This is a genomic window from Atribacter laminatus (assembly GCF_015775515.1).
Lineage (GTDB): Bacteria > Atribacterota > Atribacteria > Atribacterales > Atribacteraceae > Atribacter > Atribacter laminatus.
In genome coordinates, this window is the sequence record NZ_CP065383.1 from 2,422,202 (window position 1) to 2,479,872 (window position 57,671).

At 37.4% G+C, this 57,671-nt stretch carries 46 protein-coding genes and 1 tRNA gene (1 of these 47 cut by a window edge); 32 read left to right on the plus strand and 15 right to left on the minus strand.

Annotated features, from left to right (window positions below; all coding sequences use genetic code 11):
- The first annotated feature begins 344 nt into the window (after positions 1 to 344).
- The 3 genes from RT761_RS10925 (at position 345) to RT761_RS10935 (ending at position 2,518) form a co-directional block, all read left to right on the plus strand.
- Complete coding sequence (locus RT761_RS10925) at positions 345 to 1,511, plus strand: IS481 family transposase (protein ID WP_218110800.1); 1,167 nt, start codon at positions 345 to 347, stop codon at positions 1,509 to 1,511.
- A 192-nt stretch (positions 1,512 to 1,703) separates the two neighbouring features.
- Positions 1,704 to 2,432 carry a metallophosphoesterase family protein gene (locus tag RT761_RS10930; RefSeq protein WP_218111458.1) on the plus strand — a complete coding sequence of 243 codons (729 nt, stop codon included), beginning with the start codon at positions 1,704 to 1,706 and terminating at the stop codon, positions 2,430 to 2,432.
- Positions 2,433 to 2,441: 9 nt separating this feature from the next.
- Positions 2,442 to 2,518: transfer RNA gene (locus tag RT761_RS10935), tRNA-Arg, on the plus strand.
- A gap of 643 nt (positions 2,519 to 3,161) precedes the next feature.
- Here the strand turns inward: RT761_RS10935 and RT761_RS10940 are convergent.
- The 7 genes from RT761_RS10940 to RT761_RS10970 all read right to left on the minus strand — a co-directional run bounded on the left by RT761_RS10940 (position 3,162) and on the right by RT761_RS10970 (position 12,967).
- A complete protein-coding gene (locus RT761_RS10940) occupies positions 3,162 to 4,619 on the minus strand; it encodes a hypothetical protein (protein ID WP_218111459.1) in 1,458 nt (485 codons plus the stop codon).
- 126 nt (positions 4,620 to 4,745) lie between these two features.
- Positions 4,746 to 5,144, minus strand: a complete 399-nt coding sequence (locus RT761_RS10945; RefSeq protein ID WP_218111460.1) for a GIY-YIG nuclease family protein — start codon at positions 5,142 to 5,144, stop codon at positions 4,746 to 4,748.
- 1,151 nt (positions 5,145 to 6,295) lie between these two features.
- On the minus strand, positions 6,296 to 8,692 hold the full coding sequence (locus tag RT761_RS10950) for a glycoside hydrolase family 94 protein (protein WP_218111461.1): 2,397 nt from the start codon (positions 8,690 to 8,692) through the stop codon (positions 6,296 to 6,298).
- A 65-nt stretch (positions 8,693 to 8,757) separates the two neighbouring features.
- The gene (locus RT761_RS10955) at positions 8,758 to 10,011 is read right to left on the minus strand and encodes an extracellular solute-binding protein (protein WP_218111462.1); all 1,254 of its coding nucleotides are present in this window, start codon (positions 10,009 to 10,011) and stop codon (positions 8,758 to 8,760) included.
- Positions 10,012 to 10,150: 139 nt separating this feature from the next.
- A complete protein-coding gene (locus RT761_RS10960) occupies positions 10,151 to 11,023 on the minus strand; it encodes a carbohydrate ABC transporter permease (RefSeq protein ID WP_218111463.1) in 873 nt (290 codons plus the stop codon).
- 6 nt (positions 11,024 to 11,029) lie between these two features.
- The gene (locus RT761_RS10965; protein ID WP_218111464.1) at positions 11,030 to 11,944 is read right to left on the minus strand and encodes a carbohydrate ABC transporter permease; all 915 of its coding nucleotides are present in this window, start codon (positions 11,942 to 11,944) and stop codon (positions 11,030 to 11,032) included.
- A gap of 24 nt (positions 11,945 to 11,968) precedes the next feature.
- A complete protein-coding gene (locus RT761_RS10970) occupies positions 11,969 to 12,967 on the minus strand; it encodes a LacI family DNA-binding transcriptional regulator (RefSeq protein WP_218111465.1) in 999 nt (332 codons plus the stop codon).
- Positions 12,968 to 13,748: 781 nt separating this feature from the next.
- Between RT761_RS10970 and RT761_RS10975 the strand changes: the two genes are divergently transcribed.
- The 10 genes from RT761_RS10975 (at position 13,749) to RT761_RS11020 (ending at position 24,242) form a co-directional block, all read left to right on the plus strand.
- Positions 13,749 to 14,510: a DeoR/GlpR family DNA-binding transcription regulator gene (locus RT761_RS10975; RefSeq protein ID WP_218111466.1), complete on the plus strand. Its 762-nt coding sequence runs from the start codon at positions 13,749 to 13,751 to the stop codon at positions 14,508 to 14,510.
- A gap of 87 nt (positions 14,511 to 14,597) precedes the next feature.
- Positions 14,598 to 15,461, plus strand: a complete 864-nt coding sequence (locus tag RT761_RS10980; RefSeq protein ID WP_218111467.1) for a carbohydrate ABC transporter permease — start codon at positions 14,598 to 14,600, stop codon at positions 15,459 to 15,461.
- Positions 15,462 to 15,490: 29 nt separating this feature from the next.
- A complete protein-coding gene (locus RT761_RS10985) occupies positions 15,491 to 16,324 on the plus strand; it encodes a carbohydrate ABC transporter permease (RefSeq protein WP_218111468.1) in 834 nt (277 codons plus the stop codon).
- 19 nt (positions 16,325 to 16,343) lie between these two features.
- Positions 16,344 to 17,591, plus strand: coding sequence for a uroporphyrinogen decarboxylase family protein (locus tag RT761_RS10990; RefSeq protein WP_218111469.1), 1,248 nt, complete (start codon positions 16,344 to 16,346; stop codon positions 17,589 to 17,591).
- An 80-nt stretch (positions 17,592 to 17,671) separates the two neighbouring features.
- On the plus strand, positions 17,672 to 18,967 hold the full coding sequence (locus tag RT761_RS10995) for an ABC transporter substrate-binding protein (RefSeq protein WP_218111470.1): 1,296 nt from the start codon (positions 17,672 to 17,674) through the stop codon (positions 18,965 to 18,967).
- Between the two features lie 368 nt (positions 18,968 to 19,335).
- Positions 19,336 to 20,100: a DeoR/GlpR family DNA-binding transcription regulator gene (locus RT761_RS11000; RefSeq protein WP_218111471.1), complete on the plus strand. Its 765-nt coding sequence runs from the start codon at positions 19,336 to 19,338 to the stop codon at positions 20,098 to 20,100.
- A gap of 139 nt (positions 20,101 to 20,239) precedes the next feature.
- Entirely contained in the window at positions 20,240 to 21,520 is a 1,281-nt protein-coding gene (locus RT761_RS11005; RefSeq protein ID WP_218111472.1) for an ABC transporter substrate-binding protein, read from the plus strand.
- 87 nt (positions 21,521 to 21,607) lie between these two features.
- A complete protein-coding gene (locus RT761_RS11010) occupies positions 21,608 to 22,501 on the plus strand; it encodes a carbohydrate ABC transporter permease (protein WP_218111473.1) in 894 nt (297 codons plus the stop codon).
- A 15-nt stretch (positions 22,502 to 22,516) separates the two neighbouring features.
- Positions 22,517 to 23,362, plus strand: coding sequence for a carbohydrate ABC transporter permease (locus RT761_RS11015; RefSeq protein WP_218111474.1), 846 nt, complete (start codon positions 22,517 to 22,519; stop codon positions 23,360 to 23,362).
- A gap of 25 nt (positions 23,363 to 23,387) precedes the next feature.
- Positions 23,388 to 24,242, plus strand: a complete 855-nt coding sequence (locus tag RT761_RS11020; RefSeq protein ID WP_218111475.1) for a sugar phosphate isomerase/epimerase family protein — start codon at positions 23,388 to 23,390, stop codon at positions 24,240 to 24,242.
- 827 nt (positions 24,243 to 25,069) lie between these two features.
- Here RT761_RS11020 and RT761_RS11025 read toward each other — a convergent pair.
- Complete coding sequence (locus tag RT761_RS11025) at positions 25,070 to 26,080, minus strand: LacI family DNA-binding transcriptional regulator (RefSeq protein WP_218111476.1); 1,011 nt, start codon at positions 26,078 to 26,080, stop codon at positions 25,070 to 25,072.
- Positions 26,081 to 26,936: 856 nt separating this feature from the next.
- Between RT761_RS11025 and RT761_RS11030 the strand changes: the two genes are divergently transcribed.
- The 5 genes from RT761_RS11030 to RT761_RS11050 all read left to right on the plus strand — a co-directional run bounded on the left by RT761_RS11030 (position 26,937) and on the right by RT761_RS11050 (position 32,969).
- Positions 26,937 to 28,469 (plus strand): sugar ABC transporter ATP-binding protein, encoded by a 1,533-nt coding sequence (locus RT761_RS11030; protein WP_218111477.1) that lies wholly within the window; start codon positions 26,937 to 26,939, stop codon positions 28,467 to 28,469.
- An 8-nt stretch (positions 28,470 to 28,477) separates the two neighbouring features.
- Positions 28,478 to 29,458 carry an ABC transporter permease gene (locus RT761_RS11035; RefSeq protein ID WP_218111478.1) on the plus strand — a complete coding sequence of 327 codons (981 nt, stop codon included), beginning with the start codon at positions 28,478 to 28,480 and terminating at the stop codon, positions 29,456 to 29,458.
- A complete protein-coding gene (locus RT761_RS11040) occupies positions 29,455 to 30,444 on the plus strand; it encodes an ABC transporter permease (RefSeq protein WP_218111479.1) in 990 nt (329 codons plus the stop codon). The genes RT761_RS11035 and RT761_RS11040 overlap by 4 nt, the downstream gene beginning before the upstream one ends.
- Before the next feature lie 191 nt (positions 30,445 to 30,635).
- Entirely contained in the window at positions 30,636 to 31,568 is a 933-nt protein-coding gene (locus RT761_RS11045; RefSeq protein WP_218111480.1) for a sugar ABC transporter substrate-binding protein, read from the plus strand.
- Positions 31,569 to 31,646: 78 nt separating this feature from the next.
- The gene (locus tag RT761_RS11050) at positions 31,647 to 32,969 is read left to right on the plus strand and encodes a hypothetical protein (RefSeq protein WP_218111481.1); all 1,323 of its coding nucleotides are present in this window, start codon (positions 31,647 to 31,649) and stop codon (positions 32,967 to 32,969) included.
- Positions 32,970 to 33,143: 174 nt separating this feature from the next.
- Here RT761_RS11050 and RT761_RS11055 read toward each other — a convergent pair whose 3' ends face one another.
- The 5 genes from RT761_RS11055 to RT761_RS11075 all read right to left on the minus strand — a co-directional run bounded on the left by RT761_RS11055 (position 33,144) and on the right by RT761_RS11075 (position 38,093).
- On the minus strand, positions 33,144 to 33,716 hold the full coding sequence (locus tag RT761_RS11055) for a flavin reductase family protein (RefSeq protein ID WP_218111482.1): 573 nt from the start codon (positions 33,714 to 33,716) through the stop codon (positions 33,144 to 33,146).
- Positions 33,717 to 33,819: 103 nt separating this feature from the next.
- The gene (locus RT761_RS11060) at positions 33,820 to 34,917 is read right to left on the minus strand and encodes a hypothetical protein (protein WP_218111483.1); all 1,098 of its coding nucleotides are present in this window, start codon (positions 34,915 to 34,917) and stop codon (positions 33,820 to 33,822) included.
- 43 nt (positions 34,918 to 34,960) lie between these two features.
- Positions 34,961 to 35,806, minus strand: coding sequence for a carbohydrate ABC transporter permease (locus tag RT761_RS11065; RefSeq protein ID WP_218111484.1), 846 nt, complete (start codon positions 35,804 to 35,806; stop codon positions 34,961 to 34,963).
- 18 nt (positions 35,807 to 35,824) lie between these two features.
- The gene (locus tag RT761_RS11070; protein ID WP_218111485.1) at positions 35,825 to 36,706 is read right to left on the minus strand and encodes a carbohydrate ABC transporter permease; all 882 of its coding nucleotides are present in this window, start codon (positions 36,704 to 36,706) and stop codon (positions 35,825 to 35,827) included.
- Positions 36,707 to 36,767: 61 nt separating this feature from the next.
- Positions 36,768 to 38,093 (minus strand): extracellular solute-binding protein, encoded by a 1,326-nt coding sequence (locus RT761_RS11075; protein WP_218111486.1) that lies wholly within the window; start codon positions 38,091 to 38,093, stop codon positions 36,768 to 36,770.
- A gap of 558 nt (positions 38,094 to 38,651) precedes the next feature.
- Between RT761_RS11075 and RT761_RS11080 the strand changes: the two genes are divergently transcribed.
- Positions 38,652 to 39,983, plus strand: a complete 1,332-nt coding sequence (locus RT761_RS11080; RefSeq protein WP_218111487.1) for a hypothetical protein — start codon at positions 38,652 to 38,654, stop codon at positions 39,981 to 39,983.
- Between the two features lie 428 nt (positions 39,984 to 40,411).
- On the opposite strand, the gene RT761_RS11085 is transcribed toward RT761_RS11080, so the two are convergent.
- Positions 40,412 to 41,197, minus strand: a complete 786-nt coding sequence (locus RT761_RS11085; RefSeq protein ID WP_218111488.1) for a GntR family transcriptional regulator — start codon at positions 41,195 to 41,197, stop codon at positions 40,412 to 40,414.
- 349 nt (positions 41,198 to 41,546) lie between these two features.
- Here RT761_RS11085 and RT761_RS11090 point away from each other — a divergent pair, with 349 nt between their 5' ends.
- The 13 genes from RT761_RS11090 (at position 41,547) to RT761_RS11150 (ending at position 57,252) form a co-directional block, all read left to right on the plus strand.
- Positions 41,547 to 42,860 carry an ABC transporter substrate-binding protein gene (locus RT761_RS11090; protein WP_218111489.1) on the plus strand — a complete coding sequence of 438 codons (1,314 nt, stop codon included), beginning with the start codon at positions 41,547 to 41,549 and terminating at the stop codon, positions 42,858 to 42,860.
- Between the two features lie 93 nt (positions 42,861 to 42,953).
- Positions 42,954 to 43,838, plus strand: a complete 885-nt coding sequence (locus RT761_RS11095) for a carbohydrate ABC transporter permease (RefSeq protein ID WP_218111490.1) — start codon at positions 42,954 to 42,956, stop codon at positions 43,836 to 43,838.
- Positions 43,838 to 44,665 carry a carbohydrate ABC transporter permease gene (locus RT761_RS11100; RefSeq protein ID WP_218111491.1) on the plus strand — a complete coding sequence of 276 codons (828 nt, stop codon included), beginning with the start codon at positions 43,838 to 43,840 and terminating at the stop codon, positions 44,663 to 44,665. Before RT761_RS11095 ends, RT761_RS11100 begins: the two co-directional genes overlap by 1 nt.
- 27 nt (positions 44,666 to 44,692) lie before the next feature.
- On the plus strand, positions 44,693 to 45,871 hold the full coding sequence (locus RT761_RS11105; protein ID WP_218111492.1) for a uroporphyrinogen decarboxylase family protein: 1,179 nt from the start codon (positions 44,693 to 44,695) through the stop codon (positions 45,869 to 45,871).
- Between the two features lie 345 nt (positions 45,872 to 46,216).
- Positions 46,217 to 47,212 carry a LacI family DNA-binding transcriptional regulator gene (locus RT761_RS11110; protein ID WP_218111493.1) on the plus strand — a complete coding sequence of 332 codons (996 nt, stop codon included), beginning with the start codon at positions 46,217 to 46,219 and terminating at the stop codon, positions 47,210 to 47,212.
- Between the two features lie 205 nt (positions 47,213 to 47,417).
- On the plus strand, positions 47,418 to 48,719 hold the full coding sequence (locus RT761_RS11115) for an ABC transporter substrate-binding protein (RefSeq protein ID WP_218111494.1): 1,302 nt from the start codon (positions 47,418 to 47,420) through the stop codon (positions 48,717 to 48,719).
- A gap of 99 nt (positions 48,720 to 48,818) precedes the next feature.
- Positions 48,819 to 49,757: a carbohydrate ABC transporter permease gene (locus tag RT761_RS11120; RefSeq protein WP_218111495.1), complete on the plus strand. Its 939-nt coding sequence runs from the start codon at positions 48,819 to 48,821 to the stop codon at positions 49,755 to 49,757.
- A 2-nt stretch (positions 49,758 to 49,759) separates the two neighbouring features.
- Positions 49,760 to 50,608, plus strand: a complete 849-nt coding sequence (locus RT761_RS11125; protein ID WP_218111496.1) for a carbohydrate ABC transporter permease — start codon at positions 49,760 to 49,762, stop codon at positions 50,606 to 50,608.
- Between the two features lie 30 nt (positions 50,609 to 50,638).
- Entirely contained in the window at positions 50,639 to 51,778 is a 1,140-nt protein-coding gene (locus RT761_RS11130; RefSeq protein WP_218111497.1) for a Gfo/Idh/MocA family protein, read from the plus strand.
- 118 nt (positions 51,779 to 51,896) lie between these two features.
- Positions 51,897 to 54,299: a glycyl radical protein gene (locus RT761_RS11135; protein WP_218111498.1), complete on the plus strand. Its 2,403-nt coding sequence runs from the start codon at positions 51,897 to 51,899 to the stop codon at positions 54,297 to 54,299.
- On the plus strand, positions 54,296 to 55,243 hold the full coding sequence (locus RT761_RS11140) for a glycyl-radical enzyme activating protein (protein ID WP_218111499.1): 948 nt from the start codon (positions 54,296 to 54,298) through the stop codon (positions 55,241 to 55,243). The genes RT761_RS11135 and RT761_RS11140 overlap by 4 nt, the downstream gene beginning before the upstream one ends.
- Before the next feature lie 50 nt (positions 55,244 to 55,293).
- Positions 55,294 to 56,256, plus strand: a complete 963-nt coding sequence (locus RT761_RS11145) for a thiamine pyrophosphate-dependent dehydrogenase E1 component subunit alpha (RefSeq protein WP_218111500.1) — start codon at positions 55,294 to 55,296, stop codon at positions 56,254 to 56,256.
- 24 nt (positions 56,257 to 56,280) lie between these two features.
- Positions 56,281 to 57,252 carry an alpha-ketoacid dehydrogenase subunit beta gene (locus tag RT761_RS11150; RefSeq protein WP_218111501.1) on the plus strand — a complete coding sequence of 324 codons (972 nt, stop codon included), beginning with the start codon at positions 56,281 to 56,283 and terminating at the stop codon, positions 57,250 to 57,252.
- A gap of 79 nt (positions 57,253 to 57,331) precedes the next feature.
- On the opposite strand, the gene RT761_RS11155 is transcribed toward RT761_RS11150, so the two are convergent.
- Positions 57,332 to 57,671 carry the 3' end of an IS4 family transposase gene (locus RT761_RS11155; protein ID WP_218111502.1) on the minus strand. The gene runs 1,040 nt beyond the window's last position, so only the last 340 of its 1,380 coding nucleotides appear in the window; the start codon falls outside the window, past its right edge; the stop codon is at positions 57,332 to 57,334.

Consider the following 57,671-nt stretch of genomic DNA (forward strand, 5'->3'; position numbering starts at 1 on the left):
TTTCACCCTCATCCTCACCTTCTCCCATCAAGGGAGAAGGAACTCTGATTCGTCATTGCGAGGAGCGAAGCGACGTGGCAATCTCTTGAGTTTAATCTTTTTTATTCTTCTCCCTTTGGAAAAAGGAAAATGGTTCGGGATTCGATTTTTCCCAATTCTTTCAAATCCCCCTAACCTTTTTTCTTAAGAGGGAGCTTTTTTCCTCACCTCTTCATGGGAGAGGTTAAACTTCTTTTTTTCGCTCGCCCCTTGGTGGAAGGGTATGATCCGGACACATAGGTAACAGAAAGTTCCTGACACATAGGTAACACTTTGTATACTACTGGCATAAGGAGGAATGCCTTATGCCATGGACGGAGGTACACAAAGTGGATCTCAGACAAGAATTGATTTATCGTTATCTCAACAAGGAAAAGGTGACAGATTTGTGTCGAGAATATGGAATCTCTCGAAAAACCGCCTATAAGTTTATTCATCGTTTTCAAGCCTTTGGTTTGGATGGACTTAAAGATCAATCCCGACGTCCTCATCACCTGGCGGGTCAAACTGATGCCCTGACCGAGCAAATGATTCTGGATACCAAATTCAAGCATCCCAGTTGGGGAGCTAAAAAGCTCAAGCCCGCCTTGGAAAGACAGTATCCCGATATTGTCTTTCCAGCAATCAGTACCATCAGTGCCATCTTATCTCGCCATGGACTGGTGAGATCACACCCTCGTCGATTGAGAAGAAGTGTGCCAACCAGTCAACTTCGAACCAGCCATGAACCCAATGAGATCTGGTGTGTCGACTTTAAAGGACAATTTCGAACCCAAGATCGGAAATACTGTTATCCTTTAACCATCACCGATCACTATAGCCGGTATCTCCTTGCCTGTGAAGCTCTTTCCTCTCCCAGCATTCAAGAATCCCTTCCGGTCTTCAAAGAGTGCTTTTCCACATATGGTCTTCCCCAGGTGATCCGCAGTGATAACGGGAGTCCCTTTGCTTCTCTTCACTCTCCCTTTGGACTCACTCAACTCTCGGTGTGGTTAGTGAAACTCGGCATCATCTTAGAGCGCATTGATCCGGGACATCCAGAACAAAATAGCCGTCATGAACGGATGCACCGCACCTTAAAAGAAGAGGCCTGTCAAAAACCAGCCACCAATCTTTTCACCCAACAAGACCGCTTTGAAACCTTTAAAACCATCTATAACACCGTACGACCCCATGAAGCAATCAACCAAGAAACCCCAGCTTCCTGGTACCACAAAAGTGACCGGCCCTATCCAAAAACCTTAAGTGATTGTGAATATCCTCATCATACGCTCACTCGTAAAGTCGATTCCTCAGGACGGATTTCTCTTTATGGCAACCGTCTGATCAGAATCAGTAAAGTCTTTGCTGGTGAACTTCTCGGATTCAAAGACTATACTCATTCCTGGTTAGTTAGTTTCTCTACCTATGATATTGGTATAATTGATAAAAAGACCCTTACTTTTGAATCAACGGAGATTCAAGATGATTAAAAAGTGTTACCTATGTCCTTAGACTAAAGTGTAACCTATGTCCCCGTTCGTACAAAGAGGGTCAGGGTCAGGGTGAGGGGGCACCTATTTTCACATCTTTATCTTTTGCTTAAAGACACACCACAATCTATCCCTCTCTTTTAAGAGAGCGATAGAATAGCTTGATTATTTAAAGAGGGGTGGGACTGATATATGAAAATTGCCATCTTAGCTGATATTCATGGAAATTTTGATGCATTAGAAGCAGTATCGCTCCAGCTAAATAGTGTTGATAGTCTGGTTGTTCTGGGAGATATTGTCGGTTACGGTGCAGAACCAGAACGTTGTGCTCAGTGGATTATAAAACAAAGAGCCGATACTATTTTAGGAAATCATGACGCTGCCTGTGTTGGAATCCTTCCTATAACCTGGTTTAATTCCTTAGCTGCTGATGCGCTATTTTGGACCAAAAATCAAATCTCCATTTATACCCAGAGCTTTTTTCAAAAAATACCTCAAGTCGTATCAGGATTTGTTAATGCTCATTGGGTTCATGGGAGTTTAAGAAAGCCCTTAGAAGAATATGTAGATATGGTCGAAAATGCTCGGGAAATATTCAATAGTCATGACTTTCAAACTTGTTTTTTTGGTCACACTCATGTTGCTGAAGCCTTTCTCTTCCACGAAGGGAAGGTTTTACATCCCCAATTTCCCGAAGGAGGAGAGATTCAACTTCAGTCCCAAAAACGCTACTTGATTAATCCGGGAAGCGTCGGTCAACCTCGCGATGGGAATCCCCAAGCCTCTTTTGCTCTCTATGATACCGAGACAAGTATAGTCAAAATCAATCGAATTCGGTATAATATCCAGCGGGCAGCCGATAAAATCATCGCTGCAGGACTTCCGGAATATCTTTCCTTACGTTTGTTTTCTGGACGATAAACGAAATAAGCGCCCGTAGCTCAATTGGACAGAGCGTCGGCCTCCGGAGCCAAAGGTTGGAGGTTCAAATCCTCTCGGGCGCACCACTTTTTCTTTCCGATTTTTAATTCCTTTTCTTCTATCTTTTATATGCAATCTTTGATAAATCCAAAACACCCAATTATTAGGTTATAATCCTTGGACTTTAAATACTTTTTAAGGGCTTGATTTTCTATAACCGAAAATAGTTTTAATGGATAAATCGTCTCATTGGTAAGAAGTCGCTCGTTAATTATGAAGAGGAAAGGTACTTACTAAGAGGATAATTGACACCAAACCTTGAAATAAAAAAGCCACGGACTCTAACGAACTTTATACCTTCTTCCCGCTAAGGTGTTTAATGGCCACTCACTCATCCTTAGCGTTTCAGGAGAGAACTGCCATCTTTCTTCTCAGAAAGACTTCGAATCTCTTTCCTTCAGGATAAAAGATTCTTTTTTCCATCCTCCGGCATTCAGTACCTCAGAATCCGTGGTGATCATTATATTACTAACTTTTTAGTTAAATGTCAAATAATAAGAGAGTCTAAATACGGCCTAGTAAAGCGATTTTATTTTTATAATCCAAATTTTTTCCTTATTATAGACAAAATAATTCAAAAAATGGAAAATACTGAGATAGAGAAAGTAATATACATCACTTATCTATCAATTCCTTTTTCTCAACAAACTGAACAAATAGACGATATCTCTATTTTATTTGCCATACATGGACAACTGGCTTAGCTTCATCGGCAAATAACTCGAGAACATAAAGGAGACCATTGGCTCGATCGTAAGTTATATCACCAAGGCGGTAACGACGCTGGACTCCAAGTCCTAACATTTCCAGTTCGATTCCCGTTGGATTGAGAAAGAGATGATCATCAATATCCAGGAATGCATAAGGTTGAGGCTGGTAAGATTCAAGTTCTCCAGTAGCAACTTTTGCTAAATCCATTGGATCATAAAGAATAAAACGAGCATTGAAACGGGAACTCCACCATCCTCGATTAGAAGTAGGATTGGAACATACTGCCGAACGCTCATCGGGGTAGGGAGTCCCATCAGCCAATCGGCAAAGAGTAAACTGACCGATAAACTCTTTTTCTACACAGGCGTATTCCGGTCCATCAGGATGGAGGTAACCATACCAATAAAGATCACCGCAGGATTTGGTCCCTGCAAAAAGAACTGCGCTTTTCCCTGATTGGGTTGTGATCCAAGCCCCACCTGTCCATTCATCACCATGTTGATAACCATTCAAACACCGGGTGACATCGGGGGTGTTTAAAGAGCTCTCATATAGTAACAATACTTTTTCCTCCAATCGCGATCCTGAATCAGCAGGTGTTCCATAGTCATCAATCCAAGGGCAATAAGCAAATAAGCAAGGTCCCATGCCTGACCATCCACCATCTCGGAAACGTCCGGTAGCAAGAGGTAAACCTCCCAAGTATTGTTTTGCCCACTCAAGTGGAATCTCAAAAAGATAATCATTAGTGCTGTAAAATGATTGATTCCCAATATACCAAGAACCCTGCATATTCGGAGATGACAAATCAGTGGCAAACCATGCCTGAGAAGGGACCATAAAAGCTGAATCTTCTTGAAAATGTTGGCCCCAGGTAATGTGGATAATTGGGCCAGTCGCTGGATTATCAAGATATTGCATACCAACTCGAGGTATTTCATCCAAGTTGGAAAAAAAACCAGTATCAATATTCAAAAAAGGTTGGAGAAACTCAGCCTGGTTGAGATGAGTAACTAAATTAGATTTCATCGGTACTGGGATATTGATTTCGGCAACTTTATTCCCGTCAGGCAATTCTCCATAAGGTATTCGATTATGACCCATGACAAATAAAGATCCTGGGAAGCCATCACTCGGACCATTGGGATCGCCAGATGGATTAAAAGTCATTGCCTCCCCACCATAGGCAAAGGTGTTCGGTCTATCGCCATCATCGGGAAGACGAAAAGCGCCTAAATAGGAAAAATTTTCTGGGTGTAGTACTACTGATGTGGTTTGACTACTGAAGGTTTCAAACAACTGAGAATCCTCTTGATTTATTTGAGTTGGTTTTTCTATTGTTTCTCCTGGAGTAGAATAGTCCGCTATTATCCAAATAGTCATGAACAAATAAACCAAAATTGCCATTCTTTTCATTTGGTTCACTTCCTTCAGGAAATCCAGATTTTAAATTATATGAAAAGCAATCGGGAAAAACCAAATTTATAAAGTTGCACTATTCAAATAATTAGGGAAATTGAAATTTCCGTGAAGACCATTGATTTAACTATTAAAAAAAATTGTGTAACCTGGAGGCAAACCCAGAGAGCTGTGACTTCCATTCAGATGAAATAAATGCGATCCACATGAACAGTCAGACGAACCGAATTTGCTGACTGGTGCTGTTATTCCTGGTTGAAAGGCAAGGTGTTTCGCCAAACCACATTCATCGTTTCCGTCATAAGTTATTATTTTTTCCAATTTTGCATAGTGAAGAAGATAATCAATATGCCAGTGAAGAGTTTTATTTTTTCTTTGATGCCTTTCTAAGCGGGTTTCGAGGTTTTTCTTAGCTCTTCCTACATAAATATATTGACCTGCAGGGAAAGAAAACTGACCGAGTTTACCTACCGGTATATTGGTTATCTTCGGTAATTTTAAAAAGAGTAGATAGGTGCTCATAGTTTCGTCTTTTTGTAGATTTTTTAGATATTATATATCTATCCTGAAAATACCATCTTATAAATTCCCCCATTGAGGGGGGATAAAGGGGGGTGTGCCTTTAATCGGTCATCCCGAGCCCTCGCTTTTTGAGGGCGTGAGGATCTCATCTTTTAAGTTTTTTCTTCATAAATACTTTAAATGATGAGATTCTTACGTCGTCCGGCAAAAACACCGGACTCCTCAGAATGACTAAGTGGATGGTAGAGATTGCCACGTCACTTCGTTCCTCGCAATGACGGATTTAGATAGGTATTTTCATCCTCATCTGGTGCTGCTATGCAGCATGGGTGCCTATCCTGAAAAGACAAGGACATGATAAATCAAGCCTCTACAAAAGAACAAAAAACATAAGGGCACAATGTATTGTGCCTATTCTTTAATTAATGTAGCGACATGCCATGGCATGTCGAATCCAGGCCTCACCCTCATCCTTACCTTCTCCCATCAAGGGAGAAGGAACTCTGACTCGTCATTGCGAGGAACGGAGTGACGTGGCAATCTCTTGAGCTTAATCTTTTTTATTCCTCTCCCTTTACCTAAAGGGAAAGGGTTTGGGATTCGATTGGTTTCCAAATAATTCAAATCCCCCTAACTCCTTTTTCTAAAGGGGGAGATTCATTTCCCTCGCCCCATCGTGGGAGAGGGTCAGTCAGGGTGAGGGGGGTAACTTTTTTCTTCCTCAAATGGTGCTACAACGTAGTTAACCGAAGAAAAAAAGCCCATAAAAAAACCACGGACTCTAACGAACCTTTTTGCCTTCATCTCACTGGGAAGGTTATTGTTATAAGCTTCCTCAGTGTTTCAGGATCAGACTTCCATTTTCCCTCTCGGAAAAACTTCGAACCTTTTTCCTTGCGGTTAAAAGTTCTTTGTTCTAACCCTCCGGTCTTAGAGTTCCTCAGAATCCGTGGTAATTATTATATTAAATGATGCATCCTCTTTTGTCAAATTTCAGAAGGGGAGCGAAGGGGTATTGGTTAAGCAATTTTAAAAAATGAAACACTCATTATTGCTTGGAATAACAAGGAAAATTTAAAAAAGAAAAAATCTTAAAAAATTTTAAGGGCTTTTATGCTTTCATCGCTTCATGTTCTTGCTTTATCTGTCTTTTAATCTTCACCTAAAGTAACTTCAACCCGATGTTCGCTCCCTGGAGAAAAAACTGGAATCGTTTTACCCGATAATAAATTTCCATCTACTTTTAATTCATACTTCTCATTTGGTTTTCTCTCAACCACAATAGTGTATAGAACGCCACGAAACCAACGTTGCACCCGAAAATCCTGCCAATCGGCAGGAATACAAGGGTCGATGATTAAACCTTGATAATCTGGTCGAATCCCTAATATCCATTGAGTAGCTGATACCAAAGCCCAGGAAGCGGTTCCGGTCAACCAAGAATTTTTTGCTTCACCAAACCGGGGATGATCAGGCCCAGCTATCATCTGAGCATAGACATAAGGTTCTTGTCGGTGAATTTCAGAAATTTCCTCTCTCGAAGAAGGGCTTATAGTTAACCAATAATTCCAGGCTTTTTCAGCTCTCTTTAATATACACTCAGCTATAATAGCCCAAGGATTTGGATGGCAAAAAATACCGGCATTTTCCTTTAAACCAGGTGGATAGGATGTACACTCTCCTAAATGTAAAGAAAACTGAGTGAAGGCCGGCTTCTGGAGAATAATACCATGAGGGGTAGCCAGGTATTTTTCTACTGAATCCATAGCGGCCTTTCCTCGTTCCGTGTCAGCTAACCCACACATAATTGCCCAAGGTTGAGTTTCTAAAAATATTTTCCCTTCCTGGTTTTGCTTTGAGCCCACAGGTAAACCTCTATCATCATACGCTCTCAAATACCATTCACCATCCCAACCCCATTGGTTTATTCGATCGACCATTGTCCTGACCTCTTTTCGAAAACGGGAAGCATCATCGTTTTTCTCGATTATTTCAGCAATGTGAGCCAGCTCTTCACCTGCTGCAACAAACATCTCTCCAATGAGAATTGATTCAGCAACTTTTCCTTCATTTTCGGTAATCAAGTTTAAATTCAGACAATCATTCCAGTCAGCCTGCCCGATCAAGGGTAAACCATGAGGTCCAAGGTTGTGAAGAGTATATTCCAGAGAACGGAGTAAATGTTGATAAAATGTCGCAGGATTTCCACCACCAGCAAAGGGCACCATTTCGTTTAGAATTGTGAAATCACCAGTTTCTTTAAGATAGCTAGCGGCAGCCAAGACTAACCAAAGAGGGTCATCGTTAAAACCGGCTCCAATTTCATCATTCCCCTGTCGGGTAAGTGGTTGGTATTGGTGATAGGCACCTCCTAATTGAAATTGAGTCGATGACAAATCCAGCAAACGTTCTCTAGCCTTATCAGGTATAAGATGGACAAATCCCATTAGGTCTTGATTGCTGTCTCGAAATCCTATTCCCCGGCTAATTCCTGATTCAAAGTATGAAGCCGAGCGTGATAAATTGAAAGTAATCATGCATTGGTATTGGTTCCAAACATTGATCATTCGATTAAAATGGGAATTAGGAGTTTGAACCTGAAAACGACTAAGAATATTATTCCAGTAAGTTTTAAGCTTTTCTAAAGCCCGAACGACCTCGTTTTGATCATTAAAGCGTTGCAAAAGAGACGGGATCCCCTCCTTATTCACCCGTCTCTCGACAATAAATTTATGCTGTGTTAGGTTTTCCTTGTACCCCAATAGAAATTGAATACGTTCCTCATGTTGAGAGGGAAGGGTTACCTTTATCTGATGAACTCCAACAGGCGCCCAACCACAGGCAATTGAGTTGGAGGTTTTTCCTTCTCTCACTGCTATAGGTGAATCCAAAGAGCCGTACGGACCAAGAAAGCTCTCTCGATCGGTCTCAAAACCTACAATATTTCCCACCGCACCAAAAAAAGCATAATGGTCTCGTCTTTCTCGATATTCAGTAATATGGTAAATTACTCCTTCTTCAACCTCAACTTCTCCAATATTGAGGTTGCGTTGAAAGTTGGTGGAATCATCCAGAGCATTCCACAAACAGAATTCAATAAAGGAAAAAACATCCAGCTCAAGCAATTCCTTTCCCCGATTAGTAAGTTTAACCGACCAAATTTCCATTTCTTCTCGAGGTGGAACAAAATAGGTGATTTCACATTCGATTTCTCGGTAACGAGAAGAAATGATAGTGTAACCCAATCCATGCCGACAACGGTAAAAATCCAACTTTTTTCTCACTGGTTGCCAGGTAGGAGAGAAGAAATCCCCGTCAGGGAAACGGATATATAGATAACGACCTCCTTCATCTTGAGGAATGTTGTTATAGCGGTATCGTAGGATCCGGCGAAGACGAGCATCTCGATAAAAACTGTATCCACCGGCGGTATTGGAAATTATACCGAAATATGATCCTTCCCCCAGATAATTAATCCAAGGCTGAGGGGTATCCGGACGTTCGATAACATACTCTTTATTTTGATCGTCAAAATATCCATAACGCAAGGATTTCTTCCTCCTTTGTTGTCATCAGGACAGCTTTCTCTTCCGACGACTCATTGTCATGATAATTAATCCCGAGCTAATGCTCGATTTACCCTATCAGCAGCAGTATCAAGATATTCTTGAACTTTTTCATCAGAATACGTTCTTGCGATATAGGCAGTCAGAATATTTCGAAATTCTTCTTGAACAGCGTTTTCAACATCACCCCATCGAGCTAAAGGTGGATAAGCAGTGGCATAGGAAAGGGTGGTTTGGAAAACTTTCCAAACTCCTGACTCATAATAGGGGTCTTCATACGCTTCCAAAAGGGCAGGTAACATGTGTGAAAGATTTTGAGTGTAATCAACCAGGTTTTGTTTTTCCAAAAGAAATTTGATCCATTGCTTTGCTGCCTCTTGATTGGAGCTGGCTTTGAGAATAACTAAATTACTACCCCCTGAGAAAGAAGCTCGACCAACAGGGCCGGCGGGAGGTTCTACAACGTCGTAGTTGAGGTCAGGGTTTTCTACCTCAATATTGGCAATATTCCAGGGACCCATGAAACACATTGCCACGTTCCCGTTGATGAAAGCCGAATCAGCTTGGGGTTGGTTGTACTCGGCACACGCTTCATCTGCATAACCATTTGCTACCAGGCCAACATACCATTTCATTGCTTCGACACCAGGAGCCTCATTAAAAAGTGCCGTCTTGGTTTGCTCATCAACCAACACTCCTCCATGAGCCCAAAGAACGATCGCCCAATTATGAAGAAGATCCCAAGCATTGGTTCCTGCAATTGAAATAGCCCGGCCTTTCCCAAATTCTTCGTTAATCCGATTACCAACTTCGTAGAGTTCCTGATAGGTCTGAGGTGGTTCCACGCCAGCTTGCTGGAACATGTCCTTGTTATAAAATAATGCTCGGGTTTCAGCAAACCAAGGGACACCAAAGGTTTTGTCTTGATAGGTAGTGGATATATAGTTGGCCTTCATAAAAGCACCGGCTCCACCAAATTCATTGATGTCAATTTCAGTTAATCCACCCGTTGCTGCAAATTGAGGATTCCAAGTTGTTCCAACTTGGAAAACATCCACACCCTCACCAGTAGCGATAGCAGAGGTGATTCGCGTCCAGGCATCTCCCCAACCAACAATCTCATAGGTAACCGAGATACCGGTTTGTTCTTTGAATTCAGCGACAGCTTCGTTCAACCAAGGGATATGAATATCGTCCGGTGCATTGGGCATGAGCCAGAAGTTGATGGATTCAGTCGCTTGCACCGCTATCGACACACAAAAGACCAACATGAAAGACCATAAGAAAATTTTTTTAAACATCTTCCTTCCTCCTTTAAATTATAAGCTTATAAACGATTTAAACCTTATCAACTCCAACGATTATCCGCTTCATATCCAATCTCCAAAAACCACCTCCTTTATAAGTAAAAGGAACTTGTCTTCCCCCCTATATCAAAAATTATCCTTTGGTTGCTCCTCCTACTAAACCTTCAATAATCTGTTTTTGTACGATAGTAAATAGAATGAGAACCGGTATAGTTACAATGACTGAAGCAGCCATCATCCCAGCCCAGCGAGATTCCTGGGTGGTGATGTATTCTAAAAGACCGATAGCAACCGTTTTGGTCTCAGTCCCGGTGAGAACCGAGGCAAAGAGCATCTCATTCCAAGCCATAATGAAACCATATATGGCCACTGCAGCAATCCCTGGTCTAGCCAAGGGAAGAATAATTCGAAAGATAATGCCCAAGGTGCTACAACCATCGATTTGAGCCTGCTCATCAATTTCTCTTGGAATACCGGCTAAAAAGCTTCGAAGCATGAGAATACTGAAAGGTAAAGCAAAGGACGTGTAAGTGAAAATCATTCCAAAATAGGAATTTCTCAGCTGAACACCGGTATAGCGATTAAAAACCACAAACATAACATAATAAGGAATGAGAAAAAGAATACCGGGAAACATTTGAGTTAACAACAAAGATCCAACGTATGGTTCTTTCAATCGGAAGCGAAATCGAGATAAACTATAAGCAGCAAATAGGCTCAAAAGAATTGAAGCCAGCATCGTGCCTCCACTAATGATCATGCTGTTTCTAAAATAATCAAGCATCCTCACCGTCTGATTGATTCGGATGTAATTCTCCCAAGTAAAATGACGAGGAATCCAGCGAGGTGCCAGCTCCGGATCACGAAAGTCAGCTGACTGGATTTCTAATGTGCTTTTGAATGAACCTGAGACCATCCACAAATAAGGAAATAGAACAACCACTACTACAATGATTGCTCCAACATAAATTCCAACCATTCTGAATATTTTTCGTCCAGAATTCATGTCTTTTTACTCCTCAATCGTTTTGCCGGGTTGGAAGAGGCGGGTATAGACAATGGCAATAACTATTGTCAATACAACTAGTCCCATTGACATGGCTGCTCCTAAACCAAAATGAAAATTTTGAAAAGCTTCGCGTAAGATGAGGGTAGAGGGTACTTCGGCATAATATCCCGGGCTTGATCCCAGCATAGCTTTAAATTGATTGAATGCATGAAAGTTCCAAATAATACTGAGCAGAATATAAATTTTACTCACCGGTTTTAAAAACGGAAAGGTTACGTACCGGAATACCTGCCAGGGAGTCGCTCCGTCAGAGAGAGCAGCGTCTTTTATTTCGCGTGGGACACTTTGCAATGCGGCAAGAAGTAATAAACAGCCTAGCGGCCAACCCTTCCAAATACTCGCTATAATTACAGCAGTCATAGCTCGAGGACCCACTAACCACACAACTGGTTCTTTTAATAAACCAAGCGAAATAAGGTATTGATTGACGATACCGATCCGACTTTGGAAGATGAATCGCCAAACAGAATAGGCAACCGAATCAGGCATAATATAGGGAAGGAGAACCAGACCTCTTACTAATGTTCGACCGAAAAATTTTTGATTCAGTAGAATCGCAACAGCCAGGGCGATAACATAACCCAGGCTGATAGTAATACCCCCGTACAAAACTATATTATAAAGAGAGCGGAGAAAATTCTGCCCTTCCTGTAGATTGAAGCTAAAAGCCCAACGAAAGTTATCTAAACCCACAAAGGGAGCCTTGGTCCAATCTGAAATGGTGAAAATGTCCAGGTCACGAAAGCTGATCATAACCCCCCAGATAATTGGGAAAAAGTGAACCAACAGCATTGCCAAAACCGCTGGTAAAATGAGAAGATATGGCGTTAGTGGCTTAACCCTTTTTCCCGAGAACATTTTATCTCTCCCCTTGTTTTCTTTTTAGGTAATCACCAGATCCGGCCGAAGAACTACTCCTGGTAGATCTTTACCCTCCTGAATAATCCGGATAATCATCTCTGCAGCCATCCGTCCTTGTTCATAAAGCGGGTTATGAATGCCACCCAACCATGGTTCAACAGCTTGAATGAGCGGTAATCGATCTCCTGTTAACAATAAAATCTCCTTTTTGGGGCAAATACCTTTTTCTCTCAGAGCTCTCAACGCTCCAAATGCCGTTGGATCACTGCAGCATATCAAAGCATCAATTTTTTGATTTTGTTCCAAAAGTTCAAGGGCTGCCCGATAACCACCTTCTACCGTAAAATCGGTGCGGCTCACTAAATCACTTCGATAAGGGAGTCCTTCCTCATTTAAAGCATGACGATATCCAACCTCTACACTAACTTTGTTGAGAAACAAAAAATTCTCTGGTTCTTGGGTAAGTCCAATAAAACGCCGTCCTTGAGAGAGAAGATATCGTGTAGCCAGATAACCAGCTGCTTCAGCATCAATTTCCACATAATTATGGGTTTGATGGGGATAGCTATACCCGAGAGAAACAAAACGGTATCCTTTTCTTGAAAATTCTCGAACAATCGCTCCTGCTTTGGCCATGCCGTAAAGTATAACTCCATCAACATTTCCCGTTCTGGTCAAACGTACAACATCAGTTAAAAACCGATCACCATTTTCCGGAACAGTCAGAATCATGTCATATCCCGCTTTGGTCAAGACATCGTGCGCACCCCGCATTTGTTCCTGCATACCGGGATCAGTAAAAACAAACCGAGAACCAAAGGGAACGACAAAACCGATGGTATCTGTTTTGCGGCGTTTGAGATTGCGAGCGGTAGCATTCGGATGATAATCGAGACGACTCATTGCCTCTTTCACCCGTTTAACAGTATCTTCTTTAACCTTGTCGGTATTGTTGAGCACTCTGGAAACAGTTTTAATAGATACCCTTGCTTCACGAGCGACGTCGTATAAAGTGGTCATTTTGCAGGTCCCCCTCCAGCATCTTCTATAATATCTTCCAATTGAGATATATAAATTAAATCTATTTTATAGAGTTGTTGACATTCTTATTAAAAAATGACTATGTCCTACGCTGTCATTATAAAGAGTAGATATGTATATGAATTATAAACTGAATATTGTCTCTATATAAAAGTTTTTTGTTTTATTGCATCTCGTTTTTGAGATGAATGGACATTATTAAATTATTATAATGTCCATCGTTGTCATTTAGTATACACAATTGACCTAATTTGTCAAGCCAATATATATAGAAAAGTTTTTTTGCTGGTTAAAATCTATTTTTTAACATAAATTAACAATATGAGTAAATATGAATGGGTTTGTTTTCTACTTATCTCAATCTTCCTGGTGAAATAATATCTATCGTAATGCTTCTTCAACTTTAACGATTATCAGAAAGTCGCTTATAACCTATTTATCATCAAATTTTCCAAGATTACTAATGACTTTAAAAAAATTGGATAACTTTCGTTTTCATAATTTTAAAGACCAAATTTTTTTGCAGTCATTGTTTACTTTAAATCAAATAAAACAAAATAAATCTCTAACCAAGTTTTTTTTGGTTTTTGTAAAAAAATTTCAATTTAAAAAGTATGTTTATTTTATTTGAAAAGAAATAATTTATTCAATTTTGGCTTATTGACATCATACTCAGAAAATGTTACAAAATTTAACAAAATAGAACATAAATTATCATCATTGAACGTTCATCTTAACATATACAAGGAGATTGAATGGAATGTTACCTTACGAAAGACGACAAAGGATATATGAATATATCGAAACCAAAGGCAGTGCAACCGTTTCGGAGTTAAGCAAAGTACTCTCGGTTTCGGAAATGACGATCCGTCGAGATTTAAAAATTGCCGAACGTGATGGAGCTATTAAGAAAACTTTCGGGGGAGCAGTAAGCTCATTTGGAACTGGATTAGAACCTTCACCCAATTCTCGACGTTATCATCATCTTGAAGAAAAGCAGCAAATAGCTCAAAGAGCAATTGAATTGATTGATGATGGGGATACTCTCATATTCGATTGTTCCACTACAGTATTTGAATTAGCGTCTTTGATAAAAAAGAAAAAAGTAAATCTTACAATCGTAACTTGTGGGCCATATACCGTATTAGAACTATCAAGAAATAAACAAATTACAGTTATTTCTACCGGAGGTATTTACAGCTGTGCTTTGGGTGGCTATATAGGACCTGAAACAGAACTTATCTTGAACAGGTTAAACGCCGATAAGTTGTTTTTCTCCTGTTTTGGAGTGAGCATTGATGGTTTAACCGATCCCAACGTATTGCTTACCAGCTTAAAACGCCAAATGTTCAAATCAGCAAAAGAGATTATTTTTTTAGCTGATTATAGTAAGTTTGGGAAAAAAGGACTCTCGTTTATAACTGAAATCAAATCTGTTCACAAACTGGTAACCGATAAAAATACACCAATTGAATACCTTGACGCATTTAAAGAAGCAGGTGTTGAAGCTCTTATTGCCTAACAAGACCAAAAAATTATTACATCATTGTTAAAAAACTCAAAATTTTAAACTTGTCTTTTTATAAAAACGATGAAAGGAAAGGTATCAATGATTAAGGGCTTTTCTAAACGTATTGAAGTATTGGTTTTTTTACTTCCAGCTATTATAGTTCTCCTCCTTATTACCATATTTCCACTTATTTATTCTTTCAACATTAGTCTTCGAACAGTTACACTTCTTAAGCTTCAACAACAACCCTTTGTTGGTTTAGCTAATTATATCGAAATATTCAAAGATCCTCGCTTTTATAATGCACTCCAAAAAACCTTGATATTTTGCGTGGCTCTACCCATAGAATTTTTTATCGGTCTTGGTCTCGCTTTGCTGTGCGATCGCATTCCAGGACAGGGTGCGTTTAAGATGTTTTTTTTAATTCCTATGATCATAGCGCCAATCGTGGTTTCTTTAATTTGGCGGTTTATGTTTAATCCTAACCAGGGTATTATCAATTATTTTCTTCAAACCATGGGATTTACACCAGTGTCCTGGTTCTCAAACTCAATAACTGCAATGTTATCCGTCATCATAGTCGAAGTATGGCAATGGACACCCTTTTTCTTTTTAGTATTATATACCGGCTTAAAAAATGTACCTGTTGAACCAATCGAAGCTTCAATGGTGGACGGTGCTTCTCGCTACCAAATGTTTCGCTTTGTAAAATATCCATTTCTTAAAATTCTTATATTGGTCACAGTTTTAATACGATTAATGGACATATTGAAGAATTTTGATCTCTTTTTTGGGCTTACTCAAGGAGGGCCCGGTATCAGTACCGAAATATTAAATTTTTATACCTATATGGTAGGATTTAAGTTTTTTAAACTTGGGTATAGTTCAAGCTTGTCTTATATTTTACTCATTATAATAATCATCCTTTCAAATGTTTTAATTAAGAGATTTAAAACCGAATAAATATTAAAGAAAAAAGGTGGGATAAGGTTTTGGAAAAGGTTAAAAATCGCCAGAAAACAGTTATTGTCATTTTGTATGTTGTGTTAGTTGCCATTGGTTTGTTATGGCTTTTCCCAGCCATTTGGATGTTCCTTACCTCTTTTAAAACTCAGGTCCAAACCTTTCAAATCCCTCCAGTGTGGATTTTTAAACCGGTAATTGACAATTATAATGACCTTTTTTTCGCAAGTAATATAGGAAAATACTTATTAAATAGTTTAATAATAACTGGTACTTCAACCGTTATTTGTTTATTCTTAGGTTCCTTAGCTGCATTTGCCTTGGCAAGGTTTCGTATTAAACGAAATAAAGATATTTCCTTCTGGATACTTTCAACCCGAATGTTCCCCCCAATTGCCAGCGCAATACCTTTATATCTACTTTTAAGAAATTTTCAACTTCTTGATACCCACATTGGATTAATTGCTGTTTATATAACATTAAATTTAGGTTTTGCGACCTGGATGATGAAAGGATTTTTTAACGATCTCCCAGTTGCCGTTGAGGAATCCGCGATGATTGATGGATGCTCCCGGTATGGGGTGTTTTTCCGAATTGTATTGCCAATTTCTTCACCAGGCTTAGCAGCTACCGCAATTCTATGTTTTATTTTTGCCTGGAATGAATTTCTTTTTGCCCTTCTTTTTACTGGAAGAGTAGCTAAAACTATGCCAGTTGTCCTATCGGGATATATAACAGAAACTGGGATACGGTGGGGAGCTTTGACGGCTGCTAGTGTTTTAACGGCTGCCCCAACTATACTTCTAGCAATTTTGGCCCAAAAGTATATTATTCGTGGTCTTACTCTTGGTGCAGTGAAATAGAGAAAGAGGAGGAAATTTTGTGAACGCAAAAGAAAGAGTTAGGATGGCATTTAACCATCAAGAACCAGACCGAGTCCCAATATTTGAATTAACTGTAACGAATCCAATCCTATCTCAGATTTTAGGGAAAAAGATAGAAGGAACTGTATCTGGAGAACAAAAAGCCGCGGCACTGCGAGCTAACATGCAAGGAAGAGATGCCAGAAGGCAGCTCATTAATCGGAATATTGCTGGTATGTTAGAAGCTTATGAAAAAATCGGTTTTGATATGATTTGGATCCGACCAACTGAATATTTAACTCCAGTATACATGGCTTTAAATGATTTTATTGCTCCCAATTATCTTTTTGATGTCATTATTGAAGAATTTGAGCCAAACGTATTTCGGGTAACTCATCCAGAATGGGGATTTTGGTCGATAGAAAAATATAGTCCTTTATCCAATAGTTGTTTAAACATTCAAGATAGCATCCGTGCGAAAGGAGTCGAAGAACTTGAAAGGTATATAAAATACCTCGAAACAGCCTCAATCGAAGTAGAAGGGAATGAACCTATCCAAGACGGATTGGATGGTTTAAGGTTGGCCGTCGCAAGCGATCTGTCGATTCAAGGCGATTTATTTATTTGCGGAAATGCCGATGTAGCCTTTCCAACCTTTCAACCGTTTTTGGAAATGTTTTTATTGTTGATGATGGATCGACCTAATATAGCTCAAAAATATATGGAATTAACTACTCTTGGAACTATAAAGCTATTGAAGGCACAACTTGATATCGGAGTTGATGGTGTTATTGGTGGTACAGATTTTTGTTATAACGTTGGACCATTGGTCTCCCCATCAACCTTTCGAACCTTTGTAGCTCCTTATTTAAAGATGATTGTAGATGAATGTCATAAGTATGAGGTTCCATATATCAAGCATCTTGATGGAAATGTCATGCCTCTTATGGATATTTTAGTTGATGAAATTGGAATTGATGGTTTACATAGTATCGAACCTCCAGCTGGTATGGATATAGCAAAATTGAAGGCAAAGTATGGTAATCGTCTCACTCTGGTTGGAAATATTGATTGTGCCGGAGCCATTACCGGAGATTCTCAGGACCAGGTATTGGAAGAAGTAAAAGATGTTCTCAAAAAAGCTTCACCGGGTGGTGGGCATATTTTTGCTTCAAGTAATTGTATCCATAGTGGGGTTCATTACCAGTCCTTTTTAACTATGGTCGATTCAGTGAAAAAATTTGGTAGGTATCCAATCGCAATATAAAGATATAAACAGGGGGTGATAAAAAAAAGAATGAGGGTTATTAAAACAAAATAAGTATAAGAAAAAGGGAGGATATAATAATGAATCTATTGAGAAAATATGTTTTTTTTGTAGTTATCTGTACAGTTTTAACCTTGGTTTTGAGCCTGGGTGTATTTGCACAAGACAAGCCTTATGCCGGTACCACAGTTACCATAACATCTCTCAATGCTGCTTGGGCAGATGCTGCCATTGCTATACTACCTGAATTTGAACAACTTACTGGGATAAAGGTAGTATGGGAACCATTGCCTTTCGATTCCATTCATGAGAAGCAAGTGACCGACATGGCTGCTGGGATGGGAACCTACGATATCATTAGCTTTGATAACCCCTGGTTAGCTGAGTTTGCTGGTTCAGATTGGTTGGAAGACTTATCCCCCTATGTGGAAAAAACCAATTTCCCCATCGAAGATTATCCTGCCCAACTTATGGAATACTGGAATTTTAATGGGAAATTAGTTGCCTTGCCGTTCCAACCAGATTGCCGAATGGTATTTTATCGAAAAGACATATTCGAGAATGCTGGCTTCACATTTACCCCTCGTTACTGGGATGAATTTGAAATAGCCGCAGAAAAATTAACCAATGCCCAGGAAAATATCTATGGATGGGATTTTTCCCCAGCCCGTACAATCGTTGCTTTGGTAGAATTACTTCCTTGGATTTGGTCAAATGACGGTGGTCTTTTTGATAAAGACCATAAACCAATCATTAATGGCCCCAAGGCAGTTGAGTCCCTTGACTATTATGTATCATTAAAGAAATTTGCTCCTCCTGGTGTCGAAAGTCGACTTTGGGACGAATTATTTAATAACGCTCTTCAGGGTATATCTGCTATGTCAGTTCAACCATCAGTTTTTGCCGGACAAATGGATGACCCAAAACTCTCCAAAGTAGTAGGGAAAATGGGATATTTCCCCATGCCGTACCCAAAGGGCGGTAAAATGTCCGCGGCTATTGGTGGTTGGTCTTTAGCTATTCCAGTTTCGAGTAAAAATAAAGATGCAGCATGGGAATTGATTCGATTCCTGACTTCAACTGAAATTGAAAAGAAAATGGCATTAACTCCTGGATCAGCTTCAACACCGGTTCGAATTTCCACCCTGAGTGATCCAGAAATACGGAAACAGGAATATATTTCAACTTTCTTAGAATCACTCAGAGTCGCCAATTATGCGAATAGTAGTAAAATTGTTGAATGGGCTGAAATTCAAGATTACTTTACTTTAGCCATTCAAAAAGCGGTTATGGGCGAAGCAACTGCTCAGCAAGCTTTTGATGAATTGAATGCAAAAATTTACGAAATTATGGAGAAAGCAGGGTATTACAAATAATATCACCCCAATTATCCAGGGATGGATTGTTTACTTGTTATCCATCCCTGGATAATTTAAACAAACTTTTTAAATTCTTTTTCTTTCTGTAAGGCTGAATTACTACCTAATTCATAACTTTTTTTTTAAATAAACCTATCTAAAAAGATTTCCACTCTTAATTTCCTGAATCAAATACCTTAATAACATCAAAGTTTCTCTAACCTAAAATAAATATATATCTATTTAAAAACTATCATCAAATTTATTTTCATTAAATATTAATATTTTTACTGATTCATGTTTAACATTGACAAAATAGTCATAATTGGGTATATAATGAATAATATTTGTAACTAATTGATTTGTTAAAAGGTGATAGTTACAATATGTCCCAATTTAAACGCAAAGATGCTCTCATAAAATTACTGCAAGAAAATGGCGAAATTCGAGTTACTGATTTAAGTAAATTTTTTAGAGTTTCCAAAAACACAATTCGGCGTGATCTCGAGAAACTTGAAAATGAAGGTCTACTGCAAAAAGTTCATGGAGGGGCAATACTCAGCTTTAACTCGTTAGGGTACGATATACCATATAAAAAAAGAGAAAATTCATTTAAACTTGAAAAAGTGGAAATTGGAAGACTAGGCGCTTCTATCATAAAAAACGGAGATTCAATTATTTTAGATATTGGAACAACTACTTATCAGATCGCCAAAAATTTAGCACTAAGCAAAAAAAGAATAACTGTTATCACCAACGCTATTAATATAGTTAACGTTTTAGGAGGGATTCCAGAAATTGAATTAATTTTTTCTGGAGGAACCTATAAAGAAGCAGTTAAAGGATGTTCAGGCTTTTATGCCGAAGAATTTTTTTCCCATATTCATGTTGATAAGCTTTTTTTGTCCTGTGGTGGTATCAATTTCGAAAAAGGAATAATGAATCCAAATTCATATGAAATTAACGTTAAAAGAAATATGATCAAGTCAGCAAAAGAAGTCATTTTAGTTGCACATCATGAGAAAATTGGTAAACCTTCATTTGCAATTCTATCGCCTCTTGATATTTTAAACGTTTTTATTACTGATAAAGGAATCCCCTTAGAGATTGTTGCTGAATTTGAAAAACGGGGAATTCAAGTTTTACATTAGAAAATATACCTTTATCGTTATTATTTAGCCTTTATATTAATCTTGTCATAGAATTATTTAAGTATAAAAAGAAAGGAGGTAAAAAGCTAAGGTAAAAATTTTTCTAAATTTTTTAATTCTATTAATAGGAGGGTTAGAAATGAAAAAAAGTCTGGGAATTTTAATATTGGTTTCTCTAATGGTTCTTGTTTCAATTAATTTTGTATTGGCCCAAAACAAACCTTTTGAAGGTGTAACCCTGCGAGTTGCTATAGTATCTACTGAAGATAGTAAGTATTTAGCTACTGACTTGGTCCCACGCTTGGAAAAAGAAACCGGAATTAAACTCATTGTTGATCAAGTACCCTATGATGACTTAAATTCGAAACAACTTATGGATGCTGCAGGAGCTAAAACTTACGATATTATTAACCCTTGTACCGAATGGTCCCGTCAATACACAGCATTCGGAGAACCGTTGGATGCATACATCGGTAAAGAAGGTTTTCCTAACCCCGAAATTGACGATATTATTCCTGGAATTTGGAGTGTGTGGAACCCAGGAGAAGATATTTACTGGTTCCCCTATCAACCTGATTCAAGAGTTTTCTATTTCCGAAAAGATTTAGCCCAAGACCTTGGTATGGCGGAAATCCAGACTTGGGATGATGCCAAAGCTTTTGCTGAAAAAACTTTTAAAGCAGGAGAAATGTACGGTTTTGGATTCCCTGGACGTCGTGGCAATAGTATGAATTTAGCTTGGGTTCCAATGCTATTTTCTGCAGGTGGTGATCTTTATGATGCTGATCTTAAACCTGTCTTAAATAGTCAGGCCGGTGTAGATTCCCTTAATTTCCTTCTCGAACTTCTAAAATTTGGACCTCCGGACATTGGGAATTTTGGTGAATTCGAGCATTATGGAGCTGCCAAAGAAGGTCGAGTAGCTATGGGCATTGAAGCCAGCGGTATTACCCAAGCCTTAGAATCGGCCGATTCTAAGGTAAAAGGAAATGTTGGATACGGATTGTTCCCTATAAAGGCTCAAGATGTCACCCGCCCCAGTACAGCTTGCATGGGTGGCTGGTCTTTGGGTGTTGCCAATTATTCGAAAAACAAAGATGCTGCGGCTTGGGTCGTCCTCTGGCTTACCAGTAAAGAAATTGTTACCGATTGGCAAATTCATGGTCGGGCTCATGCATCAAGGCTTTCCATGGCTTCTAATGCTGAGTTGATCAAGGTTAATCCCGCCGTTCCAACCATTGTTGAAACTTTGGCTGGAGCAAAACTCTTCTTTGATGGACCAGAAGGTCGTGATCTTGAAGAAGCTCTTCAGGTTCCACTTTCTCAAGCTATTGCCGGAGAGTTAACCGCAAAAGATGCTCTTGACACAGTAGCAAAAGCGTTTGAAAGCGTTTTGGATAAAGCTGGTTACTATAAATAATAATTAATGTTTTTTCTCTGGGGGGGAGAGATAATCTCTCCCCCCCGTTGTGGGAAATATTATAAGCGATTGGAGCGTCTTGTCGGAATGGCTTTTTCCATAAAAACCCAAAAAAAATTATTCCCTTACCTCCTGCTTTTACCCACCTTGATACTTCTGATTTGTATAGTAATTTATCCGCTTATTTATTCAGTGAATTTGAGCTTTCATTCTTATGACCTAAAAAAATTCACTCAGGGAATGCAGTTTGTCGGTTTTCAAAATTTTTTGGATGCAATTAAAGATACTCAGTTTTTAAAAGCTCTTAAAGTAACATTTCTATTTATGTTAATTGCTATTCCAGCTGAATTTATTCTTGGACTGGCAATTGCTCTTTTGCTAAACAAAGATGTCCGAGGGAGCAAAACTATTCGAACTTTAGTAGTTATTCCCATGATGGTAACACCGATTATTGTAGGACTTCAGTGGAGATTTTTGTTCAATTTCGATATGGGTTTGATTAACCAAATTTTACGACTTTTACAAATTAGCCCGGGTATTAATATATTAGGTAACTATAAATATGCATTATTTGGAGTAGCCATAGCTGATATCTGGCAATGGACACCTTTCGTAATATTACTTTGTTATAGTGGTTTGCGATCGCTTCCAGTTGAACCTTTTGAAGCCATAACTATTGATGGAGCTACCAGTTGGCAAACTTTTAAATACCTTACCCTTCCATTGTTGAAACCTATTATTGTAATAACTGTTTTATTAAGAACTATGGATGCCTTTCGTATTTATGATATGATTTATACTTTAACTTTTGGAGGTCCTGGTTCTTCAACTGAGACTGCAAGCTTTTATGTGTATCGAGTGAGCTTTAAACTCTTCCAAATGGGTTATGGTGCAGCATTATCCTACATTTTACTCATCATCACAATTATTATTGCCAATCTATTCGTTAAATCTTTAAAACAAGTTTGGGAAGGGCAGTAAAGGGGAGGAAAACCTTTGTCTTCAATTGTAAAAAAAATAAATGCCAAAAAACGTTCCTCTAATGCATGGGTTTGGATAGGATATATTTTGATACTAATTTTTTTTCTTACTCCCATAGTATGGACCATATTAACTTCATTTAAGCCACAGGATTTAATTCACTCAACAAAACCAATTTTTTTCTTCAAACCCTCACTTTTTAACTATCGGGATGTTATTCAAAACAGCTACATTTTAAAATTTTTTTACAATAGCATCATTATAAGTACTGTTGCTTGTTTAATAGCCATTGTTTTTGGAACTCTCGCAGCTTATAGTTTTTCTCGTTTTAAAATTAAAAAACGGGAAGATATCGCTTTTTGGATTCTTTCAACCAGAATGCTTCCAGCAATAGCCAGTGTCATACCCATTTATCTTATCGCTTCCAATTTTGGATTGCTCGACACCTATACCATACTTATTTTACTCTATGCTAGTTTTAATATTCCTTATGTGGTTTGGATCATGCGGGGTTTTTTCGCCGATATTCCACGGGAAATAGAAGAAGCAGCACAAGTTGATGGATGCTCATTATTTGGTGTTTTTTGGAAAATAGTGCTTCCTTTAAGCATTGCTGGTTTAGTTTCTACTGCCGTATTCATTTTTGTTCTCTCGATTAACGAATTTATTTTTGCGCTCATACTAACCAGTATTAAAAGTAAAACATTACCCTTAGCAATCGCCGCCTTAATTACTGATCGGGGAATTCAATGGGGACAGATGTGCGCATCAGGGACCATTTTACTCATCCCACTCATTATTTTTTATGCTTTCATACAAAAACAGTTAGTTCGAGGTCTCACTTTTGGGGCAATCAAATAAAAAGGAAAAAAGGAGTTACATAGAAATGATAAAATTCGGTATTCACCCATACATATGGACAGCGCAATGGAATGAGAGTTCACTCCCACTTATTTCACAAGCACGGCAAGCTGGATTTGATTTTATTGAAATCCCCTTAGTAGATTTAGAATATATTGATACACAAGCCATCCGTCAGGAACTTAAAAACCAAGGGATGTTTTGTATTTGCTCAACTGGATTAAACCAAACCACTGATATAACATCTGAGGATAAAAATATTCGACAAAATGGTATTGATTTTTTGAAAAGATGTGTTGATTTAACTTCTGAGATGGAAGCCGATTTTTTCAGCGGGGTAACCTATTCGGCATTTGGAAAAAATGTTGGTCGACCACCATGCTTAGATGAATGGAAGTATTCTGCTGATGCTCTTCGAGAGGTAGCAACCTATGCTGCTGATAAGTCAATTATAATCGGAATTGAACCAGTAAACCGTTATGAAACCTATCTGATCAACACCGGTGAACAAGCTCATCAACTTATTGAGATGGTCGGTGAACCAAATCTTAAAGTTCATCTCGATACTTACCATATGAATATCGAAGAAAAAAACTTCTATCAACCCATCTATCAACTTGGAAATCTATTAGGATGTATCCATCTTTGTGAAAATGATCGAGGTATTCCAGGGACAGGGTTAGTGAGATGGGATGATATTTTCCGGGCTCTAAAAGATATCAACTATCAAGGGAATGTTGCCATTGAGTCATTCGTAGCTAATGTTCCAAAAATTGCAGCTGCAACCTGTATTTGGCGGTCACTTGCTCCTGATGGAGATACTCTTGCTCGAGAAGGGCTTGCCTTCTTAAAATCAATTTCTCAAAAAGAAGCTTTATAATCATTCAATAATTCTATTGATTGCTTTTTTGTCTATCAGTTCTTAGAAGTGAATAAGCTTGGAGATGAGTCCCTTATAAACTGTTTATGAATTTGTATTTAAATCTATCGATTAAAAACTAAAAAAACCAGCTGATAGGCAAAAAACGATGGTTTCTATAAGAGCAAAATATTTCCCTTTAGTCTTGTGAGATACTTAAATGCCTTTTAAAAAAAAATAATAAACCGAACAAAATAAAGGGTAATGAGAATCCAAAGAAAGGTTCTCCATTTTGTTGAATAATTAAAAGCCAATTCGCATTCCGTCTGATTAATAAAAAGAGAGAGGTTAAACAGTCGGTATGGTTCACAGTTGGTTGAAATAAACCTTTTTCGAAGCGAAAGAAATAAAAACCATAAAAAGACCACGGACTCTAACGAACCTTTTTGCCTTCATCTCACTGGGAAGGTTATTGTTATAAGCTTCCTCAGTGTTTCAGGATCAGACTTCCATTTTTCCTCTCGGAAAAACTTCGAACCTTTTTCCTTGCGGTTAAAAGTTCTTTGTTCTAATCCTCCGGTCTTAGAGTTCCTCAGAATCCGTGGTAGTTATTATATTAAATGATGTGTCCTCTTTTGTCAAATTTCAGAAGGGGAGCGAAGGGGTATTGGTTAAGCAATTTTAAAAAATGAAACACTCATTTTTGCTTGAAATAACAAGGAAAATTTAAAAAAGGAAAAAAGGATTTTAGCTTTAATAATCGACTGAACCAAATCCTTAATCAGGGTGGAAGACCAGGATTATCAGCTCTATTTCATAATCCTTAATCTATATGATTAGATAACGAATCATTTTTTTAGAGGAATTGTCGAGCTTCTTATTATCAACTTGGGTTGGATAACGATTAATTTTTTCCTAATTTTTTTATTTTCAATGAGTTTTAAGAGAAGATAAACTCCTTCTTTTGTCATTTCATCAAAAGGTTGGGCTACTGTTGTTAAAGACGGAGAAAACACTTCGGAAAGAGGAATATTATCCAAACCTACAATGGAAATATCTTCAGGAAGGGATAAGCCTTTTTCTTTTGCTTTTTGAATTGCCCCAAAAGCCATTAAATCATTCATTATAAAAATGGCGGTTGGGTACTCATCACGGGGGAAAGCCAAGAGATTTTCCATGGCTTTCCTTCCGCCTTCAATTTTAAAATCACCTTCTTGAATAAATTCTTTTCTTATTTTTAAATCTTTTTTTCCTAATGTATCTAAAAAACCGGAAAGTCTCTCTCGGCAAATTTTAATCTTTAATGGTCCAGAAATACAGGCAAATTTCTGGTGTCCTAATTCTAAAAGATGAGAAGCGGCTAAAACACCGGCTGCATAATTATCCAATTTTATGGTTGGAGCTTCTTCAACTTCCATGGTTCTATCTAAGACTATATAAGGAACCTTTGATAACTGGGGAGTTTTAAAGAGCAAGCTTTCGTCCGATACCCTCGAAAAAATTATTCCTTCCACTTGACGTTGAAGAAGAATTTCGAGGTAAGTTTTTTCCTTTTCAGCATCTTCACCAGTATTACAAATAATGAGGTTATAACCTCTTTTGGAAGCTATTTCTTCAGTATGTTTGGCGATTATAGCAAAAACAGAATTTCTAATATCCGGCACTAAAAGCCCAAGTAGCTTTGATTGTTGACTACGCAAGCTCCGCGCTAAGAGGTTGGGCTGATAATTAAGTAAACGAACAGCTTCCCAAACCTTATCGACACTTTTTTTACTAACTGATCCTTTGTTGTTTATTACTCGAGAAACGGTGGTGATTGATACCCCTGCTAAACGAGCCACTTCTTTAATCGAGGGCATTTTTTGTCTCTCCATATGGAAACGTTTTCTATAATATTGACCTATATGCAAAATAATATAACATAATTTAATTATTGACAAACATTATTTAATTTGTTAACGTTTTCTATAAATTCAAGTTGATAAAGTAGATAAATATTTTAGTTTAAAATATTATCAGTCAGTGAATTACAGGATATGGAAAAGATAAGAATTAAATTCAAAAAATAAAAGCAAGTCAAAGGCTTCACTTCCTGCAACAACTCCAATGGGAAGGCTAATTTGAAAAACAGAAAGAAACCATAAAAACCATGAAGCGATATGGCATGAAGGTTTTCTTTTTTAAAGTAAGGAAAGGCATATAACTGTCAAAAAGGATAGAGGTTTATCCAAGTAGGTGGTACCAGATGAATATGATAATCCCTATCTAAAACGTTATTGCGAAGAGACCAACCGTTCTTTGGTTGGACGACGTGGCAATCTCATTTAGTATTTATTTAAAATAATTAAAGGATAAGATGCTCACGGCTTCTCAATACGAAGCCTCAGGATGACGCCAGTGATGTCAGATGACCTCACACGCGGATAAATACCAATCTGGATGACTCAACACTATAATTCCTTATCCCTTGATGGGAGAATGTAAGAGTTAGGGTGAAAGCCCAGGATGAGATCCTGGTTGGTTGCTCTAAAAGAAATACCCTAAAAAGCGTTCCGGTATTTTTCAGGATAGAATAAAAATAAGCTCTATCCATATGGATTAGTGTAGGCTTATCACTTCCAAGGGGTAAAATGGATTTCAAAATTAAAAAAATAAAAAGACTATACAGATATGGCTCTAAAAAAATCGTACCGGTAAGGGGATAGGAGGATTGGAGTGGTAGGCGAGTACATACTGGAAATGAAAGGAATATCAAAGGCATTCCCGGGAGTACAGGCTTTAAAAAGAGTCGACTTTAATCTTCAGAGGGGAGAGGTTCACGCTTTAGTTGGTGAAAACGGGGCTGGTAAGTCAACTCTTGTTAAGATTTTGTCCGGCGTTTATAAAAAAGACGAAGGCGATATAGTTTTAAACGGAAAAAAAGTGGATATTGGTACTCCTCAAATAGCTCGCGAACTTGGAATTGCAACCATCTATCAAGAACTAGCTATGGTACCACAGCTCAGTGTTGCCGAGAATATATTCCTGGGAAGGCCAATTTTTGGTAAATTTCATTTTATTAATCGTACAGCTATGGAAGAAAAGGCAAAAGTTTTGCTAGAGAGTCTGGGTGTTTCTATTCAACCATCTAAGCTGGTAGAGGATTTATCCATTGGGCAGAGGCAGTTAGTCGAGATAGCTAAAGCTTTGTCATTAGACGCAAAGATAATTGTTATGGATGAACCTACTTCCAGTTTATCACAGACAGAAACAGAATATTTATTTAAAGTGATTGATCGACTTAAAAGTAATGGTATTTCGATAGTCTACATATCTCACCGTTTTGAAGAGATTTTAAACGTCGCAGATCAAATTTCCATCATTCGAGATGGAAATAATGTTGGCACTCTTTCAGGCAAAAGTGCCACCCATGAAAAGATCATTGAGTTAATGGTGGGAAGAAGGATCGAAGAATTTTATGTTAAGGTAAATGTTGAGTATGGTGAACCAGTCTTTTGTGTAGAAAATCTCTGGCGCAAGGGTGTCTTTTATGATATCAATTTTGAAGTTAGAGAAGGGGAGATCCTCGGTATAACTGGCTTGGTAGGAGCAGGGAAAAGTGAAGTGGTCCGGTCGATTTTTGGATTGGATCCTCTCGATGGCGGAAAAGTTCTATTTAATAATAAAGAAATTTTTATTAAAAGCCCGATTAATGCTCGCCATTTAGGAATAGGATTTTTACCCGAAACACGCAAAGAAGAAGGCTTAATGTTACCCCTTTCAGTTCGTCGAAATATCTCAATAACAATTCTCGATTCCTTATGTAAATGGGGATTAATAAATAGCCTCAATGAAGTACAACTTGTAGAAGATTATGTCAAAACCTTGAAAATCAAAACTCCAACCATAGAAGAAATCACGGTAAATCTGAGCGGTGGTAATCAACAAAAGGTAGCTATAGCGAAATGGTTGGGGATCATGCCCAAGTTATTGATTTTGGATGAACCTACCAAAGGAATTGATGTTGGAGCCAAATCAGAAATATACGCTCTAATATCTGAACTGGTTAAAAATAAAGTTGGAGTCGTCTTAGTCTCTTCAGATCTCGATGAGGTAATGGCCATTTCAGACAGGCTCATCGTTATGCATGAGGGTGTTATTACCGGATACTTTAAGACCAAAGAAGTATCGAAGATTAACGTTCTAAGTGCTGCTACAGGTTTTAATAACCCACAAACAACCAATTTCTCCGGTACAGTGGCTAGGTGAGGTAAATCATGATTCAAACAACTTATCAAGAAACCAAGAAAACAACCGGATTAAGAATTCTAATGGATATTCTAAAACGTCATGGGATATTTGTTGCATTGATAGCCTTGTTTATTGTCGGTTCATTAATTTCTGATGTTTTTTTAAGTCCTCGAAATATATTTAATATTCTTAGACAATCTTCAATCGTTGGCATAATGGCGATTGGCATGACATTTGTGCTTATTGGAGGCGATATTGATTTATCAGTAGGATCCACTCTTTCTTTGTGTATGGTCCTAGCGATAGGATTACAACAACAAGGATTGGCATTGAGTATTTTGATAGTTCTTATTGTTGGAATATTGGCAGGATTACTCAACGGCTTGCTCGTGGGCTTGTTTAAGGCAAATGCCTTTATCGTTACCCTCGGTACTATGAGCATTGTACAAGCCATAGCCCTTATCTATTCCAAAGGGTATCATATGCTTGGCGACCCGGAGAGCGCCTTCTCGATAATCGGGCGTGGAATGATAGGACCTGTTCCGATACCAGTAATAATATTCATAGCTTTCAGCATTGTATTTCATATAATACTAAACAACTCAAAATTTGGTTATTCAGTATATGCAACTGGTGGCAATGCTAAGGCAGCATGGGCATCGGGCATACATACCGGTTTGACTAAGCTCTTGGCATTTGCTTTGACCGGCTTTACAGCGGCAGTGGGAGCACTGGTCATGAGTTCCCGTTTGGCGAGCGCCCAACCTTCTGCCGGACAAGGTTATGAGCTTGATGTTATCGCAGCAGTCATACTTGGTGGTATCAGTCTTTTGGGTGGCCGGGGAAGTATTCTTCGTACAGTTGTCGGCGCCCTTTTTTTTGCTGTCTTTAGTAATCTTATGATTCTGCTTAACGTGGCTTATCCTTTCCAGCTGGTTATTAAAGGAGCAATCATTATTTGCGCTGTTTGGGCTGATATCATTGGAAGGAGGGCTCTTCAGCAATGAACTTCCTTAAATTGTTCGCAAAACATCGAGTTTGGTTTATTCTCCTCGGAATATTAATTGTTACTATTTTAATGAGTCCCAATTTTTTAACAGTTAGAAATATTTCAAATGTACTTCTTCAAACATCAATTAATGGCATTATTGCCTTGGGAATGACATTTCTTCTGATTTCAGGTGATTTCGATCTATCGGTGGGATCAGTAATGGCATTATCTGCCGCCCTGGCAATTGGCTTGCAATCACGGGGAATATTAACCGCTTGTATAACAGCTGTTGTTTTAGGCTCCGCCTTTGGGCTACTTAATGGATTTCTTGTGACAAAAGCTAAAATTAACGCCTTTATTGTTACCTTGGGTACTATGACTATGGTTCGAGGAATTGTATTAGCCTATACCAATCAAAGACCAATTTCTGGATCCAACTCTTCTTTTCTAAACCTATCTGGAAGTTCCTGGTTGGGTATTCCTATTCCAGCTTTCATTTTTTTTGCCGGAGTTATCGTTTCTCACATCATCCTAACCTATAATTCCCTTGGCAGAAACTGCTTTGCAATAGGTGGCAACCGAGAAGCAAGTATTTTTTCTGGAATTCGAGTCGATCGCTACAGAATCATCTATTTTACTATTTGCAGTTTTACAGCGTCGATAGCGGGCATAGTGCTGGCATCGAGGCTGAATACAGCAAGTCCGGTTTATGGACAAGATACTGCTTTAATGGTAGTGGCTGCTGTATTGTTAGGAGGCACAAGCCTCGCTGGAGGATCAGGGAGTGTTATTCAAACTTTAGCGGGTGTCATGATTATCGGGGTATTAAACAATAGCTTAAATTTATTGAATGTTTTCTCATATTATCAAGGTTTAATCATAGGCATAATTCTAGTCGTTGTGACCATTCTCGATAGTTATTATGCTAAAAAGCGTAAATTTGAAGCACAAATCGTTACCAAGCGCTTAGAATTTAAAAAGGAACTGAATAATGGAACTTGAAAGTGAGGTGAGGCAATGGAGAATACATAAAAAAGATGAATCATGGGTTTTAAATCAATTAAGATTAAGCTTTGGTCAGGTTGGCTTGCGTTTTTTAATGACATGTCCCTAGAATAGAAACTTAAAACCAGGAAATTGTTACTTATTGTTTATTTTCAATTTTCCAAAATTCGAAGGAGGTTTTCCGCTCTATGAAAAAAAATTTATTAAGTATTTGTATTATTGCTTTGTCATTTATGTTATTTACTTTTTCGGCATCAGCAGCACCGGTGATTGGACTCACCATGCCTGGACTTAATGTTCCTTATTTCGCTTCTTATATAGGAGCATGGGACGCAGCGGCAAAAGAGTATGGAGTAGAAACGATTGTACTTGACGCTCAATGGGATCCAGCTAAGCAAGCCAGTCAGATGGAAGACTTGATCGCTAGTAATGTAGATGTCATCGTGGTTGTAGCGACTGATACCCAAGCGATAATCCCTTCGCTCGAAAAAGCCTTTAATGCCGGTATTCCTATCGTTGCCAGCAATGCCGCACCAGATGAATCAGCCTATAAATTCCTTGCCTGCTACGCCGGACCCGATGACTATCAAGAAGGAGTTATTGCCGCAGAAATGATGGCAGCTGCTCTTGAAGGGAAGGGTGATGTGGTTATTCTCGAAGGTGCTCCAGGAACTCACCCCGCTGTATATCGCCAGAAAGGTTTCGTAGAAACTATTGAGAAGATAGCACCAGAGATTAAAGTACTTGCTTCTCAACCAGCTAACTGGCAGAAAGCTATGGCAACCTCTATTATGGAGAACTGGGTCTTGAAATACCCCAATATCGATGGCGTATTTGGTCATGATGATACGCTTGCTGTAGGTGCCGCTGATGCTGCAAAAGCAGCTGGAATCACTGATATTGTTATTATCGGTATTGGTGGAAGCGGAGAAGGTTTAGCTGCCGTTAAATCAGGTGACCTCTATGGTACTAACCTTCAATCTCCGGTTGAGGATGCAAAACTCGCAATGGAAAAAGCCGTTGCAATAGCGAACGGGGAAGAAATTGAAGACTTCTTTTATTATATACCAATTCCAAAAGTAACCATGGAAAATGTAGATCAATTTGAACCTGAATGGTAAATAATTAACCCATTGATAGTCTTCGAAGTTTTGATGGCTGTCAATGGGTTAATTTATTTAAGGGGGTTTTATTCAATTATGATAGATGAAAAACCTTTATGGGCAGCTCGACTTTATACCAGTACTAAATTTTCTGAAAAAGAAAATCCAGAAAAAGAGATTAATACTCATTTCTCAAATAAAGAGCGAGAGGTCTTACATACTCTGGCAGAACTCGTGGCAGAACTTTCCAACCGCCCTATTGAAAATGAAAAAAAAGAGCTCTGGTATCGACACAATGCTCTCGATTCGGTTCGGCCATTAATTCTTTGTGACCCAGAAAATGGTTGGAATGAAATTATTACTGAAGACCAAATGCTTTGTCAGAACAAACTGGCAAGACATTGGGAATTTTGGTTGAGGCAATTAATATTCTGGGGCGAATCAATGAATGATGACCGGGTAATAGAACCTTACTTTGATATTCCCTATGTTTTTACTGAAAGCGATTGGGGTATGCAGGAAAAAAAGATTGGCGGAGAAGATGGGGGATCATACTGTTGGATTGCTCCAATGAATGATTATTCTTTAATCAAAGATCTTCATTTTCCTCAAATCCAAGTTGATTATGAGATGACTAACCGCATTCTTTCTCTTGCCGAAGATGTCATTGGAAAGGCACTGAAGGTCCGCCTCAAAGGAATGTGGTGGTGGAGTTTAGGTATTTCCGAGATAGCGGTATATTTACGCGGCCTAGAACAAATGATGTATGATATGTATGATCACCCCGAAGAACTGCATCATTTAATGAGTTTTTTGCATGACGGTATTATGGCTAAATTAGATTATCTTGAGAAAAATAACTTACTTTGTTTAAACAATACTGGAAACTATGTTGGTTCCGGAGGAATGGGCTATTCCAAACAGTTACCCCAAAAAGATTTTGATGGTTTCCACGTAAGACCGATAGATTTATGGGGTTTTGCAGAAAGCCAACCTACGGTAGGAGTATCGCCGGCTCTTTATGAGGAATTCATTTTCCCATATGAAAAGTCGATTTTAGAACGTTTTGGGCTTAATTGTTATGGTTGTTGCGAACTTATAAATCAAAGATGGGAAGCAGTGAAAAAATTTCCTAATCTCAGGAGAGTTTCGGTTTCTCCTTGGGCAGATCGAGAGGATATGTCACAGAAATTAGAGAACCGATATATTTATTCATTGAAATTTAATCCTGCTTATCTTGCTGTTCCAAATTTGGATGAGAAATTTATCCGGCAAGAAATACGCCGAGATTTAGAAATCATCAAAGGGTGTATTGTGGAAATTATCATGAAGGATAATAATACCATTGGTAACAATCCTCAAAATGTCATTCGTTGGAGTGAAATTGTCAGGGAAGAAGCTGAAAACTTTTACCTTTAATTGTATTTATTACTAAAATTCAATCAGGAGACAACAAACTTTTTAAATTTTAATACAACGTTTTAAACAAGAAAAATATCCAGCGGGCTTTCCCGCTGGATATTAAATGAATACCATTTTTCCTTAAGAGATTATTCCTTCATTATTGTTATTTTGTGTTTCTCTTGTTACTCTTTATTCTTTATCATCATTCATGGTTTTTCCTATTTCAAAAGCCTGACCTATTAAGTCCCCCAAGCTCCAATATGCATTATCCGGCATGGTGAATATTAATAAATCCATTTTCTTTACATCTGGTTCACCCCGGTTAAGATAACCTTCTTCAGAAAAAGCTTCTACAACTTCACCAATGACCAGAAGGTCGCCTGCTACTTGGATTACTTCAGAGAGTTTGCAGGAAAGCGAAAGGGGACATTCTTCGATAAGAGGGGATTTGTGTTCTTTTCCATAGAAAATATTAAAAATATTTGATTTATCAACTTCTTTTCCTGATTTTAAGCCGCAGTAATCAGCTTTAACCGCTAAGGCTCGATCGGGAAAATTGACACTAAATACTTTATTCTCTTGAATAGCTTTTGAAGTAAGGTGATCCTTGCTTAAACAAATTGCCAACATAGGAGGTTCCAGATTGACATTTGTAACCCAAGCCGCCGTCATAAAATTCGCTTTTCCCTTGGCTTCAGTTCCAATAATTACCACCGGCATAGGATAACCAACCTTATTCACTTCAACATTAACTTTCTTCACATCCATTCCTCCTTAAAAAACTTGAAACTGAACTCTTTTCATCTGAGTTATAAAGCAATTCTAAAATATAATGAAATATTTAACAAATGGATTAGTTGCGTTTTTAAACACTATAACTACGAACTTTTTCCATTAATTGATTTGCCACTAAATTATTTGGTACATTATCTACAATGTAGAAGGCATTTCCTATCAATGAATGGTCATCTAAGGAATTCTTAAAATCTTGATAAGAGGTCGGAATTATTAAGGGTACAGAACCCCTTAGGGAATCAAATTTTTTCAAAAGAGTGATTGATGGAGGATTCCAAACATCATTAGCCATTAAAACAGCTCTTATACCATTCAATTGCGCTATTGATTCTAACAAGTGTCGACCATTGCTATGAAGGTGTATTAATCCTCCGCTAAAATGTGAAAAGATTCTTTCAACCGGTTCCTTCCCCCATTTTAAAAAATAGTCAACTGAAGTCATATGAAAGGGATCGACACTTTCTGATACCACTCGTCCTGGAATCCATTGGCCAAAATTACTAAAGGTACCGCCCTCAAAAAGCGGTATTTCTTCAAAAAATGTATCCATAACCCGGACATTCAGCTTATAAGCAAAGTCAATAATATCTTTAACCATTTGAGGGCTCTCTTCAGCATCTAAATATGCTTTTGTCGCTCCTCTTAATTCATAGAGAAAGTTAAAGGAATCAATTAAAATAAAATGACCAACGCCAAATTTCCCCTTTGCATATTCATAAAAAATACGAAGTTGCTGACGATATTTCTTATACCAAGGATGTTCAGAATTTAATTTCATGCTTTGAAAAGATGTCAAATCTTCAAGAAAGGGTTTCACCATCGAAGAAATCCAGATGGTATCTTCATTTTGAAGAAAACGTATCTCTCCACCAACTAAACCCGCGTATAAACCTTGGTCAAATTCCGATAGATAACAAACCGGCATAGAATCATCTTCTATATCTCGTCTTTCTTTGAGGTAAGTATCCCATGTTTTAATTCTTTCGGAAGGATCAGGATATGAGCGTTCTCCAGGCGGATTGTTACGTAGGTATTCATTTTGAAAAGAACTGATGACATTCATCTGGGCATATATTTTTGCTTCTCCCTTACCCTCATAAAAATCTTTTAAACGACATAATGTGTCATTGAGATTTCTTTTATAAGATAGAAAATTTTTCTCAGGCATAATATTTACTCCTATTCATGTTAATTTTCTTTATATTTCTCTCTTATCCCTTCAATGCTCCAGCGGTCATGCCACGTGTTATGTGAGAATGAAATAAAATATACAAAATAAGTAATGGAAGAATAGTAATCATAAGACCTGCCAGTAGGGCTCCCCAATTTGTACGATATTGCTGGATCATGAGAAGGTTGGCTATTCCCAAGGGAAGTGTTCTTTTTTGCGGATCAGTTATACTGATTAAGGCTAAAAGGTACTGATTCCACATGCCAATCACATTGAATATTGCAACAGCAACTAAACCAGGCTTCGCCATAGGAAACATGATGCTCCAAAAAGTTCTGAATACCGAACAACCATCTAATTCAGCTGCTTCTTCCAACTCCCTGGGAAGGGTTTTAAAATATCCAGTGAGCACAAACACCGTAAATGGCAGAGAAAAAGCAGTATAAGTAAGCACGAGACCATTTAAACTATTTAACAAATTTAAATCATTTAAAAGAAAAAATAGGGGTACCAAACCTAAAAACAATGGGAAAATCATTCCAGCTGTAAAAAGGTAATAGAAAAAACGATTCCCAAGGAAACTAAATCGAGCAAGCACATAAGAAGCCATCGCCGCTAAAAGAATGGTAGCTATGAGGGATAAAAGAGTAACATATATACTATTTAAAAAGGCTCTCCCAAGCTCTGCTTCTGTCCATGCCACAGCATAATTATTCCATTGAGAAGAAGAGGGTAAAGACCATGGACTACCATACAGCTCGGAACTGGTCTTAATCGATCCAATAAATAGCCAGACCATGGGTAATATCACAACTAGCATATAAAACCAAAGCAAAAGAGAAGCAGGAAGATTGGCTAGTACATATTTAATTTTATTTTTTTTCATAATTTCCTCTCAAAAATCTCAGTATTCTAATGTTTCTTTGGTTAAAAGACGAAATAGAAAAATTGATATAACAATGGTAAAAAGAAATAACATTACCGAGATAGCTGTTCCATAACCAAAATCACTATTTCGAAAAGCTTGCTCATACATATAAGTAGCTAAAACTTCAGTGCGGCGATTTGGTCCTCCAACCGTCATGACATAAATAACATCAAAAATATTTAAAGTGTTAATGGTAATATAGACAATTGCAATCTTAAATATTTCCCGTATAAGAGGAATGGTTATAAAAACTGCTCTTTGAAATAAACTCGCTCCATCCACCTTGGCTGCTTCAATGAGAGAAGGAGGAATGTTAGAAATGGCCGATAAAAAAAGTATGAGATAAAACCCATTTGAATACCAAATAATGGTTGTTGTAACAGCTGGAAGCGCTGTTCGAGTTTCTCCCAACCAAGCATGAGTTAAAGATTCAAATCCAACTCCTCTGAGTACACTATTTAGTAAACCAAAAGTTGGATTATAAATAAACGACCACAAAACTGCTACTGCGGCTAATGAAATCAAATAGGGAAAAAAGAAAGCGGTTCGGTATATTGAGGCACTTGATGGTCTATTTGAAATAACCAATGAAAAAAACAGAGCGAGACCAATAATACAGCTACCCCCAATAATCCAAATGAATAAGTTGTTTTTTAAAGCAGTCCAGAAAACCGGATCTCTAAAAAGGCGGGAGAAATTTTCCAAACCAACAAAATCTTTATAAAGCGATAAGCCGCTCCAATTAAATAGGCTGATATAGAATGCCTTTATATAAGGGTATATAACAAAGAGACAATATAAAAAAACCGAAGGAAGCAAAAATACTATAATCAAAAACGTACGGTCTTTTCTTTTCACTGTTAACCTGCTCCCTAGAAATTGGCTGGGAAGTTGCTTTTAAAGCAACTTCCCAAAATAGTTAGTATTGGCGTGTATATTTAGGAATTCTTTCGTCGTTACGAATTCTTTCAGCTTCTGCTTCAATGCTATCAACGTATTCCTTGGGGCTAATATCTCGGTTTAAAAGAGCTGCCATCCCATCATCAATAACTTTTCCCAAAGATGGATACCAGGGAGTCCAGCCTACAAAAGGTTCAATAAAAACAACTGAAGAATTTTCCATCACTTCAACAGCACTGAGGAGAGCTTCTGATTCTGCAACAGATCCGGTACCCAAAATAGGTGTTAAGCTCATTTTTTCTATTACCCATTTTTCACAATTGGGGACAGAAAAGAGCAGCTTAAGATATTCTGCGCCTAATTCTGGATTTTTGGCATCGGCAGGAACCATCCAGTAATTTACAACCGTTCCTACTATTGCTGGATCTACATCAGGATTAACAGCTGGAATTTGCATCATTCGCATTCGGAATCCTTCTGGAATTTGTTCGATCATTTCAGCTTCCAACCAAGTACCACATGGAATCATCGCTGCACGACCTTGAAGAAATTCCACCTGGGACTCGGTATGAGTCATTCCTAAAGCTCCATCTTGAAAATACCCCTTTTCAAGTAATTCATAAGTCATTTCAGCTGCCTTGAGGAAGAACTCATTATTCCATGCACCAGGAACTAAGTTTTCTGCATCAACTAATGCTTGTATGCCCCCAACTCTTATAGCAAAGGGAAGCAAGAAACCCGCAGTCATGTAAAGAGGGTATCTCCCTTGGAAGGTAAAGGGTGCTATTCCATTCGCCTTAATAACTTCACAAATTTCCAGAAGTTCTTCATATGTTGTAGGAACAGAAATTCCCAAATCTTCAAACAAACCTTCGTTATACCACCAGCTGTAAACGTCATTATTCCCGGCAATGAGATAGTAGTTATCTCCGACTTTCCCGCTTTCTAGTAAACTAGGTATAAATGTCTCACCGAAAGTCCCTTCAGCTCCAATAGCAGGGCTATCTAAAATATCATTCAATGGATATGCTTTACCAAGTTGAATTAATTGCCACACATCAATTGGTGCTGGTCCTATTGGATACACAACATCAGGTGGGTTACCAGAGATAAATCGAGGCCTTAACTGTTCCCCCACTCGAGGATTGCCCCATACTTCAACCTCAACATCGGGGTGTAAAGCGGCAAATTCTTCGCCGACTTTTTGGTTAAAGTCAATTCCGTATCCTCCTTCAAAAACAGCAACCTCAAGCTTTTCTTTCCCAATAGCCATGGTTAATCCTGTAAAACAAATCAACAGAATAACAATCGGAAAAAGTAATTTCTGCCTAACTAATAATTTCATTACTAACACCTCCTTTTTATTTTTTTATACAATTCCATTTTTTTGTGTTTAGTTCTTACTCTCTCAGAAAAATCTATAATTTAGAAAAAAAGCGGGCTAGAATCAAGTTTTAACCTTTTTCATTTTTACAACATTGGTCTAGGGTGCCAAATGAAAATCTTATAAAAAGTTCATATTATAGGATTTTCATGAAATTTTTAAAAATTTACGCATAGGCTCATTAGTAAAATTACATCTTTATGGATGTAATTTTTGCTAATAATTTTTCACCTTGATGTTCTGTCAAATTGAGGTGAAATAAAAAGGAATTGGTAATAACTGAAATATTCCTTCTTCCTCGATAGGGTAGAAGTCAAGAACGAAGGAGAAATTTATATTCACTACTCTTCAGGCATCATTGTATTTATGTGATAACATTTCTATAACTCAGTGTTTATATTTATTTTACCATTATTTCAAAGGACCAAAATTATCTTTCCTAAATAATGTTAAAATAAACAATAATCACAAAACCACTAAATTTTTTTATGTATTAATTAACTTCAGGGAGGAATTGGTATGACGACGATATCAAAAAAAGACAAAGAGGTCCTTCGTAAGCTGGCGACCGAATTAGCTGAATATGCCTCATTGCCAATTCATCAGCAAAAAGCTGATATGTGGAAACATCTTAATGACCTCGAAAAAGTAAAACCAATGATATGGATGAATGAGATTCCCTGGCATGAATTAGGACCTGAAGTCAATTCTATTGAAACCACTAGCGAATTGTGTCGAAGACAAGAGAAGCGAATCCGCCAGCTAATTTATCAATGGAAATATATGCCTGGCGACATGGTTTTGGAGCCGAAAATTGTTTGCCCGCTGGTCATTCATGATACTGGATTTGATGTTCTCCCTCAATTAAAAAACGCTGAAGGATATACTGGTATGGCTGATACCATCATGGTTGATGGTGCATCGCATTTCGATCCGGTTATTGAAAATGAAGAAGATATAGAAAAAATTAAGATGCCAATGGTTGAAGTCAATTGGGAAGAAACCGAACAGAATTATCAACTTCTCCAGGATGTTTTTTCAGGCATCCTCCCAGTTGAAAAAAGAGGTATCTATGATTTTGAGCTTTTACCCTTGGAGAAAAAAGGAGCCAATGGATGGAAAACCTATAGTAGTTGGTTTGGATTTTGGTTTGCTCCTTGGGATGACTTGGTTCAGTGGTTAGGGGTGGAACAAACCCTGTTTGGTTTGACAACCCGACCTGATTTCATTCATAAGGTTATGGGACGCTTGGTTGACGCGTGGCTGCATCGATTAGACCAGTATGAAAAGCTTAACCTTCTCGCCTTAAATAATGGCCCGAATCGGATAGGTTCAGGAGGGTACGGTTTTAGTAACCAACTCCCACAAGCTGATTTTAACCAGAACCATATACGTACCATTGATTTGTGGGGAAGTTGTGCCGCTCAAATCTTTGCTGCGGTTTCACCACAAATGCATGAGGAATTTGCCCTCCAACATGAGAAACGTTGGCTAGAAAGATTTGGTCTGACTTATTATGGTTGCTGCGAACCATTACACAAAAAAATTTCAATCCTAAAGCAAATACCGAATCTTCGTAAAATTTCCATGAGTCCCTGGGCTGATCTTAACGAAGCTGTTCAAAAGGTTGGGAATCAATATGTCCTATCCCTTAAACCAAGTCCAGCCATCTTCGCCGTGGAAGCATGGGATCTCGATGAAGGTCGAAGGCAGCTGATTTCTATTTTGAAAAAAACCAAAGGATGTTCTGTAGAAGTTATTATGAAAGATATTAGTACTTGCCGCAACCAGCCACAACGTTTATGGGAATGGGCCAAGATGGCTCGGGAAGTGACCGAGGAGTTCACTTGATGATATCATCATGTACCCATGAATAAATCCTAATGCTACCTGTCGGCAACAAATAAATATGAAAATCAAAAAATAGGGCGTAAAAAATTGCGTTCTACAGTTTTTTAAATCTTTTTTGTACGAGCCTGATTCATCAAGCTCGTCAATGGGTTTGCATGATAGACCTTCATGCTACTTTCGTGGCACCAGATAAGGATGAAAATGAGTTGCTCCCTCACCCTGACCCTCTTGTACGAAGGGGCGAGGGAAAAAAGAACAAAAGAATTCAGAGTTCCTTCTTCCTTGATGGGAGAAGGTGAGGATGAAGGTGAAACCACTGATTGAAAACCTGGCTTGGTGTTTTAAAATTAGGCCTGAATGAAAAAATTAAATTTACTCCTTCATCTAACCCAAGTTTTTCATTGAAGCTATTTATTCAGTTTGTTATATTAAGAACGTCTGAAAACTCTCACCGAGAAGCGAGCCTTATCCCCTCGGAACTTGAGGAGAAAATACTCCACCGGTATTCCATCAGCTGTATAGGTAATTCCTTCCATTAATAAAAGCGGCATTCTGGTAGTGATATTGAGCAATTGAGCTTCCTTTTTAGAGGGCATCATTGGTTCAAAGCTTTCCTGACTCATGACCAAATCAAGCCCATAACGCCTCTTTAATATTGAATGCAGGGAGGGCTGCTGATTGAAGTCAATCTCTAAAATATCGGGACAAAGCTTCAGAGGAAGATAGGATATTCCCAAATTAAAAGGTTCTCCATCCCCGTAACGAACTCTCTCCAAAACAATCGTGTCTTCTTCTTCCTTGATTTTTAATTTTTCTGCAATTTCAACTGGAGCAGAGATAGTTTCAAATCTGAGAACTTTTGAAGATGGTACATATCCTTTTCTCTTCATTTCTTCGCTAAAACTGATTAACTCTTGAGCATAATCTCGAACAATATGAATCGCTGGTACTACAGTACTTATCTGACCACGTCGCTTAATGATTAAGCCCTCACTTACCAACTCTTGCAAAGCTTGTCTCACAGTTGGTCGACTCAAATGATATTTTTCTGCCAATTCTCTTTCCGAAGGAAAAGAAACATCAAATAAATGTTCCTCAATCTGTTGTTTTAGAATTTCTTTCAACTGGAGATAACAAGGAATAGGGCTTGATTTTGAAACAAATTTGTTTGTAACATTATTTTTAGATTTATTCTGCTCATTTACTCCTTCCAAGCTTGTTCTCTCCTATTTTTTATGTTTAAAAAGAACGATCAATTTAACAAACTTAATAGCTTGAGTTTAACTCTAAATTTTCATATCAACAAAATCAATAGGAATAATTTATTATAAAAATTGAATTTTTTCTAATCAATACTCACTCCGATAATTATTGACAAAAAGCTTATTGATAACTTACTATGTATAGCATATATGAACTGGTAAAGATATGTAGATATATTTTAAAGGAATCAATCATTTTTGTAAATATTTTATTTCATACAAAGAAAGGGGTGAAAACGAGTATTTGTTATAAGGAATGTTGGGTTAGAAAATAGTTATTGATTAAAAGGAGGATATTTACATGAAAAAAACAATTCGTCAATCATTCATTTTAGGAATGTTATTCATTTTGGTTTGTTCAGTTTTTGTTTTCGCTTCCGATGTGAATTTTGAGGGTGTTGAACTTACCGTGCAAATGCAGGACCACTCGGCTACACGGGCAATTCAAAAGCTTCTTCCCGACTTCGAAAAAATGACTGGTGCTAAAGTTAACCTGGTAATTCTCCCATTTTCTGCAATGAAAGAAAAGCAACTCATCGAATTGGCTTCTCGAAATGCAACCTACGATGTCATCATGTTGGATTACCGAGATGTTGCAGGTTATGGTGAAGCCCGTTGGATGATCGATTTAGGCCAATACTTAGGTGGACCTTTGGCCGACCCGAATATGAACCTTGAGGATTTTCTCCCCACTGGTGTTCAATCTCTCTCATGGAGAGAAAAACTATATGGACTCCCATTTTATATCGAAAGCACTATGTTGATGTATCGTAAAGATCTCTATGATGAAAAAGGACTGACTGTTCCAGAAACCTGGGATGATCTCTATGCCAATGGGAAGCAACTTAATCTTGATACCGATGGCGATGGAACTGTTGATTTTTATGGATGTACTTTACGCGGTTTACGTGCAATTGGTTATAATGATTACATTTTTAATGGATTCCTTAAATCGTTCGGTGGTGAGTATTTCAATGCTCAGTGGAAACCAACCTTCAATAGCGAAGCTGGTGTCAAAGCATTAGAAACCTATGTTACGATTTTAAAAGATTGTGGGCCACCAGCAGTTGCAACCTTTGGTTATGAAGAAGTTATGCAAGAAATGATGCAAAATAAAACCGCTCAAGTTATTGATGCTACTATGCTTGGAACTTGGTTGGAAGATCCAGAAATGTCACAAGTGGTTGGAAAAAACGGTTATGCCATGGCTCCAAAAGGCTCTGTGCAAAGAGGAAGCAGTTTCTTCGGTATGGGGCTAGGAATACCAGTATTTTCAAAAAATCCTGATGCAGCTTTCAAATTCATTGAATGGGCCACTAGTGAAGCCGTTCAAATGTCCTTCGTTAATGAAGGAGCTTTTATGACCCGAGCTTCAGTGCTCAATGCTCCTGAATTCAAGGAAAGATGGCCACTGTTTGCTGGTCTGATAGTTGAATCCTTGGCTGATGCAAAAATCACCTATACACCAATTCTCCCCGAATGGCGTGAAGTTGCTGATTTTGTGAGCATCGCAGTATCGACAGCTCTTATCGGAGAAAAATCGCCACAAGAAGCTTTAGACATTGCTGCGGCTGAAGTTGATAAAGTCATGAAAAAGGCTGGCTATTACAATTAGCAACCATTTAATAGACTAAACTCCATTGGATCTGATAATCAGAATTTTTTAAACCTGGTTATCAGATCCAATTTTAAAAAAGGAGGCCATTCATTGCGATCAATTAAGCATGACTACACCCCATATTACATCTTAGTTCCCACAATAGTTTTTATTCTTCTTTTAACTATTTTTCCCATGGTCTATTCTTTTTATAACAGCTTGGTCGATGTAAATTTGCTCAAGCCTTATCTTCCTCCGACTTTCATCGGTCTTGGTAATTATTTTGCACTTCTGCAAGACGCTCGTTTCTGGAATTCGGTTTTTAATACTCTTTATCTAACATTTTCTACTATTGCTATTGAATTTTTCCTTGGTTTAGGAGTGGCTTTGCTTTTAAATCGAGAAATTGCCGGAAATCGGGTCACCCGAACCTTAATTTTGGTTCCATTTATGACCACACCGGTTGTAGTTGGTCTAATTTGGAGGTTTCTTTACAATTATGACCTTGGTATTATTAACTACTTTTTAAAGATTCTTCATCTCTCTCCTATTTTGTGGCTTTCTGATCAGTCAATTGCGTTGAAGTCAGTTATTATTGTTGATGTATGGCAGTGGACACCTCTGGTTGCTTTAATCCTTCTTGCTGGTTTACAATCTCTTCCTGTTGAACCATATGAAGCAGCGCAAGTAGATGGTTGCTCAACCTGGCAAAATTTTCGCTATATAACTCTACCCTTACTTAGCCCAGCAATATTAATGGTCTTTTTAATTCGAACTATGGATGCCTTAAAGCTTTATGATTTAATTTATGTTCTCACTGAAGGTGGACCAGGGATATCAACTGAGACCATCAGTTATTATCTTTATGTTATTGGGTTTAAGTTGTTTTATACTGGAAAAGCTGCCGCTGGCTCTTATATCTTGTTAATAATTCTCATCATAATTAGTAACCTCTATATTCGTTTTATCAGAGGACAAAACCGGGAGCAAATATAATGAAGAAATCCAAAAACAGATTGGCAGATATACTCACCCATATCGGAGTAGCAATTGTCATTATTGTTGCATTATTACCGGTGGTATGGCTGCTCATGACTTCTTTTAAGAAACCAGTTGATGTTTATGCAATGCCACCCAAAATCGTCTTTAACCCAACGGTAGAAAATTATGTCACTCTTTTTGTAGAAAGAAATTTTCTCCATTACCTCAACAATAGCATTGTTGTTTCCTTTTTTGCCACTTTCATCTGTGTTTTTTTAGGTGCCTTAGTTTCCTATGTTCTTTCCCGATATCGAATTAAAAAAAAGGAAAATATTGCTTTTTGGTTTCTCTCTCTTCGAATGCTTCCTCCCATTGCTGTTATTCTACCTTACTATTTGTTATTCAGAAACCTTGGTTTATTGGATTCTCGGATTGCTTTGGTTTTGGTCGACATCACCATTACTTTGCCTTTTTCAGTATGGATGATGAAGGGATTTTTTGAAGAGGTTCCAATTGAATACGAAGAAGCAGCTATGGTTGATGGATGCACTCGTTTCCAAGCCTTTTTACGAATTATTCTCCCTTTGGTACGACCTGGTTTGGCAGCAACAGCAGTTTTTTCCCTTATATTTACCTGGAACGAATTTTTATTCGCACTCATTTTAAGTGGCGAAGGAGCTAAAACTCTTCCAGTCGGAGTAACTGGATTTGTAACTTTCGAAGGAATTAAGTGGGGTCTGCTGGCTGCTGGAGGAGTATTCATAATAGCCCCAATTTTAATTGCCAGTTTGTTTATCCAAAAGAATTTAATTCGCGGTTTAACTTTTGGTGGAATTAAATAACTGGATTCAACTGAGGAGGTACAGTTTATGGCTGAAAAAAATCAGTGGACATCAAGAAAACGAGTATTCGCAGCATTAAATCATCAAGAACCAGATCGAATACCGATCAATTTTGGTGGGTGTGCTCAAACTACGATTTTAGAATGTCCGCCCGATGGAATGAATTGTACAAAACTATATCAATATTTAGGAATAACCAACTATGAAAAACCAATAACAGGAGCACTGGCAAATCAAGTTTACAACTTAGACGAAAGAGTAATGAAACGCTTTGGTTCCGATTTCCGCCTTATTCTACCGAATGGTTCAGAGATTCTTGATCATCCCGATGGAAGTAAAACAATTTTAGGAATATCCTGCGGATTGAGAATAAAGAAGATGGGTTATTATGACGACGTATTTGAATTTCCTTTGCAAAAATGCACCACCCTGGAAGATATTAGAAATTATCCCTTTTGGCCCAGCGACGATGAAATAAAATCCTTAGCAGTGGGGAAGAGAGAAGAGATCAAGCAAATTCGAGCTCAAACTGATTGTGTAATTATTGAGGATGCCTATTTAGCCTATCCTGCATTATTATATGCTATGTTATCTGGTTACGATAAATGGCTGCTTGATATGAAGTTGGATCCTCAGTTTTATTTTGCTCTTTCTGATCGACTATTTGAAATTGGACTTAAGGTCATCGAATACTTTATCGGAGAAATCGGTGATTTAATCGACATTATTGGAACCTATGATGACCTCGGTACTCAGGAAGGGGCAATTTTATCCCATGCTGATTATGAAAAATTTTTAAAACCTTATGAAAAAAGAATGATTGAAGCTATCCGGAAAAAAACTAATGCAAAAATTTATCGGCATAGTTGTGGATCGGTTTACGATTTTATTCCTGATTTTATCGAATTAGGTGTTGATATCCTTAACCCAGTTCAGCCTTTGGCCAAAAAAATGGAACCTTGGCGTTTAAAAAAAGAATTTGGCAAAGATCTGACTTTCATGGGTGGACTTGATATCCAGGAATTGTTACCTCGTGGTTCAATTGAAGAAATTCGTCGTGGGGTTAAAGATCTCATAAAAACCTATGCACCAGGGGGAGGGTATATTTTTGCTACCTCACACAATATTGAGCCCGATACGCCAGTTGAAAATATTGTTGCTATGTTCGAAGCCGCCTTGGAATATGGGAATTATCCGATTCAATAAACCATTACAAGCCACTAACTTTCATTCGATATTTGTTAGTGGCTTGTAAATTAGATTCTCTATTAATTTATAGGAATATTCGTATATTTAAATTTCTTTAGTAAGGTAATCATTTTTTTAATTAATATTAAATCTTAATCTAAATCAATGCCTTATTGAATGCGCAATTTAATCATAATTCCTTTCTCAATGAAATCGAGAAGTTTTAGAATGTTAAAAAATCTTAATTATATGCCACCAATAACTTAGTTAATCTCCCATAAATGAGAAAAAAAATTAATTGACAAAACTTTTTATATTTGTTAAAGTGAAAACGTTAAACCTTAAATAAATGGTGATAATATAATGAATATCACAATTAAGGATGTGGCTAAAAAAGCCAATGTTTCAGCAACAACCGTTTCACGAGTAATCCGTGGGAATCCAAAGGTGAGTTCTGAAGTTAGAGAAAAGGTATTGAAAATTATTAAAAAACTTAACTATGTTCCCAACGGAAACGCTCGAGCAATAGTTAAAAAAAGGACCAATGTCATTGGTTTAGTTTTTACTGATATTTCCAATCCATTCTACCCGCCCTTACTTCGAGGAATAGAAAATACTATTAATAAATCCAACTTTAGTTTAATTCTTTGTAATACTGACGAAGACCCCATTAAAGAGGAAAAATTTCTAAGAATTCTTTTAGAAAAATGTATCGATGGATTGATTATTGTTCCTACTAAAACGGATGTTCCTTTTCTCGAAACTTATGAAGCAAGAAGAATTCCAATTGTTTGTGTTGATCGTGTTGTCGAAAATATTCAAACCGATTCAGTAGTAGTTGATAATTTACGAGGAGCTTATAGTGCAACTCAATATCTTATCGAAAATGGACATGAACGAATAGCAATTATTGGTGGCGACCAAGAAATATATACTATTTCAGAGAGGCTCAAAGGATATTTAAGAGCCTTGGAAAGACATGAGATAATTTTGGATTCTTCATTTCAAGCGATGGGTGGATTTACTATTGAGGATTTTGTCAATTCAACGATTAAATTATTTTCTCTTCCCAAACCACCAACGGCAATTTTTTCTGCCGGTAATTTAGCTACAGTCGGCACCTATATTGCAATCAATAAACTACAAAAAATCATTCCAAAAGATGTCGCAGTAATTGGTTTCGATGACCTTACTTGGGTTGAAGCACTAAATCCACCTCTTACTGCAGTGTCTCAACCAATTTATCAAATTGGAGCAACCGCTGCACAACTTCTTTTACAGAGATTAATGGATGAAGGTCCAAAAGAGAAACAAAACATTGTTCTTAATACAACAATGATTTTTCGAAAGTCAGATTAGCTAATGAAAATTATAAATTACCGAATAGTTACTAATGTATCGAATAAGTATTTATATACTAAATATTAATATTATCTGCCTTATAGGAATGTAATCGTGTCAAAAATATTTAGAATAAAACTTTATTCAAGGGAGGTGATAAAAAGATCAAGCGGGCATTATAAGTAAATTGATTATACTCAAATTATGAGGAGGAATGGAAGATATGAATACAACATCGAAAAAAAGCTTATTAATCTTTTGTTTAGTTCTATTAATAAGTATTAGTTTTTGTAGTATTAGTTTAGCAGCTGGTAAAACATTAGTATTTATTGCGGGGCCACAAGGAAATGTTTTATGGGAGCAATTGATACCCCAGTGGGAAGAAAAAACAGGAAACAAAATTGAATTTATTAATGTCCCTCGTGAAGAATTTGATGCTTTTCTTAAATCTCGAATTGCCGCGGAATCACAAATTGATTTAATTATGTACGACCCACAGTTCCATCTCGATTATTATAAAAGAGACATTCCCGCTGATATAACTAATGCTTTTTCTGATTCTAAATACCCAAACATTCGTGAAGATAGATTCAAACAAGGTGCACTCGATTTTAAGCGGATGGCAGGTAAAATCTATTACATTCCAATTAACTTGATGATGACTGTTTATTATTACAATAAAGATATATACGAAAAATATGGAATTGAGGTCCCTAAGACAATTGAAGACGAAGAACAAATCGCAACAAAACTTGCTGGTACAGATATTATTCCAATGGCTTATGCAGGTAAAGAAATTTGGTGGAATCCAATGCAGTATTACCGACTACTTCCAATGTTAACTGCTGGAAATTCAACAGAATTTGCTGAAGCCACTATTCGTGGAGATATTAAATGGACATCTCCTTTTTACGTAAGAGGACTGGAGATAATGAAGTGGGAAATGGATAAAGGAATATTTACCAAAGAGTCTCTTGGGTTGGATTACAATACTTTAACAACGCTTTTCTTACAAGGTAAGGTGGCAACTATATACCAGGGTTCTTGGTTCTATTCAGAACAATTAAGGCCGTCATTAACTGAAGATTTCCATCTTGGTGTCGCTCCTATTCCATCTCTTTCTCCTGGTATTGGGCAACCGTGTGGATGTGCTGATGTTAACATTTCTGTTTATTCGAAAACTGAAAATCTAGATGAGGCTTTAGATTTTATCGATTTCGCTGTGAGTAAAGAATCAGCTGAGTTAGCTTCAAAATACTTTTTCAGTGCTATCGAAGGTGTATTGCCTTCAGATCCAGTTTTGGCTGAAATCGTAAAAATGTATGATGGTATACCTATTGCACATTTAGTTGATCATTTGTGGGAACCAGAAATTACTGAAGCTTTTAAGTCTCAGCTTCAAAGACTATTACTTGGTGATACAACTCCTATAGATGTAGCTAATTATATACAAGATGTTCAAGATACATTAATAGAAGAAGGAAAGGATTTTGGAGCGATTCTAGGCAAGAATTATAGTTATTAATTGTTTTTACCTCATTGTTATTATGATTAATCATAATAACAATGAGGTATTCTTTCTAATTTCACTTTTAAGTATTGAATTTTTTTAGGGAGATTTTTAATGAAAGCAAATGACCCGTTGGTGATCCAGAAAGAAAGTAAAAATAGAATTTTCTCTGAATTTTTTAATAAATTTTTTAGTAATCCTTATGTAGGCATTAGCCCAACTGTTTTAATGTTTGCCTTATTTCTTCTTTTTCCAGTAGTGTTCGTTTTTTTTACCAGTTTTCATAATTGGGATGGAATTGGTCCAATCACTAAATTTGTTGGTATAAAGCATTTTATTGATTTATTTATAAAAGACAAATTATTTAAAATTTCTTTCTTAAATACAATTGTTCTTATTGCTGGTGCAATTTTAATCCAGGTTTCTTTAGGAATGTTCCTTGCTCATTTAATTCGAGGAGTAAAAGGACAAGCAATATTTAGGGTTATTTTTCTTTTGCCATTAGCTATGCCTACTGTTTGTGCTGGTATAGTTTGGAATATGATATACAGTCCAGGGGTAGGGTTGTTAAATCTCCTTTTTAGGGAAATCCCGTTTTTATCAATTTTCGGATTAGATAAAGTAATTTGGTTAGGTGATCCAAAAACGGCTCTTTTTAGTTTGTTATTAACATATAGTTGGCAATATACAGGTTTATACGTAGTAATAATATTTGCTGCTCTTCAGGGAGTTGATCCAGATCTTTTTGAGATGGCTGATTTAGAAGGTGCCAATTGGCTAAGAAAATTAGTACATATAACTATACCTTCCATTAAAAAACAACTTTTTATTTGTTTTATGCTATGTGTGGTTTTTACTGCAAACCTTTTCCCATTGGTTTATATAATGACAATGGGTGGGCCTGGTAATTCCACAGAGATATTAGGCCTAACAATTTATAAATATGGATTCAGATTTTTTAACATGGGTTCAGCTGCCGCTATGTCGGTAATACTAATGTTATTTGTTATTCTAACCACGACTGGCTTTACAAATCTTTTAAGGGATAAGTAAAAATGTATAAAAAATCTTTAATGCGAAAAATAAAAAAGAATTATCCAAAAATTATTCAATATATTGTATTGATTTTTATAGCATCAATTTTTTTGTATCCTTTTATATGGGTTTTTATTTCCTCATTAAAGGATAAAGGGAGCATTTTAGCTAATCCTTGGGGATTGCCAACAAAATTAATATTTAATAATTATTCACAAGCTTGGCAACAAGGAAACTTGGGGAGAGGAATTTTTAATAGTCTTTTTATAACCTGCCTATCAGTTGGAATAATACTTATTGCCGCTTGCCCAGCTGCATATTTCTTTACAAAAGTTAAGTTTAAAGGGAAATTTCTTTATTATCCAATTCTTATGAGTATGACAATACCAACAACAGTGCTCATGATTCCTTTAACTTTTTTAGGAAAAAGATTAAATATTCTTGATAGTTATCAAGGGTTAATATTCCCTTATGCAGCGCTTTATATCCCTCTTGGAATATTCATTTTATCTAATTTTTTTGTTTCCCTCCCTAATTCTCTTGAAGAAGCTGCTTTTCTCGACGGCGCATCAAGAATAAAAACATTAATCCATATTATTCTACCAATTTCAAAACCAGCAGTATTTTCTGTTATGGCATTAGCTTTTACTTTTATTTGGAATGAATTTACATTAGCATTAGTTCTGGTTACTGATCCTTCTATTTTTACAATACCTTTGTCAATAAAGTCTTTTGCGGGATCTTATTCTTATGAATTCAATTTGGTTTTTGCAGCACTTGGTATTGTTAATATAATATTATTTATTATTCTTATGATTCTTCAAAAACATTTTGTTAGGGGAATACTTAGTGGTGCTTTCAAGTATTAGAAAGAAGCATATATCTATAAGGGGATTATCATGAAAAAAATTGGAATAGCTTTAATAGGATATAACCTAATGGGAAGAGTTCATTCCCGTGCCTATCAAGATGTAAAAATGTTATTTTCTCCTCCTATTTTACCTGTAAGAAAAGTAATTTGTGGGCGATCAAAACAACTGGTTCAAGATGCTCAAGAAAAATTAGAATGGCAAAACTTTGAAACAAATTGGGAAGATGCTATTAAAAGGGAGGATATTGATATTGTTGATATTTGTACACCGGTATATCTTCATAAAGATATTGCCTTAAAAGCGGCTGAGCTTGGCAAACACATAATATGCGAAAAACCCATGGCAATGAATTCTATTGAAGCAATCCAGATGCTCAAAGTTGCCGAAAAGAATAAAGTTAAACATATGGTAATGTTTAACTATCGGAAAGTACCAGCAATAAGTTTAGCATATCAATTAATTCAAGAAGGAAGAATTGGAAAAATATATCATTTTCGTGCTCATTATTTACAGGATTGGTTAATAGATCCAAGCTTTCCCATATACTGGCGTTTAAAACAAAACCAAGCCGGTTCTGGTGTTTCCGGCGACTTAGGATCTCATATTATTGACTTAGCTCGTTTCCTGGTTGGGGAAATTAAAGAAGTTGTTGGTGCTGAAGAAATTTTTATTAATGAGAGAGAATTAATTGATGATCAGGGAAGTAGAACTGGATCTATGGGCAAAGTTGATGTTGAAGAAGCTACGTTATTCCTTTCTCGGTTTGAAAATGGTGCTTTAGGTACTTTTGAAGTGAGTCGTATGGCAAATGGAAGAAAAAATTATGAATTTCTTGAAATAAACGGGAGCAATGGGAGTATAGTGTTTAATTTTGAAAGAATGAATGAATTGCAGTTTTTTTCAAAAGAAGATCCTTCACATATACAAGGATTTAAAAATATCCTGGTTACTGAAAAGCATCATCCTTATATGAAAAATTGGTGGCACGCAGGGTTAGTTATAGGGTACGAAGAACCATTTGTGCACAATATAAATGATTTCTTAATTTCAATTGATAAGAATACAAATCCAGAACCAAACTTTCTAGATGGTTTAAGAACTCATCAAGTTCTTGATGCTATAAAGAAGTCAGTGCAGGAAAGATGCTGGATAACTGTTGATAAATAAATATTTAAAGCTTGCTATGACGATTTCATTAAAAACTCATTTTAATTTTGAATAAAAATTTTATGAATGTGTTCTCTTTATTATAATCGTTTTTTATTTCGGAGGGAGTGATTATACTTTGAAAAGAAAAAATAGCAAGCGAATTAATAACCTTAGAGAAATGGTTGTGTCCACCCGACCCGAGATTTGTCCTGAAAGAGCAGTGATTGTTACTAAAGCCTATCAGGAATTTTACAACCAACCAATGGGAATTCTTAGAGCCAAAGCTCTTGAAAAGATTTTAAGCGAAATGTCAATTTACATACTACCAGGTGAGTTATTAGTCGGAAATCACTCTAGCAAGCTTCGGGCAGCACCGGTTTTCCCAGAGTTCGATGTTAATTTTTTAGAAAAAGAAATGTCGGAATTTAATAAACGTTCTGGAGATATGTTTGAAATCGACGATGAAAATAAAAGTAAGTTGGCTGAGATCGTTCCTTTTTGGAAGGGCCGTACTATCAAAGATTACAACCACGCTATGTGGACCGAAGAAAATAAACTTTCCGGTCAAAATTATGTTAATGTCATTGATAATGAATGGAACCTGGAAAATAGCGATGGTCATATATCAGTAGATTACCCAAAATTAATAAACTTTGGTTTAAGCAGTATTATTTTTGATGCTAAGAAAAAGTTATCCCTTTTAGACATTGCCGAGCCGGAAGAGTTGAAGAAAAAATATTTTTATGAATCAGTTATTATTGTAGCGAAAGCGGTGATTAAGTTTGCTCATCGGTTTGCTGAATTAGCAAAATTGGAAGCTCTAAACGAGAATGACCCATCAAGAAGGTTGGAATTAGAAAGGATAGCTGAAATTTGTGGTCGTGTTCCAGAATTTCCAGCTCGTAACTATTACGAAGCCTTGCAGTCACTCTGGTTCGTTCAACTTGCTATTCAGATTGACGGGAATGGTCATTCGGTGTCTATTGGTCGTTTTGACCAGTTTTTGTATCCCTTCTACAAAAGCGATATTGCTTCAAAAACCCTCACCGAGGATGAGGTATTTGAACTCACCCAGATGTTTTGGATAAAGCTTTCTTCGCTGACCAAACTCCGTAGCTGGTCACAAACTCGTTTAAATGCCGGATATCCAATGTTTCAGAATCTTACTATTGGTGGGCAAAAACCCAACGGAGAAGATGCTTGTAACGAACTTACTTTTCTCTGTTTGGATGTTACCGAATCTCTTAAACTTTTTCAACCAACCTTTACTGCTCGAGTTCACAAACAATCACCTCGCAAATATCTAAAGCGTTGTACAGAACTTATAAAACAGGGATTAGGAATGCCCAGTTTTTTTAATGATGAAGTTATTATTCCTGCTTTGATTAATAGAGGAGTAGAAGTGGAAGATGCACGAAATTATTCAATGGTAGGATGTGTCGAACCAGGTGTCCAAGGAAAATGGGGAGGTCGTTATGGGGCTTGTCTTTTTATTCTCCCAAAATGCTTGGAGTTAGCACTTTATGATGGAAAAGACCCCCGGACTGGAATCCAGCTTTGTTCTGGTAATGGGGATCTATCAACTTTTACTTCCTATCAGGAATTGTTTGATGCCTATGAAAAACAAGTAAAATACTATGTTAGACAACATGTCATCCGGGATAATATACAAGATCTGGTCTGGGAAAAATATCTCCCAACTCCTTTAATAAGTTGCTTAGTTTCTGATTGTATGGAACGAGGCAAGGAAATCAAAGAAGGAGGAGCAGTTTACGATTATACCGGTGGCCAAACCGGTGGCATTGCTAATGTCGCGAATTCCCTTGCTGCAATTAAAAAACTGGTATTTGAAGAAAAGAAAATTACTGGTGCTGAGCTTAAAAAATACTTAGAAAACAATTTTGAAGGAATTGAAGGTGAAAAAGTTCGTCAAATGCTTATCAATAAAGCACCCAAATATGGAAATGACGATGAATATGTTGATTCAATTGCCCGGGAAGCTTTCTCTGTATTACTCAAAGAAGTCTCGAAGTACCATAACACCCGTTACGGCAGAGGACCGATTGGAGGAAGTTTTCACCACTCGACTGCAAGTGTTGCAGCAAATGTCCCTTGGGGAATGGTTACAGGTGCAACCCCCGATGGCCGAAAAGCATACACACCCCTAGCTGACACTGAATCACCTACACATTTTACTGACCTCAATGGACCAACAGCAATAGTTCTTTCTGCTTCCCGATTAGAACACATTTTAGAGTCCGGCGGGGCAATTCTAAATTTAAAATTTAGTCCGATTGTTTTTGAAAATGGGGAAAATTTGGAAAAACTAATCGATTTAATCCGGACTTACTTTGATCTGGATGGAATGGAAATTCAAATCAATGTGATATCTGCAGATAAGTTACGGAATGCTCAAAAAAATCCAGAAAAATACAAAGATCTCTTAATTCGGGTTGCTGGATATAGTGCTTATTTTGTTGATTTAGACCCACTTATACAAAACGATATCATTGAACGGACCGAGAATATGTTGGTATGACCCAATCAATCAAAAAACAAGAAATTTTGAATTCTCAAAAACACCAGGGATTGGTCTCAGAAATACAGAGATACTCGGTACATGATGGCCCGGGTATCCGTACTGTTGTTTTTTTAAAAGGTTGTCCTCTGACCTGTCCTTGGTGTTGTAATCCTGAATTAAAAAACCCCCTTCCGGTCATCGGTTATCATATTGGAAAATGTATTGGTTGCCATAGCTGTGTAAGCGCTTGTCCTGAAAAAGCGATAAAAATAGATACCAATGGTATTTATTTAGATCGAAATCGATGTAATGCTTGTGGATTCTGTGTTGAAAGCTGTCCCTCTGGAGCCCTTCGACTCCACGGGAAAATAATGAGTGTAGAAGAGGTAATCAAGGTTGTTAGCCGTGATCGACTTTTTTATAATAACTCAGGCGGAGGAGTAACCATTTCTGGAGGGGAACCTTTTTTTCAGGCTGATTTTCTGATCACTCTCCTTTCTACCTTCAAACAATACTCAATAAACACTGCCATTGAAACCACTGGTTATGTTCAGTGGCCTATAATGAATAAGGCACTTCGCTATTTGGACTTTTTACTCTTTGATTTTAAAATTTTTAACCGTGAAAAACACCTTCAGGTATTAGGGGTGGATAATGAAATAATCAAGCAAAACCTTATCCGTTCTAGTAAAAAAGGAATTCCTATTCTAGCAAGAATTCCAATTATACCTGGTTTTACTGACGATTCTGAAAACATCAACCAGATTGGCCAGTTTCTAACTACTATCAATAACATTCAATCAGTACATATCTTGCCTTACCATCGGATAGGGTTATCAAAGTATCGACAGATAGGAGAACCGTATCTTCTCGATCAGGTTGAAATTCCATCAAGAGAGAAAATTGTGAATATTGCTGCAGTATTAAAAAGTTATCAGTTACCGGTTGTGATTGGTGGATAAAAAAACGAATAGAAATTAAGAATAAATGTTTCAAAAAGGAGGTTAATCTTGTGGAAGAAGTTGACATAAAAGTTTTGTTTGATATCTACAAAAAAATGAACTTAATAAGAAAATTTGAACAAAAAGCTATTCAACTCTATTGGGAGGGAATTAATCGTGGCGCCCTTCATACTTATATTGGAGAAGAAGCTGTTGCTGTAGGTGTTTGTAGCGCCTTACGCAAAGGAGATTATATTAGCAGTACCCATCGAGGTCATGGTCATTGTCTGGCTATGAATGGTGATCCAAATTTAATGTTAGCCGAACTTTTAGGAAAAGAAAACGGTTATTGTCGAGGTCGTGGAGGATCAATGCACATAGCAGACCTCGATCTGGGAATATTGGGAGCCAATGGAATTGTTGGCGGAGGAATCCCAATGGCAGTTGGTGCTGCTATGGCTCTTGACTATCAAGAGAAATCCAATGTTGTTGCCTGCTTTTTTGGTGATGGTGCAACGAGCACTGGCGCTTTCCACGAGGCTCTTAACTTGGCTTCTATTTGGAATCTTCCTATCCTTTTTATTTGTGAAAACAACTTCTACGCAATTTCTACCTGTGTAACCAATGCTATAGCCATTCAAGACCTTGCCAATCGAGCTAAAGCATATGGAATGACCAGTCAAATAGTCGATGGAAATGACGCAATCCAAGTTTATCAGGAAACAAAAAAAGCCAGGGATATAGCAATTTCTGGAAATGGACCGGTTTTCTTAGAATGTAAGACTTATCGTACTGAAGGTCACTGGGTCGCCGATCCTCAGATTTATCGGGATCGGAAAGAGGTAGAAGAATGGAGAAAAAAATGCCCTATTGAAGCATTAAAGAACAAGATATTACAAAAAGATGTGAGTAAAAAGAAACTGTTGGAATCAATTGAAAAAGAAGTGGAACAAATCATTCTCCAGGCGGAAAAGTTTGCAAAAGAAAGTCCAGAACCAAATCCAAAAGATGTGCAAAAGTTCGTTTTAGTTTAAAAGGATATGGGAGGTAAAAATATCATGCCAATAATGACTTTTGCAGAAGCTTTGCGAAATGCCTTGTATATAGAAATGAAAAAAGACCCGAAGGTTATTTTACTTGGTGAAGATATTGGAGTATTAGGAAATGTATTTGGTGTTACCAAGGGATTTCTTGATGAGTTTGGGTGTAAACGAGTCAGAAGTACTCCTATTTCAGAAGCTGCCATAACCGGTGCTGCTATTGGAGCAGCCATGCTTGGTATGCATCCGGTAGCGGAGATTATGTATGTCGATTTCACTACGATGGCTATGGATCAAATTATTAACCAAGCAGCAAAGATGCGGTACATGTCAGCAGGAAAAGTGAAAGTTCCCATGGTTTTAAGAACTCAGGGAGGAGCAGGTTCTGGAGAAGCTGCACAACATTGTCAATCCTTAGAATCCTTATTTATTCATGTTCCCGGATTAAAAGTAGTCATGCCTTCAAATCCTTATGACGCCAAAGGACTTTTACTATCGGCAATCCGAGACGAAAATCCAGTGATATTTATTGAGCATAAACTCCTTTATCCTATAAAGGGAGAGGTCCCCGAAGAGGAGTACACAATTCCTTTGGGAAAAGCTGAGATAAAAAAAGAGGGGAACGACCTTACTATCGTTGCAACTTCTTATATGCTTCAAAAAGTTTTAAACACGCTTCCAGTATTAGATAATGAGGGTATTTATCCAGAAGTTATTGATCCTCGAACCTTATCCCCCTTAGATACAGAAACAATATTCCAGTCAATTCAAAAAACCCATCATTTATTAGTTGTTCAAGAATCTTCAGCTCCTGCCAGTTTTGCAGCAGAATTGCTTGCTGTTGTGAGCGAAAATTTGTTTGATTACCTTGATGCGCCCCCCAGAAGATTATGTGGATTAAGTGTTCCCATCCCGTATAATAAAAAACTGGAAGATGCATCTATCCCCAATGAAAAGGATATTATTAATATTATAAAAGATATTTTATAAATCTAGACCATATTATATTCGTTTATCATTAAATAGGCTTTAATACATTATTTTTTTAGATGCAGCTTTGGTTATCCACTCAACTTTCGCAGTTCAATAATAGCACTTTTCCTCTCAACCATGCTGGGAGACTATTTACAAAATAGATGAGTAGCTCTTTGACTTTGTCTTCTGAAAGAACTAAAAAATTTTTCATAGTGGATTTAAGGAGTTCAAGGAGTAAGGCCAGCGCTTCCATCAGGGTGATATCCTGAATCTCATCATAAATAGAATAGAAGAGTTCCCCAATGGTACGGGGATCGGCGTTCCTCCGGGCAACGACTGCGAGCATAATATACCGGATAAAGACAATACTGGTATGAGAGACCAGGGCATCATAAGACCTGACATGAAACTCCCGAGCCAGTTTCAAGAACGAT

What these genes read in the sequence shown, in the direction of transcription:
- RT761_RS10925 (WP_218110800.1), top strand. Translation starts at nt 345, where the DNA reads ATGCCATGGACGGAGGTACACAAAGTGGATCTCAGACAAGAATTGATT.
- RT761_RS10930 (WP_218111458.1), top strand. Translation starts at nt 1,704, where the DNA reads ATGAAAATTGCCATCTTAGCTGATATTCATGGAAATTTTGATGCATTA.
- RT761_RS10940 (WP_218111459.1), bottom strand. Translation starts at nt 4,619, where the DNA reads ATGAAAAGAATGGCAATTTTGGTTTATTTGTTCATGACTATTTGGATA.
- RT761_RS10945 (WP_218111460.1), bottom strand. Translation starts at nt 5,144, where the DNA reads ATGAGCACCTATCTACTCTTTTTAAAATTACCGAAGATAACCAATATA.
- RT761_RS10955 (WP_218111462.1), bottom strand. Translation starts at nt 10,011, where the DNA reads ATGTTTAAAAAAATTTTCTTATGGTCTTTCATGTTGGTCTTTTGTGTG.
- RT761_RS10960 (WP_218111463.1), bottom strand. Translation starts at nt 11,023, where the DNA reads ATGAATTCTGGACGAAAAATATTCAGAATGGTTGGAATTTATGTTGGA.
- RT761_RS10965 (WP_218111464.1), bottom strand. Translation starts at nt 11,944, where the DNA reads ATGTTCTCGGGAAAAAGGGTTAAGCCACTAACGCCATATCTTCTCATT.
- RT761_RS10970 (WP_218111465.1), bottom strand. Translation starts at nt 12,967, where the DNA reads ATGACCACTTTATACGACGTCGCTCGTGAAGCAAGGGTATCTATTAAA.
- RT761_RS10975 (WP_218111466.1), top strand. Translation starts at nt 13,749, where the DNA reads ATGTTACCTTACGAAAGACGACAAAGGATATATGAATATATCGAAACC.
- RT761_RS10980 (WP_218111467.1), top strand. Translation starts at nt 14,598, where the DNA reads ATGATTAAGGGCTTTTCTAAACGTATTGAAGTATTGGTTTTTTTACTT.
- RT761_RS10995 (WP_218111470.1), top strand. Translation starts at nt 17,672, where the DNA reads ATGAATCTATTGAGAAAATATGTTTTTTTTGTAGTTATCTGTACAGTT.
- RT761_RS11000 (WP_218111471.1), top strand. Translation starts at nt 19,336, where the DNA reads ATGTCCCAATTTAAACGCAAAGATGCTCTCATAAAATTACTGCAAGAA.
- RT761_RS11005 (WP_218111472.1), top strand. Translation starts at nt 20,240, where the DNA reads ATGAAAAAAAGTCTGGGAATTTTAATATTGGTTTCTCTAATGGTTCTT.
- RT761_RS11010 (WP_218111473.1), top strand. Translation starts at nt 21,608, where the DNA reads ATGGCTTTTTCCATAAAAACCCAAAAAAAATTATTCCCTTACCTCCTG.
- RT761_RS11020 (WP_218111475.1), top strand. Translation starts at nt 23,388, where the DNA reads ATGATAAAATTCGGTATTCACCCATACATATGGACAGCGCAATGGAAT.
- RT761_RS11025 (WP_218111476.1), bottom strand. Translation starts at nt 26,080, where the DNA reads ATGCCCTCGATTAAAGAAGTGGCTCGTTTAGCAGGGGTATCAATCACC.
- RT761_RS11035 (WP_218111478.1), top strand. Translation starts at nt 28,478, where the DNA reads ATGATTCAAACAACTTATCAAGAAACCAAGAAAACAACCGGATTAAGA.
- RT761_RS11040 (WP_218111479.1), top strand. Translation starts at nt 29,455, where the DNA reads ATGAACTTCCTTAAATTGTTCGCAAAACATCGAGTTTGGTTTATTCTC.
- RT761_RS11045 (WP_218111480.1), top strand. Translation starts at nt 30,636, where the DNA reads ATGAAAAAAAATTTATTAAGTATTTGTATTATTGCTTTGTCATTTATG.
- RT761_RS11050 (WP_218111481.1), top strand. Translation starts at nt 31,647, where the DNA reads ATGATAGATGAAAAACCTTTATGGGCAGCTCGACTTTATACCAGTACT.
- RT761_RS11060 (WP_218111483.1), bottom strand. Translation starts at nt 34,917, where the DNA reads ATGCCTGAGAAAAATTTTCTATCTTATAAAAGAAATCTCAATGACACA.
- RT761_RS11065 (WP_218111484.1), bottom strand. Translation starts at nt 35,806, where the DNA reads ATGAAAAAAAATAAAATTAAATATGTACTAGCCAATCTTCCTGCTTCT.
- RT761_RS11075 (WP_218111486.1), bottom strand. Translation starts at nt 38,093, where the DNA reads ATGAAATTATTAGTTAGGCAGAAATTACTTTTTCCGATTGTTATTCTG.
- RT761_RS11080 (WP_218111487.1), top strand. Translation starts at nt 38,652, where the DNA reads ATGACGACGATATCAAAAAAAGACAAAGAGGTCCTTCGTAAGCTGGCG.
- RT761_RS11090 (WP_218111489.1), top strand. Translation starts at nt 41,547, where the DNA reads ATGAAAAAAACAATTCGTCAATCATTCATTTTAGGAATGTTATTCATT.
- RT761_RS11100 (WP_218111491.1), top strand. Translation starts at nt 43,838, where the DNA reads ATGAAGAAATCCAAAAACAGATTGGCAGATATACTCACCCATATCGGA.
- RT761_RS11105 (WP_218111492.1), top strand. Translation starts at nt 44,693, where the DNA reads ATGGCTGAAAAAAATCAGTGGACATCAAGAAAACGAGTATTCGCAGCA.
- RT761_RS11110 (WP_218111493.1), top strand. Translation starts at nt 46,217, where the DNA reads ATGAATATCACAATTAAGGATGTGGCTAAAAAAGCCAATGTTTCAGCA.
- RT761_RS11115 (WP_218111494.1), top strand. Translation starts at nt 47,418, where the DNA reads ATGAATACAACATCGAAAAAAAGCTTATTAATCTTTTGTTTAGTTCTA.
- RT761_RS11120 (WP_218111495.1), top strand. Translation starts at nt 48,819, where the DNA reads ATGAAAGCAAATGACCCGTTGGTGATCCAGAAAGAAAGTAAAAATAGA.
- RT761_RS11125 (WP_218111496.1), top strand. Translation starts at nt 49,760, where the DNA reads ATGTATAAAAAATCTTTAATGCGAAAAATAAAAAAGAATTATCCAAAA.
- RT761_RS11130 (WP_218111497.1), top strand. Translation starts at nt 50,639, where the DNA reads ATGAAAAAAATTGGAATAGCTTTAATAGGATATAACCTAATGGGAAGA.
- RT761_RS11140 (WP_218111499.1), top strand. Translation starts at nt 54,296, where the DNA reads ATGACCCAATCAATCAAAAAACAAGAAATTTTGAATTCTCAAAAACAC.
- RT761_RS11150 (WP_218111501.1), top strand. Translation starts at nt 56,281, where the DNA reads ATGCCAATAATGACTTTTGCAGAAGCTTTGCGAAATGCCTTGTATATA.